Source organism: Streptomyces parvus, from assembly GCF_014648875.1.
Lineage (GTDB): Bacteria > Actinomycetota > Actinomycetes > Streptomycetales > Streptomycetaceae > Streptomyces > Streptomyces parvus.
Genome location: NZ_BMRY01000003.1, coordinates 514,639 through 569,600 on the forward strand (window position 1 = coordinate 514,639; position 54,962 = coordinate 569,600).

58 protein-coding genes and 1 pseudogene (2 of these 59 only partly in view) are annotated in these 54,962 nt (G+C 71.2%); 36 read left to right on the top strand and 23 right to left on the bottom strand.

Annotated features, from left to right (window positions below; translation table 11 throughout):
* Window positions 1–542: the 3' portion of a YbjN domain-containing protein gene (locus IE140_RS12640; RefSeq protein ID WP_032767063.1), read on the top strand. Its footprint begins 4 nt before the window's first position; 542 of the gene's 546 nt are visible here — the last part of the coding sequence; its start codon lies off the left edge, out of view; its stop codon occupies window positions 540–542.
* Window positions 543–659: 117 nt separating this feature from the next.
* On the opposite strand, the gene IE140_RS12645 is transcribed toward IE140_RS12640, so the two are convergent.
* The 5 genes and pseudogenes from IE140_RS12645 to IE140_RS36505 form a co-directional block, all read right to left on the bottom strand.
* The gene (locus IE140_RS12645; RefSeq protein ID WP_150197607.1) at window positions 660–1,823 is read right to left on the bottom strand and encodes a pyridoxal phosphate-dependent aminotransferase; all 1,164 of its coding nucleotides are present in this window, start codon (window positions 1,821–1,823) and stop codon (window positions 660–662) included.
* A 13-nt stretch (window positions 1,824–1,836) separates the two neighbouring features.
* Window positions 1,837–3,126 carry a restriction endonuclease subunit S domain-containing protein gene (locus tag IE140_RS12650; RefSeq protein WP_150197606.1) on the bottom strand — a complete coding sequence of 430 codons (1,290 nt, stop codon included), beginning with the start codon at window positions 3,124–3,126 and terminating at the stop codon, window positions 1,837–1,839.
* Complete coding sequence (locus IE140_RS12655; protein WP_229826762.1) at window positions 3,126–4,376, bottom strand: N-6 DNA methylase; 1,251 nt, start codon at window positions 4,374–4,376, stop codon at window positions 3,126–3,128. Before IE140_RS12655 ends, IE140_RS12650 begins: the two co-directional genes overlap by 1 nt.
* A gap of 248 nt (window positions 4,377–4,624) precedes the next feature.
* Window positions 4,625–4,816, bottom strand: coding sequence for a hypothetical protein (locus IE140_RS12660; protein WP_123188669.1), 192 nt, complete (start codon window positions 4,814–4,816; stop codon window positions 4,625–4,627).
* 338 nt (window positions 4,817–5,154) lie between these two features.
* Window positions 5,155–5,385: pseudogene (locus IE140_RS36505) on the bottom strand (aminotransferase); the annotation flags it as partial.
* A 139-nt stretch (window positions 5,386–5,524) separates the two neighbouring features.
* On the opposite strand from IE140_RS36505, the gene IE140_RS12665 reads away from it, so the two are divergent.
* From IE140_RS12665 to IE140_RS12745, 17 genes are all read left to right on the top strand, one after another.
* On the top strand, window positions 5,525–5,800 hold the full coding sequence (locus tag IE140_RS12665; RefSeq protein ID WP_189460397.1) for a hypothetical protein: 276 nt from the start codon (window positions 5,525–5,527) through the stop codon (window positions 5,798–5,800).
* A 321-nt stretch (window positions 5,801–6,121) separates the two neighbouring features.
* Window positions 6,122–6,643, top strand: a complete 522-nt coding sequence (locus IE140_RS12670; RefSeq protein ID WP_032767060.1) for a DUF2617 family protein — start codon at window positions 6,122–6,124, stop codon at window positions 6,641–6,643.
* 67 nt (window positions 6,644–6,710) lie between these two features.
* Window positions 6,711–8,309, top strand: a complete 1,599-nt coding sequence (locus tag IE140_RS12675) for a polyamine aminopropyltransferase (RefSeq protein ID WP_150194555.1) — start codon at window positions 6,711–6,713, stop codon at window positions 8,307–8,309.
* A gap of 112 nt (window positions 8,310–8,421) precedes the next feature.
* Complete coding sequence (locus IE140_RS12680) at window positions 8,422–9,354, top strand: SRPBCC domain-containing protein (RefSeq protein WP_150194557.1); 933 nt, start codon at window positions 8,422–8,424, stop codon at window positions 9,352–9,354.
* 20 nt (window positions 9,355–9,374) lie between these two features.
* Complete coding sequence (locus IE140_RS12685) at window positions 9,375–10,181, top strand: aldose epimerase family protein (protein WP_150194559.1); 807 nt, start codon at window positions 9,375–9,377, stop codon at window positions 10,179–10,181.
* 92 nt (window positions 10,182–10,273) lie between these two features.
* Window positions 10,274–10,813, top strand: a complete 540-nt coding sequence (gene pyrE, locus IE140_RS12690) for an orotate phosphoribosyltransferase (RefSeq protein WP_010063206.1) — start codon at window positions 10,274–10,276, stop codon at window positions 10,811–10,813.
* A gap of 145 nt (window positions 10,814–10,958) precedes the next feature.
* Entirely contained in the window at window positions 10,959–11,990 is a 1,032-nt protein-coding gene (gene fbaA, locus IE140_RS12695; RefSeq protein ID WP_093438664.1) for a class II fructose-bisphosphate aldolase, read from the top strand.
* Window positions 11,991–12,100: 110 nt separating this feature from the next.
* Window positions 12,101–13,282, top strand: a complete 1,182-nt coding sequence (locus tag IE140_RS12700; protein ID WP_150194562.1) for a MalY/PatB family protein — start codon at window positions 12,101–12,103, stop codon at window positions 13,280–13,282.
* Window positions 13,283–13,485: 203 nt separating this feature from the next.
* Window positions 13,486–14,994, top strand: a complete 1,509-nt coding sequence (locus IE140_RS12705) for a DHA2 family efflux MFS transporter permease subunit (RefSeq protein ID WP_109179443.1) — start codon at window positions 13,486–13,488, stop codon at window positions 14,992–14,994.
* A gap of 87 nt (window positions 14,995–15,081) precedes the next feature.
* Window positions 15,082–15,495: a DUF3151 domain-containing protein gene (locus IE140_RS12710; RefSeq protein ID WP_093435573.1), complete on the top strand. Its 414-nt coding sequence runs from the start codon at window positions 15,082–15,084 to the stop codon at window positions 15,493–15,495.
* Between the two features lie 129 nt (window positions 15,496–15,624).
* A complete protein-coding gene (locus IE140_RS12715) occupies window positions 15,625–16,473 on the top strand; it encodes a tryptophan 2,3-dioxygenase family protein (RefSeq protein WP_032776769.1) in 849 nt (282 codons plus the stop codon).
* Window positions 16,466–17,716, top strand: a complete 1,251-nt coding sequence (gene kynU, locus IE140_RS12720; RefSeq protein ID WP_150194564.1) for a kynureninase — start codon at window positions 16,466–16,468, stop codon at window positions 17,714–17,716. Before IE140_RS12715 ends, kynU begins: the two co-directional genes overlap by 8 nt.
* Before the next feature lie 219 nt (window positions 17,717–17,935).
* Window positions 17,936–18,859, top strand: coding sequence for an alpha/beta hydrolase family protein (locus tag IE140_RS12725; RefSeq protein ID WP_150194566.1), 924 nt, complete (start codon window positions 17,936–17,938; stop codon window positions 18,857–18,859).
* Window positions 18,860–19,003: 144 nt separating this feature from the next.
* Window positions 19,004–19,831: an NAD(P)H-binding protein gene (locus IE140_RS12730; RefSeq protein ID WP_150194568.1), complete on the top strand. Its 828-nt coding sequence runs from the start codon at window positions 19,004–19,006 to the stop codon at window positions 19,829–19,831.
* Between the two features lie 108 nt (window positions 19,832–19,939).
* Complete coding sequence (locus IE140_RS12735; protein WP_093435586.1) at window positions 19,940–21,280, top strand: sensor histidine kinase; 1,341 nt, start codon at window positions 19,940–19,942, stop codon at window positions 21,278–21,280.
* Window positions 21,277–21,945 carry a response regulator gene (locus IE140_RS12740; protein ID WP_006126329.1) on the top strand — a complete coding sequence of 223 codons (669 nt, stop codon included), beginning with the start codon at window positions 21,277–21,279 and terminating at the stop codon, window positions 21,943–21,945. The genes IE140_RS12735 and IE140_RS12740 overlap by 4 nt, the downstream gene beginning before the upstream one ends.
* Before the next feature lie 53 nt (window positions 21,946–21,998).
* Window positions 21,999–23,204: a cytochrome P450 gene (locus IE140_RS12745; protein WP_032776773.1), complete on the top strand. Its 1,206-nt coding sequence runs from the start codon at window positions 21,999–22,001 to the stop codon at window positions 23,202–23,204.
* 23 nt (window positions 23,205–23,227) lie between these two features.
* On the opposite strand, the gene IE140_RS12750 is transcribed toward IE140_RS12745, so the two are convergent.
* The 3 genes from IE140_RS12750 to IE140_RS12760 form a co-directional block, all read right to left on the bottom strand.
* Window positions 23,228–23,563, bottom strand: coding sequence for a hypothetical protein (locus IE140_RS12750; protein ID WP_150194591.1), 336 nt, complete (start codon window positions 23,561–23,563; stop codon window positions 23,228–23,230).
* A 104-nt stretch (window positions 23,564–23,667) separates the two neighbouring features.
* The gene (locus IE140_RS12755) at window positions 23,668–23,940 is read right to left on the bottom strand and encodes a DUF1876 domain-containing protein (protein WP_006126332.1); all 273 of its coding nucleotides are present in this window, start codon (window positions 23,938–23,940) and stop codon (window positions 23,668–23,670) included.
* A 49-nt stretch (window positions 23,941–23,989) separates the two neighbouring features.
* A complete protein-coding gene (locus IE140_RS12760; protein ID WP_128806238.1) occupies window positions 23,990–24,874 on the bottom strand; it encodes a diacylglycerol kinase family protein in 885 nt (294 codons plus the stop codon).
* Window positions 24,875–25,060: 186 nt separating this feature from the next.
* Here IE140_RS12760 and IE140_RS12765 point away from each other — a divergent pair, with 186 nt between their 5' ends.
* From IE140_RS12765 to IE140_RS12780, 4 genes are all read left to right on the top strand, one after another.
* On the top strand, window positions 25,061–26,344 hold the full coding sequence (locus IE140_RS12765; RefSeq protein ID WP_026237801.1) for an adenylosuccinate synthase: 1,284 nt from the start codon (window positions 25,061–25,063) through the stop codon (window positions 26,342–26,344).
* Window positions 26,345–26,620: 276 nt separating this feature from the next.
* Window positions 26,621–27,250, top strand: a complete 630-nt coding sequence (locus IE140_RS12770) for an RNA polymerase sigma factor (protein ID WP_229826763.1) — start codon at window positions 26,621–26,623, stop codon at window positions 27,248–27,250.
* Window positions 27,247–28,248 carry a CU044_5270 family protein gene (locus IE140_RS12775; RefSeq protein ID WP_167533480.1) on the top strand — a complete coding sequence of 334 codons (1,002 nt, stop codon included), beginning with the start codon at window positions 27,247–27,249 and terminating at the stop codon, window positions 28,246–28,248. The genes IE140_RS12770 and IE140_RS12775 overlap by 4 nt, the downstream gene beginning before the upstream one ends.
* Before the next feature lie 143 nt (window positions 28,249–28,391).
* On the top strand, window positions 28,392–29,003 hold the full coding sequence (locus IE140_RS12780; protein ID WP_150194572.1) for an SMI1/KNR4 family protein: 612 nt from the start codon (window positions 28,392–28,394) through the stop codon (window positions 29,001–29,003).
* 9 nt (window positions 29,004–29,012) lie between these two features.
* On the opposite strand, the gene IE140_RS12785 is transcribed toward IE140_RS12780, so the two are convergent.
* A complete protein-coding gene (locus IE140_RS12785) occupies window positions 29,013–30,125 on the bottom strand; it encodes a DUF6183 family protein (protein ID WP_150194574.1) in 1,113 nt (370 codons plus the stop codon).
* Window positions 30,126–30,419: 294 nt separating this feature from the next.
* Between IE140_RS12785 and IE140_RS12790 the strand changes: the two genes are divergently transcribed.
* A complete protein-coding gene (locus IE140_RS12790) occupies window positions 30,420–31,670 on the top strand; it encodes an RNA-guided endonuclease InsQ/TnpB family protein (protein ID WP_229826764.1) in 1,251 nt (416 codons plus the stop codon).
* A 388-nt stretch (window positions 31,671–32,058) separates the two neighbouring features.
* The gene (locus IE140_RS12795; RefSeq protein ID WP_032776778.1) at window positions 32,059–32,949 is read left to right on the top strand and encodes a glycoside hydrolase family 19 protein; all 891 of its coding nucleotides are present in this window, start codon (window positions 32,059–32,061) and stop codon (window positions 32,947–32,949) included.
* Between the two features lie 164 nt (window positions 32,950–33,113).
* Here IE140_RS12795 and dnaN read toward each other — a convergent pair whose 3' ends face one another.
* Window positions 33,114–34,280: a DNA polymerase III subunit beta gene (gene dnaN / locus IE140_RS12800; RefSeq protein WP_150194576.1), complete on the bottom strand. Its 1,167-nt coding sequence runs from the start codon at window positions 34,278–34,280 to the stop codon at window positions 33,114–33,116.
* A 450-nt stretch (window positions 34,281–34,730) separates the two neighbouring features.
* On the opposite strand from dnaN, the gene IE140_RS12805 reads away from it, so the two are divergent.
* Window positions 34,731–36,296 (top strand): helix-turn-helix domain-containing protein, encoded by a 1,566-nt coding sequence (locus IE140_RS12805; protein WP_150194595.1) that lies wholly within the window; start codon window positions 34,731–34,733, stop codon window positions 36,294–36,296.
* A 66-nt stretch (window positions 36,297–36,362) separates the two neighbouring features.
* On the opposite strand, the gene IE140_RS12810 is transcribed toward IE140_RS12805, so the two are convergent.
* Window positions 36,363–37,310 (bottom strand): LysR family transcriptional regulator, encoded by a 948-nt coding sequence (locus tag IE140_RS12810; protein WP_150194579.1) that lies wholly within the window; start codon window positions 37,308–37,310, stop codon window positions 36,363–36,365.
* A 99-nt stretch (window positions 37,311–37,409) separates the two neighbouring features.
* On the opposite strand from IE140_RS12810, the gene IE140_RS12815 reads away from it, so the two are divergent.
* Complete coding sequence (locus tag IE140_RS12815) at window positions 37,410–38,216, top strand: alpha/beta fold hydrolase (RefSeq protein ID WP_150194581.1); 807 nt, start codon at window positions 37,410–37,412, stop codon at window positions 38,214–38,216.
* A gap of 35 nt (window positions 38,217–38,251) precedes the next feature.
* On the opposite strand, the gene IE140_RS12820 is transcribed toward IE140_RS12815, so the two are convergent.
* Window positions 38,252–39,253 (bottom strand): ArsR/SmtB family transcription factor, encoded by a 1,002-nt coding sequence (locus tag IE140_RS12820; RefSeq protein WP_093435615.1) that lies wholly within the window; start codon window positions 39,251–39,253, stop codon window positions 38,252–38,254.
* A gap of 156 nt (window positions 39,254–39,409) precedes the next feature.
* Here IE140_RS12820 and IE140_RS12825 point away from each other — a divergent pair, with 156 nt between their 5' ends.
* Window positions 39,410–39,790 carry a hypothetical protein gene (locus IE140_RS12825; protein WP_032776785.1) on the top strand — a complete coding sequence of 127 codons (381 nt, stop codon included), beginning with the start codon at window positions 39,410–39,412 and terminating at the stop codon, window positions 39,788–39,790.
* A gap of 87 nt (window positions 39,791–39,877) precedes the next feature.
* Here the strand turns inward: IE140_RS12825 and IE140_RS12830 are convergent, their stop codons facing one another.
* Window positions 39,878–41,305, bottom strand: a complete 1,428-nt coding sequence (locus IE140_RS12830; RefSeq protein ID WP_150194583.1) for an FG-GAP repeat protein — start codon at window positions 41,303–41,305, stop codon at window positions 39,878–39,880.
* 156 nt (window positions 41,306–41,461) lie between these two features.
* On the opposite strand from IE140_RS12830, the gene IE140_RS12835 reads away from it, so the two are divergent.
* Window positions 41,462–42,145, top strand: coding sequence for a hypothetical protein (locus IE140_RS12835; protein WP_373296160.1), 684 nt, complete (start codon window positions 41,462–41,464; stop codon window positions 42,143–42,145).
* Window positions 42,146–42,198: 53 nt separating this feature from the next.
* Here the strand turns inward: IE140_RS12835 and IE140_RS12840 are convergent, their stop codons facing one another.
* Genes IE140_RS12840 through IE140_RS12850 form a run of 3 tightly spaced genes read right to left on the bottom strand, consistent with a single transcriptional unit; the run spans window position 42,199 to window position 43,987 of the window.
* Window positions 42,199–42,858, bottom strand: coding sequence for a TetR/AcrR family transcriptional regulator (locus IE140_RS12840; protein WP_150194585.1), 660 nt, complete (start codon window positions 42,856–42,858; stop codon window positions 42,199–42,201).
* A gap of 59 nt (window positions 42,859–42,917) precedes the next feature.
* Window positions 42,918–43,154: a DUF397 domain-containing protein gene (locus tag IE140_RS12845; protein ID WP_150194587.1), complete on the bottom strand. Its 237-nt coding sequence runs from the start codon at window positions 43,152–43,154 to the stop codon at window positions 42,918–42,920.
* Window positions 43,151–43,987 (bottom strand): helix-turn-helix domain-containing protein, encoded by an 837-nt coding sequence (locus IE140_RS12850; RefSeq protein ID WP_167533482.1) that lies wholly within the window; start codon window positions 43,985–43,987, stop codon window positions 43,151–43,153. Before IE140_RS12850 ends, IE140_RS12845 begins: the two co-directional genes overlap by 4 nt.
* A 156-nt stretch (window positions 43,988–44,143) precedes the next feature.
* On the opposite strand from IE140_RS12850, the gene IE140_RS12855 reads away from it, so the two are divergent.
* The 4 genes from IE140_RS12855 to IE140_RS12870 all read left to right on the top strand — a co-directional run bounded on the left by IE140_RS12855 (window position 44,144) and on the right by IE140_RS12870 (window position 47,562).
* Window positions 44,144–44,551 carry a calponin homology domain-containing protein gene (locus tag IE140_RS12855; RefSeq protein ID WP_189460375.1) on the top strand — a complete coding sequence of 136 codons (408 nt, stop codon included), beginning with the start codon at window positions 44,144–44,146 and terminating at the stop codon, window positions 44,549–44,551.
* 150 nt (window positions 44,552–44,701) lie between these two features.
* Entirely contained in the window at window positions 44,702–45,022 is a 321-nt protein-coding gene (locus IE140_RS12860) for a DMT family transporter (RefSeq protein ID WP_006126349.1), read from the top strand.
* A 68-nt stretch (window positions 45,023–45,090) separates the two neighbouring features.
* A complete protein-coding gene (locus IE140_RS12865) occupies window positions 45,091–45,549 on the top strand; it encodes a DMT family transporter (RefSeq protein ID WP_093435631.1) in 459 nt (152 codons plus the stop codon).
* A 102-nt stretch (window positions 45,550–45,651) separates the two neighbouring features.
* Entirely contained in the window at window positions 45,652–47,562 is a 1,911-nt protein-coding gene (locus tag IE140_RS12870; protein ID WP_373296161.1) for an alkyl/aryl-sulfatase, read from the top strand.
* 31 nt (window positions 47,563–47,593) lie between these two features.
* Here the strand turns inward: IE140_RS12870 and IE140_RS12875 are convergent, their stop codons facing one another.
* The 6 genes from IE140_RS12875 to IE140_RS12900 form a co-directional block, all read right to left on the bottom strand.
* A complete protein-coding gene (locus IE140_RS12875; protein WP_189460377.1) occupies window positions 47,594–48,634 on the bottom strand; it encodes a MarR family transcriptional regulator in 1,041 nt (346 codons plus the stop codon).
* A gap of 390 nt (window positions 48,635–49,024) precedes the next feature.
* A complete protein-coding gene (locus tag IE140_RS12880; RefSeq protein ID WP_150193582.1) occupies window positions 49,025–49,468 on the bottom strand; it encodes a MarR family winged helix-turn-helix transcriptional regulator in 444 nt (147 codons plus the stop codon).
* An 83-nt stretch (window positions 49,469–49,551) separates the two neighbouring features.
* Window positions 49,552–50,115 (bottom strand): hypothetical protein, encoded by a 564-nt coding sequence (locus IE140_RS12885; protein WP_150193581.1) that lies wholly within the window; start codon window positions 50,113–50,115, stop codon window positions 49,552–49,554.
* A 23-nt stretch (window positions 50,116–50,138) separates the two neighbouring features.
* Window positions 50,139–51,092 carry a DUF6286 domain-containing Asp23/Gls24 family envelope stress response protein gene (locus tag IE140_RS12890; RefSeq protein ID WP_150193580.1) on the bottom strand — a complete coding sequence of 318 codons (954 nt, stop codon included), beginning with the start codon at window positions 51,090–51,092 and terminating at the stop codon, window positions 50,139–50,141.
* Window positions 51,089–51,256, bottom strand: coding sequence for a hypothetical protein (locus IE140_RS12895; protein WP_217691687.1), 168 nt, complete (start codon window positions 51,254–51,256; stop codon window positions 51,089–51,091). The genes IE140_RS12890 and IE140_RS12895 overlap by 4 nt, the downstream gene beginning before the upstream one ends.
* 88 nt (window positions 51,257–51,344) lie before the next feature.
* Window positions 51,345–51,887 (bottom strand): Asp23/Gls24 family envelope stress response protein, encoded by a 543-nt coding sequence (locus IE140_RS12900; RefSeq protein ID WP_032776804.1) that lies wholly within the window; start codon window positions 51,885–51,887, stop codon window positions 51,345–51,347.
* A gap of 304 nt (window positions 51,888–52,191) precedes the next feature.
* On the opposite strand from IE140_RS12900, the gene IE140_RS12905 reads away from it, so the two are divergent.
* From IE140_RS12905 to IE140_RS12915, 3 genes are read left to right on the top strand one after another with little or no spacing between them, the layout of a single operon-like run.
* Window positions 52,192–52,779, top strand: a complete 588-nt coding sequence (locus tag IE140_RS12905; protein WP_150193579.1) for an RNA polymerase sigma factor — start codon at window positions 52,192–52,194, stop codon at window positions 52,777–52,779.
* Window positions 52,776–53,417, top strand: a complete 642-nt coding sequence (locus IE140_RS12910) for an Asp23/Gls24 family envelope stress response protein (protein ID WP_189460379.1) — start codon at window positions 52,776–52,778, stop codon at window positions 53,415–53,417. Before IE140_RS12905 ends, IE140_RS12910 begins: the two co-directional genes overlap by 4 nt.
* Entirely contained in the window at window positions 53,417–53,752 is a 336-nt protein-coding gene (locus IE140_RS12915; protein WP_050486952.1) for an Asp23/Gls24 family envelope stress response protein, read from the top strand. The genes IE140_RS12910 and IE140_RS12915 overlap by 1 nt, the downstream gene beginning before the upstream one ends.
* Before the next feature lie 84 nt (window positions 53,753–53,836).
* Here the strand turns inward: IE140_RS12915 and IE140_RS12920 are convergent, their stop codons facing one another.
* The gene (locus IE140_RS12920; protein WP_032767009.1) at window positions 53,837–54,385 is read right to left on the bottom strand and encodes a TetR/AcrR family transcriptional regulator; all 549 of its coding nucleotides are present in this window, start codon (window positions 54,383–54,385) and stop codon (window positions 53,837–53,839) included.
* A gap of 95 nt (window positions 54,386–54,480) precedes the next feature.
* On the opposite strand from IE140_RS12920, the gene IE140_RS12925 reads away from it, so the two are divergent.
* A protein-coding gene (locus IE140_RS12925; protein WP_189460381.1) for an MFS transporter crosses the window boundary here: on the top strand, window positions 54,481–54,962 show its start. Its footprint extends 793 nt past the window's final position; 482 of the gene's 1,275 nt are visible here — the first part of the coding sequence; the start codon lies at window positions 54,481–54,483; its stop codon lies off the right edge, out of view.

Genomic DNA, 54,962 nt, shown 5'->3' on the forward strand with positions numbered 1-54,962 from the left:
GCATCGATCCGTCCTCGATTCCTAATTTCGGGGGCCAGCCCGAACCGCAGGCGGCAGGACCGGAGGGCCCCGTCGTCCCTGACCAGGACCTCGTGAAGCAGCTCCTCGACCAGATGGAGCTGAAGTACGTCGTCGACGACGAGGGCGACCTCGCGGCGCCGTGGGAAGAGTTCCGGACGTACTTCATGTTCCGCGGCGAGGCGGAGCAGCAGGTCTTCTCGGTCCGTACGTTCTACGACCGCCCGCACGACCTCGACCAGCGTCCCGTCCTGCTGGACGCCATCGACGACTGGAACCGCCGCACCCTGTGGCCCAAGGTCTACACCCACGCCCACGAGGGCGAGGAGGGTGAGACGGGTTCCGTCCGGCTGATCGGTGAGGCGCAGATGCTCATCGGCACCGGCGTCAGCCTGGAGCACTTCGTCTCCTCGACGGTGAGCTGGGTGCGCGCCTCGATCGAGTTCGACAAGTGGCTCACCGAGCGCCTCGGCATCCAGCCCGCCGAGGGCAAGGCGGACGGCGAGGAGCCCGCAGGCGCCTAGTTCCCGAAGTATCGGGCCACGGCCCGGGCGGCGGTCATCGCGACCGTCGCCCGGGCCGTTCCCGTATCCCGGCGCCTGCGTTCCGGCGCCTGCGTCCCGGGACTTGTGTCCCGGGGCTCACCCCAGCCGGGCCAGCCGCTCCACCGCGTCCCGGAGCACGTCGTCCCGCTTGCAGAACGTGAACCGGACCTGGCTGCGGCCCGCCTCCGGGTCGTCGTAGAAGACCGAGTTCGGGACGGCCGCCACCCCGCAGCGTTCCGGCAGTGCGCGGCAGAAGGTGTAGGCGTCCTCGTCGCCGAACGGGGAGATGTCGGTGGTGATGAAGTACGTCCCCTCCGGCTCGTACACCCGGAAGCCCGCGGTCCGCAGGCCCTCCGCCAGCAGGTCCCGCTTGCGGCGCATGTCCTCGCGGAAGCCGGTGAAGAAGGCGTCGGGCAGGGCGAGCGCCTCGGCGATCGCGTACTGGAACGGGCCCCCGCTGACGAAGGTCAGATACTGCTTCGCCGCGCGCACCGCCGCCACCAGGGGGGCGTCGCCGGTGACCCAGCCGATCTTCCAGCCGGTGTACGAGAACGTCTTCCCCGACGACGAGATGGACACCGTGCGTTCGCGCATCCCGGGGAGCGCGGCGATCGGATGGTGCGCCCCGGTGAAGACCAGGTGCTCGTACACCTCGTCCGTCACCACCAGAAGATCGTGCTCCACCGCGAGGGCCGCGATCCCGGACAGTTCGTCGGGGGCGAGCACCGTGCCGGTCGGGTTGTGCGGGGTGTTCAGCAGCAGGAGCCGGGTGCGCGGGGTGATCAGCGCGCGCAGTTCGTCGAGGTCGGGGCGGAAGTCCGGGGCGCGCAGGGTGAGCGGTACGCGCTGGGCGCCCGCCATGGCGATGCAGGCCGCGTAGGAGTCGTAGAAGGGCTCGAAGGCGATCACCTCGTCGCCGGGCTCCAGCAGCGCAAGCATGGTCGCCGCGATCGCCTCCGTCGCGCCCGTGGTGACGAGGACTTCCGTGTCGGGGTCGAGGCTCAGGCCGTAGAAGCGGTGCTGGTGGTCGGCGATCGCCTGGCGGAGCTCCGGGACGCCCGGGCCTGGCGGGTACTGGTTGCCACGGCCGTCGCGCAGGGCCCGGACAGCGGCCTCACGTACGGACTCCGGGCCGTCCGTGTCCGGGAAGCCCTGCCCCAGGTTGATCGCGCCCGTCGCTGTCGCCAGGGCCGACATTTCCGCGAAGATCGTCGTCCCGAGCCCGTCCAGCCTGCGGTTCAGCAGTGGCCTGGTCTTCATCGCTCCACCGTTCTCACTCGGGTGCCCGTTGAGTTTGCAGACCCCATCCTGACTCATCGAGGCTCTCCGTCCCGCGTGGTGCCGGCAGGCTGAGGCCCTCTTCCTCCGGCTCTCGGAGCACACCGGCCTTCGCCGTGATGTCGCGCAGGAGAGCGTCTCGGAGTGCGTGCAACGTCGCGATCTTGGATACGAGGAGTTGCGCCGTGGCATGCAGAGGCTCGGCGACCCGGCGGAAGTCGGCGCGCGTGAAGTGATCCGGCCAGGTGACGGGCAGGGACTTCAGCCGGAGGGCGGAGATCTCGCGGCGGTTCTGGCCCTGGGCGAGTTCTGCGATCGCCTTGCTCCGGCTTCTGAGCTCGTGGAGGAGCCACCATGTGTCCTCGTCGTCCGAGGGCCGCACGGCGACGACGCTTCTGAGGGGGGTCGCCGCCCGGCTGGACACGGCGATGTGCGCGCCGTCGGAGCGGGTGCTGAGCATGAGCGTGCCCGGAGGGTGGACCGCGCCATCACGCGCCGGCCCGGTCAGGCGGAACCGGTGGGCGTGGGGCACGGGAAGGTTGTAGAGGTCTCTGGGTGCGATCACGTCGACGGTCGGATCCGCAGGTGCCGGTGGGAGTGAGCTTTCGGAACCGGTACCTGACTTCAAACGGGCAACCTTGACCAGTGGTCGTGAGCCCCAGAGATGGCCTGAATTCGCCACCACGTTGTGGAGTGCGTCGGCCAGTTCCAATGCCTTGCGCGCGGTCAGCTGGTAGACGGCGGCCGTCTCCTCGATGAGGGTGAAGGCCCGATGGTAGTGAGTGATGGCGTCGGGCGGCGGCAGTGGGAACAGCATGCGCCGGAGGGTGTCGAGGCTGACGGTCGGTTCGACGTGGGCCGTCACATCCTCGTCGATCCGGGCCTTCGCCGTGGGCGTCTGCAACCAGATGTGCAGCCACTGCACAAGGCACGGCTCCGCGCGGATGATGCCGACCGACCGGGCTGCGGGCCACCCCGCGTGTTCGGAGGTGACCAGCGCGGAATCCCCCGCGCGTCTGACGAGTACGACCGCCAGGTCACCCTCCTTGAGGCTGACACGGGTACGTGGAGGTGCACCCGGAACCCACTCGTTGGTCCGGGGGGAGAGGATCTTGCCGTCCCGGACGAAGGTCGAGCTGACCACCCCTGGGGTGCTCTCCGCGGTCTTGTCGTCGAGGAAGCCACAGGCTGTGTGGATGTTGTGGCCCAGTCGTTCGAGCCCGCGGAGAGAAACCGTCGGCCATGCCGACGCACCCGTGTCGGCCTGAGACGTACCGGCTCCCATCAGATCTCCTCCAAGGCGTCCAGCAGTCGCAGTTCCAGGTCGTGCATATGGGCCAGGTGATCGGTCAGCTCTACCTTGAGTCGCTCGACGTGGCTCCGCGTGTCCCGCTCCGGGCTCGGCGGTTCCACGGCGTACGAAGTCGGCATGAGGCTGTACTCGTGGCTCGTGATCTCCTTGGTGGAGCAGCTTTGGGACCAGCCGGGGACGTCGCTGTACGGCAATGCTGCGGCACCGCTCTCGGAGAGGCCCCGCCAGGCTGCGAGAGTGGTCACGATTCGGGCTGTGTTCTCCTCGCCCAGCCGCCGTGCCCTTGAGTCCGGGACCCGCTCGTAGGCGCGCCGCGCGTTGATGAACAGCGCCTGGCCGCGACGGTCCGAGGAACCCCAGCCGGGTCGTGCACGCTTGTCCTTGTTGAGCACCCACAGACAGGCTGTGGCCTTGGAGGGGCCGAACACGCGAGGCGGTAGCGCGATCACGCACTCGACAAAGTCGCTGCGCAGCAGACGTTCGCGGAGTCTTCGGGGCGCTGACTGTCGGCTGGTGGCCATGGTGTCGGCCATCAGGAAGACGGCTCGTCCCGCCGGCGCCAGTGCATGCGCGATGTGCTGGATCCAGGCGGCGTTGGCGGAGCCCCGGGGCGGGGGGTCCTCCGGCCACCGCGGATCACCGGCGGTGACGGAGCGCAGTGGCCGGCCGTCGCCCGGTTCGGCGTCGCCCTCGGGCGCCCAGGCGGATTGGTTGAAGGGGAGGTTGGCCAGAACGATGTCGTGGCGCTCGGGTTCGGGCTGCGCGAGGCTGTTCCCGGGCGGGAAGATGCGACCCCTGATGCCCCGGACCGCGAGGTTCATGTGGGCCACCTGAGAAGAAGGGGCGTGCTGTTCCTTACCTTGCAGGAACATGGTCGGGTTGAGTCCGACACGCTCGTGGACGTAGCGATGGCTCTCGACCAGCAGACCCCCTGAGCCGCAGACCGGGTCCAGCACCCTGTTCCCGTCCTGCGGGACCACCGCACCGACCATGAGGCGCGCCAGGTCGCCAGGTGTGAAGTAGTTGCTGCCGTCGGCCTGGGCCGCTGAGAGTTCTCGCAGACACTTGTCAAGCAGCGGGGAAACCTGCCGGGTGGAGCCGATGGCATGGATGAGAGCAGGCAGATGCCTGGTGGAGCCGGCTGGGAGTTCGGGCACGAGACGCATCGCTCCCGCGTCCGGGTCCTCGATGGAGGGGAGCCAGTGGGCCAGGCATTCGATCACGGCCCTGCGGACTTCCGAAGGATTTTCCGTAGCGCGATTCACCAACCACGCCCATGTCGGAACCCCGGGCCTGGCGGCGTCCCGCGGAATCCGGCTCAGGTACAGCAGGCCGAGGACGAGCCGAGCCGCCTCGGCCGAGTGCATGAACCGGGAGAGCTGCGTGAGCTGTTGGGACATCTGCTCAAGCGTCTGATCGGAGGGGGAGGGGCGCCCGGTCCGCGCTGCGCGCCCTCGGGCCGTCGTGTCGCTCATGCGCCCACCACACCCAGGGCGGTCAGGAGGACAATGAGGAGCGGCAGAGCGACGGCGAAAGTTTGGGCGCCCGACTTGACGGCCACGGTTCCGCGTCCTCCCTCCATGACGGATACGAGGCTGCCGACAAGGGCGGCTACGAGGGCGCCGAGGAGCGCGATCATCACGTACATCAATTTCAGCTGCACGTTCGGTTCCTTCCCGAGGTCGAGGGATCTGCCAGCCGCGTGATCCCCGGCTGCAGGAAGGACAGTAGGAGAGGCTGGCCGCACGCCGCAGTGAGCACGGCGTTTGGGATTTCCTTAGGCGCGCGCCCGGACTTCAAGCCCTCATATAGGAGCGCACGCCCTTTGGGTTTCTTGGTGGCGTGGTAGCTGGGGCTTGAATGTGCGACGCCACTCGCATCCGGAATAGGTAGGTCAGCAAGCCTTGACCCAGCCGATCTTCCAGCCGGTGTACGAGAACGTCTTCCCCGACGACGAGATGGACACCGTGCGTTCGCGCATCCCGGGGAGCGCCGCGATCGGATGGTGGCGCGGAGTTCCGGGACGCCGGGGCCGGGCGGGTACTGGTTGCCGTGGCCGGCCCGCAGCGCCCGGACCGCCGCCTCCCGGATCTCTTCGGGGCCGTCGGTGTCGGGAAAGCCCTGGCCGAGGTTGATGGAGCCGGTCCGCCCGGCCAGCGCGGACATCTCGGCGAAGATCGTCGTGCCGAACGTGGCGAGGCGGCGGTTGAGCAGCGGTCGTCCCTGAGTCATGCGCGCCATCCTGAGCCGAAGCTCTGGAGTTGCTCAAGTCCGCTTTGGTGCGCGCGAGCCCTGGGAATCCCCCTGTCACACAACAACGGGGAAGCGACGGGGGACCTCGCTTCGGGGGAAGGAAAGGCGGGTGGGGGCCATGGGCGTCTTCATCGCGATAGTGATCGCCGCGGTCGTCGTCGGCGGGCTGCTGGTCGTTCTGCGAGCCACCGGCGGCAGCAAGTCGGCGCACTCGCGTACGAAGGGGCGGCGTTCCTCGGCGGCGTCCGCGGGCGGCGAGAGCCTCACCGGTGGCGACTCCGGCGGTGGCTGGTGGTCGTCGTGGGGCGACTCCGGTTCCGGCGGGCACTCCTGCGGCGGCGGCTCGTCGTGCGGGGGCGGGGGCGGGGGCGGCTGCGGCGGGGGCAGCAGCTGACGGGGCTTCCCCGCACGGTCACCCACAGTGACCCGACACCGGGTGTCCGGAGGGTGAACTCCCTCCGGACGCCTTTTTGTTGAGCGACGCGGTCGTTTTCGGTTGAACAGGTGAACCGTGGGGCCCCCGAGGGGATGGAAACCACGGCAAGTTGGGCGAAAACGCTGTGAGTGCGGCGTACTTCGTGATTCCCTCGTCGAAGAGAACATTCAGCCCTCGGACCCCAGTTGGACCAGATCGGGCGCCCCTCACCTCCCACATGCAGTCATACAGGGGGCGTTCTGCTGTCCCGGTGTCCATGTGTGTTTGCGGAGCCCACCCATGCTCACCACCCTCCAGACGGCCTATTCCGATACCCGCGCCGCCGACCTGGCCTGGAGCCTGGGGCGGGAGCCGCTGCCCGCCCTGGCGGTCCTCGACCTCCGGTTCGACGGCGCCGAACTCCAGTTGAGGCTGCTCGGGGCCTCCCACCAGGTGCTCCTCCAGGAGGAGCACGGGGCCTGCTCCGAGACCGTGGCCTGTATGCCCGGCAGCAGCACCCCCCTGCCCCTCGGCGTCTCGAAGCGTCTCGGGGACCGGGAGTACGAATTCGCGGCGCGGGTGGAGAGCCTGACCCAGGGCCAGTTCGCCGGGCGCGCGCAGGAACTGCTCGCCCTGGTGAGCGACCACCCGCACGGTCTCGTCGGCACCTTCCCCGGCAGCCCGTACGCCTTCACCGCGATGCTCGCCCAGCGCACCGAGGGGCAGGTGCGGTGGCGCACCTGGCACGCGTACCCGCAGGAGGGGCAGTTGGTGGTGACCCGGACCCGGGTGGGTGCGCGGATTCCCGCCGCCGCGGCCTGAGCGGCAGGGGCACTTACACCCGTGTGGGTGACAAGGTGCGACGGTGTCGTGACGTAGCGTTCGCGACATGATCGACCAGCAGATGTCGCTGCGAGGGGGCGCGGCGCGGCTTCCCGTACGGCCGAGGACCGGCCGGCTCCTGGTGCTGGGCGCGGTCTTCGTCTGCGCCGCCTGCGGTCTCGTCTACGAGCTCGAACTGGTCGCGCTCGCCTCGTATCTCATCGGCGATTCGGTCACCCAGGCGTCCGTCGTGCTCTCCGTGATGGTGTTCGCGATGGGCATCGGTTCCCTTCTCGCGAAACGTTTGCGCTGCCGTGCCGCCGTCGGTTTCGGGATGATCGAGGCGGCCCTCGCCCTGATCGGCGGCTCCTCGGCGCTGGTCCTGTACGCCTCGTTCGCCTGGCTCGGCGATTCCCAGTACGCCCTGGTCGGGTTCTCGCTGGCGATCGGGGTGCTGATCGGTGCGGAGATCCCGTTGCTGATGACGCTGATCCAGCGCGTCGACCGGCAGGACGCGGGCGGGGCCGTCGCCGATCTCTTCGCCGCCGACTACGTGGGAGCGCTGGTCGGCGGGCTCGCGTTCCCCTTTCTTCTGCTGCCGATGCTGGGGCAGTTGACCGGCGCGCTGTTCACCGGTGCGGTCAACGCGGCGGCGGGCGGGGCGCTCGTCCTGTGGGTGTTCCGGCGCGACCTGAGCCCCCGCTCCCGCCGGCTCCTCGTCCTGGTCAACGTCTCGGTGATCGTGGTGCTGGCCACCGCCACGGCGCTGGTCGACGACTTCGAGCGGGCGGCGCGGCGGGCGGTGTACGGGGACCAGGTGCGGGTCGCCGTGCAGACCGAGGTGCAGGAGGTGGTGGTGACCGGCGCCGACCGGGACTCCCTCGGCCTCTATCTGGACGGCCGGCTGCGGGTCAGCGCCCGCGACGAGTACCGCTACCACGAGGCGCTGGTGCACCCCGCGATGAACGGGCCCCGCGCCCGCGTGCTCATCCTGGGCGGCGGCGACGGGCTCGCCGCCCGTGAGGTGCTGCGCTACGACGACGTCCGCGCGGTCACCGTCGTCGAGCTGGACCCCGCCGTCACCCGACTGGCCCGTACCGACCCCGCCCTCTCCGAGCTGAACGACCACGCCTTCCGCGACCCCCGCCTCACCGCCGTCGGGGCCGACGCGTTCCCCTGGCTCCGGGCCGACCACGGCCGGTACGACGTGGTGATCTCCGACCTCCCGGACCCGGGCATCACCGCCAGTACGAAGCTGTATTCGGCCGAGTTCTACGGGCTGATCGCCGAGGCCCTGGCCCCGGACGGGCGGCTCGTGGTGCACGCCGGACCGCTGGGAACCCGGCCGCGCACCTTCTGGACGGTGGAGGCCTCGGTGCGCGCGGGCGGCCTCGCGACCCGCCCGTACCGCGTCACCGGCCGGTACGCGGGCCTCGCCGCGAGCCCGGACCGGGGCGGCGGGGAGGACGGGGACCGGGAGGACTGGGGCTTCCTCCTCGCCGCACCGGGCCGGGCCCCGCAGGCCGCGCTGGCCCTGGGAGGGCCCGAACCGCGCTCGCTGCGGGGCCGGGAGCTGCGCGAGGGGGCGCGGGCCGCCGCCGGGGCCCGGCTGCCGGGGCTGCTCCCGTCCACGCTGATCCACCCGCGGTACTGGGAGGACGCGTGAGCGCGTGGTGCGCCGGCCTCGGCTTCCGGCAGCTCTTCGGCGGTCCGCCAGTGCTCCTTCGGCGGGTCGAAGCGCTGACGTCCGGGGCCGGGGCGGATTAGGCTCGGTTCCCATGGAGCATGAGGTGTTCGTTCCGGTTCCCGTCCCGACGCTGCTGCGCACCCTGGGTGATCCCGCCCGGGTCGCCCGCTGCATCCCCGGCCTCCAGCAGGACGCCGACGCGTCGGCGTCGCCCCTGGCCGGCCGGCTGAAGCTGCGGGCCGGCGGCCACACCATCACCTACCGGGGCGAGCTGCTGCTCACCGGCCCGGACGGAGACCGCTTCTCGGTCTCCGGGAAGGGCGTGGAGGCCCGGGGCGCCGGCGCGGTCGAGCTGGCCCTGACCATCGGCCTCACGGCGACGGACGGCGGGACGACGATCGCCTACAGCGGTACGGCCGACGGGGACGGGCGGCTGGTCGAGCTGGAGGAGGGCGCGGCGCTCGCGGCCGCCCACCGGCTCCTGGACCGCTTCACCCAGCAGCTGGTGACGGAGTCACTGGCGGTGCGGGACGGCGGGGACGGCGACGGCGGGGACGGGGGCGCCGACGCGGACGCCGGCACGGACGCGGACACGGCCGCGGACACGGCCGCCGGCTCGGCCGCCGATGCGGACGACGCCGTGGCCGCGGAGGGGCTTGAGGGCGACGAGGACGACGCCGACGCCGTGGGCGAGGACGACGCGGACTCCGGCGCGGGCGGTGACGGCGACCCCGGGTCCGTCTTCGACTCGCCCGTTCCGCCGCCCTCGCTCGACCCCGTCGCCGGGGTGGAGTTCACCGTTCCGGACGAACCGCCCGCCGAGGCCGCGCACGCCCGCCGCACCATGATCGGGCGCAGCGCCGAGGAGGTCGACCACGCGCCCCCGCGCGGCCGGTACGCCCCGGTGCCCTCCCCGGAGGCGGGCGGTGCGAGTACCGCCCTGCGCTGGGTCGCCCCCGCCGCCGCCCTCGCGCTCGCCTCCGCCGTGGTGCTGGGCCGGGCGTTGCGGCGCCGCAGGCCCTGAGCCGCCAGTAGGGTCGTCGGGTGAGCAGGAGCGAAGAGAACGTCAGGCTGACCGTCGGCGCTGCCGAGTTGACCGTCGACCCCGTGCGCGGCTGCCGGATCAGCAGCCTGCGGATCGGGTCCACCGAACTGCTCCGCCAGGGCGATCGGTACGGCTGTTTCCCGATGGTCCCCTGGTGCGGGCGTACGGGGTACGGGCAGTTCCGCAACGGCGACGAGCTCCACGAGCTGCCGCTGAACTCCCCGCCGCACGCCATCCACGGCACCGGCCGGGACACCACCTGGCACCCCGCGTACACGGCCGCCGACCTGGCCGAGGGCCGGGCGGCCTTCTACTACGACCTCGCGAAGCCCTGGCCGTACGAGGGCCGGGTGACGCAGACCTTCGAGCTGACCGAGGACACGCTGACGCTGGGCCTCGCCGTCGAGACGTACGGCGACTCCTTCCCGGCGCAGGCGGGCTGGCACCCCTGGTTCCTCCGCACCCTCGACGGGCGGGACGCCGAGCTCTCCTTCGATGCCGCGTGGCAGGAGGAGCGGGGCGGGGACCATCTGCCGACCGGGCGGCGTATCGACCCGCGGCCCGGCCCGTGGGACGACTGCTTCGGTATGCCGGACGGCGTGGACGTGAAGCTCACCTGGCCGGAGCGGCTGGAGCTGACGGTGAAGAGCCGCAGCGAATGGGTCGTGATCTACGACGAGCAGGACGAGGCCGTCTGCGTGGAACCGCAGTCCGGTCCGCCGAACGGGCTGAACACCGCGCCCCGCCTGGTCACCCCGATCGACCCGCTGGAGATGACCACGACCTGGAGCTGGACGCGGCTCTGAGCCGGGCGCAGCTCCAGGTCGGCCCGGCTCTGAGCCGGTGTCCGGCGGTGGCCCGGGCATGGGCCCGGTCGGCACCGCTTACCCTCGTGGACATGACTGACGTACGCGCTGACCTGCTCCAGCAGATCAAGGACAAGGCCGTGGTGCACGGCAAGGTGACCCTCTCCTCGGGTCTGGAAGCCGACTGGTACATCGACCTGCGCCGGATCACGCTGGACGGCAAGGCCGCGCCGCTGGTCGGACAGGTCATGCTCGACGCCACCGCCGAGCTGGACTACGACTGCGTCGGCGGGCTGACGCTCGGCGCCGACCCGGTCGCCACCTCGATGCTGCACGCCTCCGCCGCCCGCGGTAAGAGCCTGGACGCGTTCGTCGTCCGCAAGGCGCAGAAGGCGCACGGGATGCAGCGCCGCATCGAGGGCACGGACGTCAAGGGCCGCCGCTGCCTGGTCGTCGAGGACACCTCGACCACCGGCGGCTCGCCGCTCACCGCCGTCGAGGCGGTCCGTGAGGCCGGTGGCGAGGTCGTCGCCGTCGCGGTGATCGTCGAGCGCGGGGCCGCCCCGGCCATCGCCGAGGCCGGTCTGCCGTACGTCCACGTCTACTCGGTGGCCGACCTCGACCTGGGCTGAACCCTCCCCGGACCCGGTTTCACGTGAAACCGGGTCCGCCGGGTGGAGCCGGAGGGCAAGTCTGGGAAGATGGGGGCGACGATGACGTCGCCCCCAGGTCAGGGACTCACAGCCTGCACACCCGCACATCCCAAGGAGCGGTCAGATGCCCATCGCAACCCCCGAGGCTTACGCCGAGATGCTCGACCGGGCAAAGGCGGGCAAGTTCGCCTACCCGGCCATCAACGTGACCTCGTCCCAGACCCTGCACGCCGCCCTGCGCGGCTTCGCGGAGGCCGAGAGCGACGGCATCGTCCAGATCTCCACCGGTGGTGCGGAGTTCCTGGGCGGCCAGCACAACAAGGACATGGTCACGGGCGCGGTCGCCCTGGCCGAGTTCGCCCACATCGTCGCCGCGAAGTACGACGTCACCATCGCGCTGCACACCGACCACTGCCCCAAGGACAAGCTGGACGGGTACGTACGTCCGCTGCTCGACGTCTCCGCCGAGCGCGTCGCCAAGGGTCTGAACCCGCTGTTCCAGTCCCACATGTGGGACGGTTCGGCCGAGACCCTCGCCGACAACCTGGCCATCGGCCAGGAGCTGCTGGCCAAGGCCGCCGCCGCCAAGATCATCCTTGAGGTCGAGATCACCCCGACCGGTGGCGAGGAGGACGGCGTCACGCACGAGATCAACGACGAGCTGTACACGACCGTCGACGACGCGCTGCGTACCGCCGAGGCGCTCGGCCTGGGCGAGAAGGGCCGCTACCTGCTGGCCGCCTCCTTCGGCAACGTCCACGGCGTCTACAAGCCGGGCAACGTCGTGCTCCGCCCGGAGCTGCTGAAGGACCTCCAGGCGGGCGTCTCCGAGAAGTACGGCAAGCCGGCCGGCAGCCAGCCGTTCGACTTCGTCTTCCACGGCGGCTCGGGCTCCACCGCCGAGGAGATCGCCACCGCGCTGGAGAACGGCGTCGTGAAGATGAACCTCGACACCGACACCCAGTACGCCTTCACCCGCCCGGTCGCGGACCACATGTTCCGCAACTACGACGGTGTCCTGAAGGTCGACGGCGAGGTCGGCAACAAGAAGACCTACGACCCCCGCACCTGGGGCAAGCTCGCCGAGGCCGGTATGGCCGCGCGCGTCACCGAGGCCTGCGCGAACCTGCGCTCCACGGGCACGAAGCTGAAGTAGTCACCCGTCCGCACGGACGGTACGGACATACGGTGCCGGGCCCGGTCCTCCTCGGAGGGCCGGGCCCGTTGCCGTGCCGGAGCTCGGAGTAGAGAGAGAAGGACCTGTTCATGGGCGCGCCCTACGATTTCGATACCGCCGTCGACCGCCGGGGCACCTGGTGCGTCCAGTGGGACGGGGTCGCCGACAGGTTCGGCGTCGACGGCCTGCTGCCGTTCACCATCTCCGACATGGACTTCGCCACCGCCCCCGAGGTCCTGGCCGCGCTCCGGGCCCGCCTGGACCACGGGGTGTTCGGCTACACCACCTGGTGGCAGGACGACTTCCGCTCGGCGATAGCCCACTGGTACGCCACCCGGTACGGCACCGAGGTCGACACCGGGCAGCTCGTCTACGGGCCGTCCGTGCTCAGCCAGCTCTCCCAGCTGCTCCAGATGTGGACGGGCGAGGGGGACGGTGTCGTCGTCCACACCCCGGTGTACGACGGGTTCCGCAAGGCGATCACCGGGCTCGGGCGGGAGTTGCGCGGGGTGCCGGTGGGGGACGAGGAGGCGCTGGAGCGGGAGCTGGCCCGTCCGGACGCGAAGGTGCTGGTGCTGTGCTCGCCCCACAACCCGACCGGCCGGGTGTGGACGGCCGACGAGCTGACCCGGACGGCGGCGCTCGCCGAGCGGTACGGGGTCGCGGTGATCAGCGACGAGATCCACGCGGACTTCGTGCACGACGACGGTGCGGGGCGCGTCCATGTGCCGTGGACACGGGTGGCGGGCGAGGGCCGGTGGGCGCTGATCACCTCCGGGTCGAAGGCGTTCAACTTTCCGGCGCTGACCGGGTCGTACGGGTTCATCGGGGACCCGGCCGACCGGACGGAGTTCCTGCGCCGGATGGAGACGGCGGAGGGGCTGGCGTCACCGGCGGTCCTGTCGCTGACCGCGCACATCGCTGCGTACCGGGAGGGGGCGGCGTGGCTGGACGCGGTGCGGGGGTATGTGGCGGGGAACCTGGGTCACGTGGCCGAGCGGCTGGGGGCCGCCTTCCCCGAGCTGGGGTGGGTGCCGCCGCAGGCCGGATACCTGGCGTGGATCGACCTGCGGCCGCTGGGGGTGGAGGAGTCCGCGTTGCAGCGGGTGCTGGTGGAGCGGGAGCGGGTGGCGATCATGGGGGGTTCTGTCTACGGCGCGCCGGGGTTCGTGCGGCTGAATGTGGGGTGTCCCCGGGAGAAGGTGGAGTTGGGGGTGGAGGCGCTGGTGCGGGCTGTGGAGAGCCTGAGAACAAGCCCCTCCGGCGATTGAGGAGCGGGGGTGCGGGGGCAGCGCCCCCGTGACGGCGCGGTGTGCGGGCTCTTGGCTCGTGGGCGGGCCTTCCGGGGGCTTGAAGTGCGGGCTCTTGGCTCGTGCGGGCATTCGGGGGCTTGAAGTGCGGGCTCCTGCCTCGTGGGCGGGCACTCGGGGGCTCCTCAATCGCCGGAGAGGCTTGAATGGGGCACGCTGGCCCCATGGCTGCTGCTGGCTCCGCCCCCGGCGAGATCCGGGTCGCCTCGCCCGCCGGGCGCTGGGTCGTGCTGACCACCGTGCTCGGGTCCGGCATGGCGATGCTCGACTCGACCGTCATCAACGTCGCCCTGCCCCGCATCGGCGAGGATCTCGGCACCGACATGGCCGCCCTCCAGTGGACCACCAACGCCTACATGCTCACGCTCGCCGGGCTGATCCTCCTCGGCGGGGCGCTCGGGGACCGGTACGGGCGGCGGCGGGTGTTCCTGGTGGGGGTGGTGTGGTTCGCCGCCGCCTCGCTGCTCTGCGGCATCGCGCCGAACGCGGGCGTCCTCATCGCCGCCCGGGCGCTCCAGGGCGTCGGCGGGGCGCTCCTCACGCCGGGGTCCCTCGCGCTCATCCAGGCCGGTTTCCATCCGGACGACCGGGCGCGGGCCGTGGGGCTCTGGTCCGGGTTCGGCGGGGTCGGGGCGGCCGTCGGACCGTTCGTGGGCGGGTGGCTCGTCGACGGGCCCGGATGGCGCTGGGTGTTCCTGCTGAATCTGCCGCTCGCCGCGATCTGCGTGCCCGTCGCGCTCCGCCACGTACCGGAGTCGCGGGATCCGGCGGCGCACGGCCGCTTCGACGTGCTGGGGGCCGCCCTCGGGGCCCTGGCGCTGGCCGGGGTGACGTACGCGCTGATCGAGGCCCCGGAGCAGGGCGCATCGCCGCTCGTGATCGGGGCGGCGCTCGGCGGGCTGGTCCTCGGAGCGGCGTTCGTCCTCGTCGAGCGGCGGCGGGCGGACCCCATGCTGCCGCCGTCGATCTTCCGCTCCCGGCTCTTCACCTCGGTCAATCTGGTGACCTTCTGCGTCTACGCGGCCCTCGGCGGCTTCTTCTTCCTCTCCGCGATCCAGCTCCAGGTCGTCGCCGGGTACTCCGCGCTGGGGGCCGGTACCGCGCTGCTGCCCACCACCGTGCTGATGCTGCTCTTCTCCGCCCAGGCCGGTGAGCTGGGGCGGCGCATCGGGCCCCGCATCCCGCTCACCGTGGGGCCGCTGCTGGCCGCCGCCGGGATGCTCCTGATGCTGCGGGTCGGGCCGGACAGCGCCTCCTTCGGCGGGTACGTCACCGAGGTGCTGCCCGCCGTCCTGGTGCTCGGCGCCGGGCTCGTCGTGGTCGTCGCGCCGCTCACCGCGACCGTCCTGGCCGCCGTGGACACCGGGCGGGCCGGTCTGGCCAGCGGCATCAACAACGCCGCCGCCCGGGCCGCCGGGCTCATCGCGGTGGCCGCCCTGCCGCTGCTCGCCGGGATGGGGCCCGAGGCGTACCGGGACGCGGGCGAGTTCGCCACGACCTTCCGGCGGGCGATGCCGATGTGCGCGGGGCTGCTGGTGGCGGGCGCGCTCCTCGCCTGGTGGACGGTGCGTACCCCGGCCGCGACCACCGCCGTCCGGAGTGAGCGGCCCGAGTGCGCGGTGCACTGCGGGGTCGTCGCCCCGCCGCTGGAGCCGGAGCGGCGGGAGGGGTGAGACCCCGCCCGGGGCTCGCGAGCCCGACATGATCCGGACGAAAGGCCCGTGGTCCCGCCGGGACGTGACGGCAGGCACACTTGAACCATGTCCATCCACGAGAACCTGCTCGGGGGCCCCGCCCCGACCCACCTCCCCGACGACCCCGAGCCGCGTGAGCTGCTCGCCGCCGGCACCCCGCCCGCCGAGGTCGCCGCGAAGTACCCCACCTCCTCGCTCGCCTGGGCGCAGCTCGCCGACGAGGCGTACGAGGGCGGCCGGGTCGTCGAGTCGTACGCGTACGCCCGTACCGGCTACCACCGCGGCCTCGACTCCCTGCGCCGGGCCGGCTGGAAGGGCCACGGGCCCGTCCCGTTCGAGCACGAGCCGAACCGCGGCTTCCTGCGCGCCCTGCACGCCCTGGCCCGGGCCGCCGGGTCGATCGGGGAGACCGAGGAGCACGAGCGCTGCACCACGTTCCTGCGCGACTCCTCGCCGACCGCCGCCGACATCCTGAGCTGACCTTCTCGGCCCTCCCCGCCCCAGCACGACGGGCGGGGAGCGGCTTAGTATGCGAGCAGGGGACCGGAGCTCCACCACCTCACGGAAGGGGCGGACCGCTACCCGGAAGCTCGTGTCGAGGAGACAGAAATGTCGACCAACCACCCCGACCCCGAAGCCACCGGTGCGGACACCCCGTACCTGGACTTCGCGGGAACGACTCCGTACGAGGACTACGTCCAGGCGGATGTCCTGACCCACCTCCAGCACCTGCGCTCGGACGATCCCGGCGAGATGGTCTTCCTGGTCACCACCCAGGTCATGGAGCTGTGGTTCACCGTCATCGTCCATGAGTGGGAGACGGCCACCCGCGCCCTGCGCGAGGACCGCATACCCGTCGCGCGCGATGCCCTGAAGCGTTCGCTCCGCGAGCTGGAGGCGCTCAACGAGTCCTGGCGGCCGCTGGCCGGACTCACCCCCGCCCAGTTCAACTCCTACCGGAGCTCCCTCGGCGAGGGGTCCGGGTTCCAGTCCGCGATGTACCGGCGGATGGAGTTCCTGCTCGGCGACAAGTCCGCCTCCATGCTGGTGCCGCACCGGGGCGCGCCCCGCGTGTACGCGGAGCTGGAGAAGGCGCTCGGGGAGCCCAGCCTGTACGACGAGACCCTCGCCCTGCTGGCCCGGCGCGGGTACGCCATTCCCGAGGCCGTCACCACCCGGGACCTCACCAAGCGGTACGAGCCGTCGCCCGAGGTCGAGGCCGTGTGGGCGGAGATCTACGCCTCCGACGACCAGAACGACGAGCTGGTCCGCCTCGGTGAGCTGCTCACCGACGTCGGCGAGCTGGTGTGGCGCTGGCGCAACGACCACCTGGTCGCCACCCGTCGCGCGATGGGCTCCAAGACCGGCACCGGCGGTTCCGCCGGGGTCGCCTGGCTGGAGAAGCGCGCCACGAAGAACGTGTTCCCCGAGCTGTGGACGGCGCGCAGCCATGTCTGAGACCACGAACACGAACACGAACACGACCGCGTCCGCGACCACGACGGAAGCCCTCCGCGAGCGGGCGCTGAAGCTCGACGCCGCCGATCAGCTGGCCGACCGCCGCGAACTCTTCGCGCTCGACGACGGCGTCTACCTCGACGGCAACTCGCTCGGCGCGCTGCCCGCCCACGTCCCCGCCCGTGTGCAGGACGTCCTCACCCGCCAGTGGGGCGAGCTGCGCATCCGGTCCTGGGAGGAGAGCGGCTGGTGGACCGCGCCCGAGCGGGTCGGCGACCGGATCGCCCCGCTCGTCGGGGCCGCCGCCGGGCAGATCGTCGTCGGTGACTCGACCAGCGTGAACGTCTTCAAGGCCGTCGTCGCCGCGGCCCGCATCGCGGGCGAGGGACGCGACGAGATCCTGGTTGACGCGACGACCTTTCCCACGGACGGGTACATCGCGGCGTCCGCCGCCCGGCTCACCGGCCACCGGATCGTGCCCGTCGCCCCCGCCGACGTACCGGCCGCGCTCGGTCCCCGTACCGCCGTGGTCCTGCTCAACCAGGTCGACTACCGCTCCGGCCGGCTGCACGATCTGCCGGGGCTGACCGCCGCCGTCCACGCGGCGGGCGCGGTCGCGGTGTGGGACCTCTGCCACAGCGCCGGCGCGCTGCCCGTCGGGCTCGACGAGCACGGGGTGGACCTGGCCGTCGGCTGTACGTACAAGTACCTCAACGGCGGCCCCGGTTCGCCCGCGTACCTGTACGTCGCCGAGCGCCACCAGGCCGCCTTCGACTCGCCGCTGCCGGGCTGGAACTCGCACGCCGACCCGTTCGGCATGACCCCCGACTACGCCCCGGCGGACGGTTCCGCACGGGGCCGGGTCGGCACCCCCGACATCGTGTCCATGCTGACGCTGGAAGCGGCGCTCGACGCGTGGGACGGGGTGGAGGTGGACGCCGTACGGGCGAAGTCCCTCGCGCTGACGGACTTCTTCCTGGAGTGCGTGGAGGCGTACGTCCCGGCGGGCCGGGTCACCTCCGTCACCCCGGCCGCGCACGCCGAACGCGGCAGCCAGGTCGCCCTGCGCTGCGACGACGCCGAGTCCGTGATGCGCCGCCTCATCGAGCGGGGCGTCGTCGGCGATCTGCGGCGGCCGGACGTGCTGCGGTTCGGTTTCACCCCGCTGTACGTCGGATTCGCCGACGCGGAACGGGCGGCGCGGGTTCTGGCCGAGGTGCTGGCGGAGACCGCGGGCGCCTGACAGCGCGTCAACAGGGGTTCGGGCGGGCGGGGACGGTGCCGAGTGCTGGTACCGTCCCCGCAGGTCAACCCAGTTGGGCACCTGACGCAGGCACAGAACACAGGCACAGGACACAGGCACAGAGCACTGGCGCGGAGCACAGGCACTGGCACAGAGCACTGGCGCGGAGCACAGGCACTGGCACTGGCACAGGCCACGGGCAGAGGACGGTTGAGCGGCATGTCGGATTCCCCGGGTTCCCCGGACGCTGCGGCGCGAGCCCGGGACGAGGCGGAGAGCGCGTCGGCGTTCGCCCACCCTCCCGTCGCCCCCGACGCCACCGCCGCCTACGGGGACCACCCCGACCAGGTCGTCGACTTCTACGCCCCGCGCGACGGCCGCACCGCCGCCCCGCTCGTCGTCCTCCTGCACGGCGGCGCCTGGCGGGCCCCGTACGACCGGGCCCATGTCTCCCCGCTCGCGGACTTCCTGGCCCGCCGGGGCTTCGCCGTGGCCAACGTGGAGTACCGGCGCGGCGGCGACGACATCCCGCAGCAGCGCGGCGGTGAGGAGAGCGCCGGGGCCGCCGGTGCGGGCCCGGTCGCGGGGCGCTGGCCGGAGACCTTCGACGACGTGGCCGCGGCCTTGGACGCGATGCCCGTGCTGGCCGACCGCGCGCTGCCGGACGCCGATGTGCGGCGGATCGTGGTCACCGGGCACTCCGCGGGCGGGCATCTCGCGCTCTGGGCAGCGGCGCGGCACGTCCTGCCCGAGGGCTCGCCGTGGCGGCTGCCCGCCCCGCCGCCGCTGCGCGGGGTCGTCGCCCTGGCCCCGATCGCGGACTTCGCGGCGGCGGTGGGCCTCGGGGTGTGCGGCGGTGCGGTCACGCAGCTCCTGGGCGGGGAGGCCTCATTCGCGGACCGGGCGGCGCACGCCGACCCCGGGGTGCTGCTGCCGACCGGGATCGCCACCGCGATCGTGCAGGGCGTCGAGGACATCGTCGTACCCAAGGCCGTCTCCGAGGCGTACGTCGACGCGGCGGGCAAGGCCGGCGAGACGGTCGGGCTGACGCTGCTCGGCGGCGTCGGGCACTTCCCGCTGATCGATCCGGCCGCCGACGCCTGCGCCGTCGTCGCCGAGGAGATCACCCAGCTCGCCTGGTGAATTCTCCGCCTGAATGGTCCGCCCGAATTCCCTGCCCGAGTTCCCTGTCGGACGGGGCTGATTGAGGACCGGAGCTGTCCGCAAGGGTTCCTACCTTGGTCGTGTTGCCGCTCAGACGGAGTGGAACCGACGAAGGAGATCCTCATGACGATCCTGGTGACCGGAGCCACGGGAACGGTCGGCCGCCGTGTGGTCGAGCAGCTGCTGGAGCGTGGCGAGCAGGTCCGGGCGCTGACCCGCGACCCGGAGCGGGCGGAGTTCCCGGCGGGGGTCGAGGTCGTCGGCGGCGATCTCACGGACCCGGCGTCGCTGGCTCCCGCGCTGCACGGGGTGACCGGGCTGCACCTCATCACCTTCGGCGGAGAGTACTTCGCCCCGCTGGAGACCGCTGACGAGATCCTCGCCCTGGCCGAGGAGGCGGGTGTGCGGCGGGTGACCGTGCTGCACGGCGGCGGGGAGACCCCGGTGGAGACGGCGGTGCGCGCGAGCGATTTCGCGTGGACGGTCGTGATGCCGGTGGAGTTCATGGCGAACGCTCTGGAGTGGGCGCCCGGCATCCGGAGCGAGGGCGCGGTGCGCGAACCGTTCGTGGACCGGCTGAGCGCGATGGTCCACGAGTCGGACATCGGCGCGGTGGCGGCCGTCGCCCTCACCGAGGACGGGCACGGCGGCCAGGAGTACCTGGTCACCGGCCCGCAGGTGCTGACCGTCCGGGACAAGACGGCGGCCATCGGCGTGGCGCGCGGCGCGGACGTGGAGCTGGTCGAGCTCACCGAGGAGCAGGCGCTGGAGAACTGGCGGGGCCAGGGCATGGGGGAGGACGTGATCGCGTTCCTGATCGATGTCTACCGGGACACCCCGCTGGAGGGCCGGACCGTCTCCGGCACGGTGGAGAAGGTCACCGGGCGGCCTGCGCGGACGTTCGCGCAGTGGGCCGAGGAGCACGCGGAGCACTTCCGTACGGAGGCCTGACCGGGCCCCCGGGGCGGTGCGGGGGAGGCGGGTAGTCCTTGAGGGGGACGCCCGGGGATCCGTAGCGATGGTGACGACCCGCCGTCCGCCGCCGCCTACCGTGGAAGCGTGACCGAGACCCAGACGAAGACCAGTAGCCCGGAGTTCCGGGCGGCCGCCGGTGCCTTGGACGGCCTGCGGGAAGACCTCTTCCGCCATGTGTTCGCCTACCGCCCGCTGCCGCCCCTCTCGCCGGAGGGGCGGTTCATACGCCGGTTGCCCGACGGGCTGAAGCGGGCCGTCGTCTGGGCCCCGCACGCGCTGGTGCTGTTCGCCGCCTTCCTCGTGATGATGGCCGGGTTCTCCGAGTGGGAGTACCGCTTCCTGATGGGCGTCGTGCCCGCGATCCCGGTGGCGATGACCCTCATCAGGCCGGTCGCCGCGTTCTGGGCGTCGATGGTGGCCACCGTCTTCTGCGGGGTCCTCGGCAGCGACGGGCTGTGGGGGCCGAGCGCCTTCATGGCCCAGGTGGTGGTCCTGGTGGTCGTGGCCGCGCGGACCCGCCCCCGTACCGCGGCCTGGATGTGGCTGCTGACCCTGTTCTTCGGGATGCTGCTGGAAGGCGGCGACCCGTCGATCACCGCGCCCGTGGTCACCCTCTCCGCCTTCGCGCTGCTCGTCGTCGCCGTGGTCCAGATCCGGCGCGACGCCGAGCGCGAGGTCACCGTGCAGCGCACGGTCACCGCCGTCGAGCGCGACCGGCGCACGCTGCTGGAGGAGCGCACCACCATCGCCAGGGAGCTGCACGACGTGGTCGCCCACCACATGTCGGTCGTCGCGATCCAGGCCGAGGCCGCCCCCTACCGGGTCGAGAACCCGCCGCCCGAGCTGGAGCAGGCCTTCGTCACCATCCGGGAGAACGCCGTGGCCGCCCTCACCGAACTGCGCCGCGTCCTCGGCGTCGTACGGGCGGAGGACTACGAGGCCCCGGACGCCCCGCAGCCCACCCTGGCGGCGCTCGACGGGCTCCTGGACAACGTCCGCGAGACGGGCCTGGAGACGGAGAAGGTGATCACCGGGGCCGTCCGCGAGCTGCCTCAGGGCGTCGAGCTGTCGGCGTACCGGATCGTGCAGGAGGCCCTGAGCAACAGCCTGCGGCACGCACCCGGCGCCTCCGCGAGGGTCGAGCTGGGCTACGTCCTCGGCGGGCTCGGGCTGCGCGTGGTCAACGGACCCCCGCGGGGCCTGGTCAAGCCCTCGCCCGGGGCCGGGCACGGGATCACCGGGATGCGGGAGCGGGTCGCGATGCTGAACGGCGAGATGACGGCCGGGACCACGGACGACGGCGGGTACGAGGTCGCCGTGTTCCTCCCCGTACCGCTGTCCGAGCAGCCGGAGCGCCCCGAGTCAGGGGGCGCGGCCGAGGGCAACGCCGACACCGTCGTCATCGACCGGGACGGCCGGGCATGAGCGACACCGACATCCGGGTCCTGATCGTCGACGACCAGATGATGGTCCGCGAGGGCTTCTCGGTCCTGCTCAACGCGATGCCCGGGATCACCGTCGTGGGCGAGGCGCTGGACGGCCGGCAGGCGCTCGACCAGGTCGCCGCCCTGCGCCCGGACGTCGTCCTGATGGACATCCGCATGCCCGAGATGAACGGCATCGAGGCGACCCGCGAGATCGTCGCCCGGGACGCCGACGCGAAGGTCCTGGTGCTGACGACCTTCGACCTCGACGAGTACGTCTACCAGGCACTGCGGGCCGGGGCCTCGGGCTTCCTCCTCAAGGACGCCTCGGCCCGGCAGCTCGCCGACGGCGTGCGGGTGGTGGCCTCGGGCGAGGCGCTGCTCGCCCCGACGGTCACCCGGCGCCTGATCACCGAGTTCTCCAAACTCGCCGAGACGCCGCGCCCGCCCGCCCTGGCCCGGATCGGGGATCTCACCGAGCGCGAGACGGAGGTGCTCGTCCTCATCGCGCAGGGGCTCTCCAACGCGGAGATCGCCTCGCATCTGATCGTCGCCGAGTCCACGATCAAGACGCATGTGAGCCGCATCCTGGTGAAGCTGGGGCTGCGCGACCGGACGCAGGCGGCGGTGTTCGCGTACGAGGCGCGGCTGGTCACTCCGGGGTAGCCGGACCGTGCCGGACCCCTTGCGGCGGGCGCGGGCGCGGGTAGCGTCGGGCCATGCACGTGTCCTTCGACCCATGGTCGCCCGCGTTCGTCGCCGATCCCTACCCCGCCTACACCGCGCTGCGCGCCGCCGGCCGCGCGCACTGGTTCGAGCCGACGGGGCAGTGGCTGATCCCGCACCACTCCGACGTATCGGCCCTGCTGCGCGACCGGCGGCTCGGGCGTACGTATCTGCACCGCTTCAGCCACGAGGAGTTCGGCCGGACCCCGCCGCCGCCCGAGCACGAGCCGTTCACCACGCTCAACGGGCAGGGCATCCTCGATCTGGAGGCCCCCGACCATCCCCGGATCCGGCGGCTGATCTCCAAGGCGTTCACCCCGCGTACGGTCGAGAACCTCGCCCCGACCGTGCGGCGGCTGGCGGCCGAGCTGGTCGACGCGTTCGTGGCGAAGGGCGGCGGTGACCTGCTGGCGGAGGTCGCGGAGCCGCTGCCGGTCGCCGTCATCGCGGAGATGCTGGGTGTCCCGGAGGCGGACCGGGGGCTGCTGCGGCCCTGGTCGGCGGCGATCTGCGGGATGTTCGAGCTGAACCCGTCGGAGGAGACGGCGGCCGCCGCCGTCCGCGCCTCCGTGGACTTCTCCACGTATCTGCGCGGCCTCATCACCGAGCGGCGGGCGAACCCCGGCGACGACCTGATCTCGGCGCTCATCGCCGCCCACGACGAGGGCGAGCGGCTGACCGAGCAGGAGATGATCTCCACCTGTGTGCTGCTGCTGAACGCGGGCCACGAGGCGACGGTGAACACCACCGTCAACGGCTGGCGGACCCTCTTCCACCACCCGGAGCAGCTGGCCGCCCTGCGCGCCGACCCCGCGCTGCTGCCCACCGCGATCGAGGAGCTGCTGCGCTACGACACCCCGTTGCAGATGTTCGAGCGCTGGGTGCTGGACGACATCGAGATCGACGGCCAGGTGATCGGGCGGGGCGCGGAGGTGGCGCTGCTGTTCGGCTCGGCCAACCGGGACCCGGAGCGGTTCGCGCGCCCGGACGTCCTGGATCTGTCGCGTACGGACAACCCGCACATCACCTTCGGCGCGGGCATCCACTTCTGCCTGGGTGCCCCGCTGGCCCGGCTGGAGCTCGCCGCGTCCTTCGGGGAGCTGCTGCGGAAGGCGCCGGCACTGCGGATGACGGCGGAGCCGGAGTGGCAGCCGGGGTATGTGATCCGGGGGCTGAAGGAGCTGCGGGCGGAGGTGTAGATCTGTCGGCCGGGGGCGCGGGCTCAGCAGGGCGGCCCGCAGTCCTCCAGGGCCTGGGGGGCGCCCAGCACGTCGAAGCCGTATCCGAAGGCGGTGAGGGCGGAGAGGGCGGCGAGCAGTCCCAGCGCGGGGCGCCACCGGCCCCGTACGAGGGAGAAGAGGACCAGGGCCGCGGTCGCCCCGCCGAGAAGCATGACGGGGACGCCCAGCAGGAGGACCCTCGCGGCGGTCTCGCCCTCGAAGGCGCCGGAGAGGCCCCGCCTGCCGTACGGGAACCAGACCGCGATTCCCACGAGGGCGCCGAGCACGGCGGTGGCGAAGCCTGCGGTGCCGGTGACGGCTTCTCTTCGGGTCTCCATGAGCGGGGAGACGCGGGTGGGCGCGGGCGCGGTTCCATTCAAGCCCCTCCGGCGATCGAGGAGCGGGGGCACGGGGGCAGCGCCCCCGAAACAGCGCCCCGAAATCACGTCAGCGGGTACGACTTCCGCCCCGACGCCTCGTCGATCTCGTCGTGCGCCTTGGTCAGCAGTTTCATCGCCAGTTCGTTCAGCGCCCTGGCCCCCGCGATCTCCTCGCCCACCCGCTGCTGGTCGGCGTCCGAGGGATGGCGGCTGGCGTAGCCGTGGGCGCGTACCTCTGTTCCGTCGGAGAGGCGGACGAGCGCCGCCGCGCGCGTGCGGTGGGTGTCCTCCTCGAATTCGAGGTCGATGTGCCATCCGACAGCGATCCTGGTCATGACGGTCACCTCCGGGACCTGGCGGTGGGGGACGGCTCCGGGCCGTCTCCTACCAGCGTGCGCCCGCCGCCGCGTCCGCGCTCGCCGGGCCCGGCAGCATCAGCCCCCAGGCGCCCGCCCGGACCGTCCAGGTCCGGGTCCGCACCGGCCCCCCGGTCTGTATGTCCGCCCGGTAGCGGAAGTCCGCGCCGGAGACCGTGACGGCCTTGGCCTCCACGGTCACGTCCTCGCCGGAACCGGTGCGGACGACGACGTCGGCGAGGCCCCCGCCGCCCTGGGAGGTCACCGAGAGGTCCCGGACCGGCGTGTCCAGATCGCTCAGCAGCACCCCGTCCGCCTCGATGCGCAGGCGGTGCGTGCCCGGGTTCGTCGAGGCGGCGACCGGGGCCGGGCGGACCAGGGAGGTGACCAGCGACCGGCAGGTGTCCCAGACGGCCGTGACGCCCGCGTGCGGGGTGCCGGAGCCGGGCGGCGGGGGAGGCGGGGCCGGGATGCGCAGGCGGCCCAGGACCACGCCGTCGCTGTCGTCGACCAGCAGGTCCAGGCGGCGCACCGCACCGTCCAGCGCGGTCCGGGCGGCCGCCACAGCCCCCCGGGGGACACCGAGGGCGTGGGCCACCTCCAGCGCGTGGGCCGCGCCGACGGGGATCAGGGAGAGGACGCCGGCGGCCAGCTCCCGTTCGCGGTGCAGCTGGGCGACGGCGCGCAGCAGCGCGTGGTCGTCACCGACGACGACGGGCCGGCGCGCACCCCGCCGGGACAGGGCCCGGGCGAACTCCTCGGGGGTGTCCGGAAGGCAGATCTTGGCGTGCGCACCGGCGCTCAGCACGTCCTTGGCGATACGGACGGACTCGCCGTCACTCCGGCGGGCGACCGGGTCGATGACCACCAGGAGCTGGTCGTCACCGTCGCCGGGGGGCTCTGCAGCCGACACCTCGGTCCTTCCTCGGGTAGCATCTTGGTGCAAGAGCCCCTTGCGCTATTGCGCCAGGGGCTTCGTCTATTCCGGGGCACCCGGTTCGACGGCTCAGGCTTTGCCGTACATCGTCGTACGGCAGGTACGACCTTGACGTACGCCCCCTGACCTTGGACATGCCCCGCCCGGAAGGGGTGTACGCCTGTGCCCGCACTTGTGCTGCTCGGTGCTCAGTGGGGTGACGAGGGCAAGGGGAAGGCCACCGATCTCCTCGGTGGATCCGTGGACTATGTCGTGCGATACCAGGGCGGTAACAACGCCGGTCACACGGTCGTCGTAGGCGACCAGAAGTACGCACTTCATCTCCTCCCCTCCGGAATCCTGTCGCCGGGTTGTACCCCGGTCATCGGGAACGGTGTCGTGGTCGACCCGGCGGTCCTGCTCTCCGAGCTGAGCGGTCTGAACGAGCGAGGCGTCGACACGTCCAAGCTTCTGATCAGCGGCAACGCTCATTTGATCACTCCGTACAACGTCACGCTCGACAAGGTGACCGAGCGCTTCCTCGGGAAGCGCAAGATCGGCACGACGGGCCGGGGTATCGGTCCGACGTACGCCGACAAGATCAACCGGGTGGGGATCCGCGTCCAGGACCTCTACGACGAGTCGATCCTGGAGCAGAAGGTGGAGGCGGCCCTGGAGCAGAAGAACCAGCTCCTGGCCAAGGTCTTCAACCGCCGGGCCATCGAGGCCGGCAAGGTCGTCGAGGACATGCTCCAGTACGCGGAGCAGATCAAGCCGTTCGTCGCCGACACGACCCTGATCCTGAACGAAGCCATCGACGACGGCAAGGTCGTGCTCTTCGAGGGCGGCCAGGGCACCCTGCTCGACGTCGACCACGGCACGTACCCCTTCGTCACCTCGTCGAACCCGACGGCGGGCGGTGCCTGCACCGGCGCCGGTGTCGGCCCGACGAAGATCAGCCGCGTCATCGGCATCCTCAAGGCCTATACGACGCGGGTGGGCGCCGGTCCGTTCCCGACCGAGCTGTTCGACGAGGACGGCGAGGCGCTGCGGCGTATCGGCGGCGAGCGCGGTGTCACCACCGGCCGTGACCGCCGCTGCGGCTGGTTCGACGCCCCGATCGCGCGGTACGCGACCCGGGTGAACGGCCTGACCGACTTCTTCCTCACCAAGCTGGACGTCCTCACCGGCTGGGAGCGGATCCCGGTCTGCGTGGCGTACGAGATCGACGGCAAGCGCGTCGAGGAGCTCCCGTACAACCAGACCGACTTCCACCACGCGAAGCCGATCTACGAGACCCTGCCGGGCTGGTCCGAGGACATCACCAAGGCCAAGACCTTCTCCGACCTGCCGAAGAACGCGCAGGGCTACGTGAAGGCGCTGGAGGAGATGTCGGGCGCCCCGATCTCCGCGATCGGCGTCGGCCCCGGCCGGACCGAGACGATCGAGATCAACTCGTTCCTGTAGGCGGTGCCGTGTCCGTGGGGCCCGGGACCGGATCGCGATGATCCGGTCCCGGGCCCCACGGCTTTTCCGCAGGCCGTCGCGTGCCCGCCTCAGCCGGGGTCCGTGCAACCGCCGGCCGGCCCCCTCTCCCCCGCACCGAACTGCTCCGGCTCAAGCCAGGAGCAACGAGTAGCCGTGCAGCGACACTTCGCTCGTCGTGCGGGGCCGACGAGGATTTCATCGCGATGACGTGGAACCGATGCGTCTGTGCGGACACCTGTTGTTGTGGACCTTCCCTTGCATGAACGAGTCAGGTCCGGTGATCGGGCTGCGTTCGCCGAGATCTTCGACGAGCACGCACGCGTCGTCTATGCCCATGCGGTCCGGACGACAGGCGACCGGGCTCTGTCCGAGGACATCATGTCGCTCACCTTTCTGGAGGCTTGGCGGCTTCGGGACAAGCTGCGTGGGGAGGTCAGAAGCGTGCGGGCATGGTTACTCGGCATCGCGACGAATGTGATGCGCAACACTGCCCGGGCGGCGCGTCGGCACCGGGAGGCGATGTCCCGTCTGCCACTGCCGGAAGCGACGCCTGACTTCTCGGAGCAGGTGGTCGGGCAGATGGCCGACGTCCAGCGGCTGGCCGCTGCGACGAAAGCCCTCCAAGGCTTGAGGAGGAGCGAGCGCGAGGTGTTCTTGCTGGTCGTCTGGTCCGATCTGGGGTACGCGGCGGCCGCTGAGGCACTGGGACTTCCTGTGGGCACCGTGCGCTCACGGCTCTCACGGGCGAGGCAGAAGCTGCGCAAGCTGGTCGAGGAGGAACTTGGAGCAGATCCCTCTCCTGCGGAACTGCGGCCGGGCAGTGGACACATATCGCAGAGCGGGGCAGGCGGGGCCCGCACAGTCCACAGAGGGAGCACACGATGAATCCGGATCAGCGGGAGCACGCCGAACGTGAGCAGGCGAGCCGGATCCTGCCCTCCCCTCCCTGGGAGGAACCGGCACCCGGGCGAGTGGAAGCCCGCCGCGCGCATTTCCTCGGTGAGATCAACCGTCAGACGCGGTCCCGCCCCTTCCGGACGCCGCTGCGGGTGAGGAGGAGTTGGGGCCTGGCGCTGGGCACGGCAGTGGCCGCTGGAGCGTCGATCGTGGTTCTCGGCCTCGGCTCCGGTTCGCCCGCTGCTCCCGGCCCCGTGAGGCCGGCGTCTGCGGCGTCGGTGCAACTGTTGGAGAGAGCGGCTCTGGCTGCGGCCGAGACGCCACATGCGAAGATCCGCGGCGGGCAGTACACCTATGCCAAGACGGTCGGCCACACGTCGGTGCTGTCGGAGACCAAGGCCGGCGACATGGAACTCCTGCGCGAGGACGAGGGTATGGAGGAATGGACGTCGGTCGATGGCAGTGAACAGACGCTGCAACGCAAGAACGGCAACGATGTCCTGCTGCCGGGTACTCCGGGGCGAGGCAGCCTGAACTCTCCGACCTACACATTCCTGGACGCCTTGCCGACAGATCCCGAGGCCCTGCTGAAGCTGATCCGCGATGACGCGGAGAAGAATCACGGTGACGGCTCCGACTCCACGACGGGACCGGATCAGGAAGCCTTCGTCACGATCGGAGATCTCCTGCGCACCGGCGGGGCTCCCCCCGACACCACTGCTGCTCTCTACCGTGCCGCTGCTCTCATTCCTGGTGTCGACGTCGTCCCCGAAGCAGTCGACGCGGCAGGCCGACGCGGTATCGCTGTCGCTCGGACGCACGACGGCGAACGCATCGAGTGGATCTTCGACAGGAACACGGCCCGCTTTCTGGGCGAGCGCACGGTCCTTGTGGAGGACAGCGCCTGGGGCAATTCTGGTGCCGTTGTCACCTCGGTGGCCCTCATCGGCACCGGCATCGTCGACGAGGCCGGACTGAGCACCTGAGGGGCGAGGGCCCTTCGCGGGACGGGTGTTCGCCCTGCTCGCCGAAGATCACGCGGTGAAGCTTCGCCCACCCGGCTGACCGGAATGGACTGAGTGTGGTCGATGCTGCACGAGACATTGCCCGACAGCATCCCCGAGGAATCATGACCGACTACCTGCAGGCCGTCTTCGGCATGCTCGGACCGGCGCATCACCGATATGCGGACCCTGCGGCATGGCTTCGCCTTGAGCAGGAACTCGGCCGACGGCTGCCCACGGACTACAAGGCAATCGTCGACGCCTACGCGCCCGTTCAACTCAACGGCCACCTTTACCTTTCGTCTCATCCGGGTTGCGCGGGAAGAGAGCTGGGCGAGGAGATCCGGTCGACGTCGAGGGTCTGGACGGAGAGCCTGTGGGAGTCCTACGACCTGGCGCCCGCAGAGGATCCCCGTGTGATCTGCAATCGCCCGGAGATCACCTTCGGCACCCCCGACGGCCTCATCCCGCTCGCCGGCACGGACCAGGGAGCCGCCATCTTCCTCGCCCCGGAAGTCCACGGATTTCCCGACGGTGTGGTGGTGCAAGGGGCGGAGGGGGAATGGGCCGGCCACGCGATGACCTTCGCCGAGTGGCTGTACCGCTACCTGAACGGCGAGGAGATGGCGGGCTGGGACAGCGCGGCCTTCTGCCCCGGCCCTGTCTGGCTGGAGTACCTGCCGACAGGACCGGGAGAACGCACCCGCGAGGCGTACGGCCCAGAGCGCGGCATGTGAGAACTCGCCTCAGTCGGTGTCCGTCGCCGCGAGTACGGCGATCCGGCGGCGGTCGGGGGAGAGGGCGGCGATGCCGTAGTCGGCCAGGATCTCGTTGCAGAACCACTCCGCGTCGGACTCGAAGTGGAACCACGTCGTCTGCCGGACGTGGTGCTCCACCTCCTCGGCGCTCGCGTCCGCCGGGGCGTCGCTGAGGGCCGCCATGGATTTCCAGGCCCACAGCCGCCCGAACGCGCCGTGCGCCCCGTGGTGGCCCATGCCGCCCATCGAGGCGGTGGCGAAGAGAATGCCCCAGATCGCGTCGGCGGGGCGGCGGGCGATCTCGAAGCGGCCCGTGGTGCCGAGCCCCTCGACGCATGCCATGGGCAGGGTGGGCAGCAGCGCGGGGACCCGGTCCGGTTCCACTTCCTCGTCCGTCCGGAAGACCCAGGCCTCGGAGTTCCCCCAGCCGCCCGCCTCCGGCGCGGCGATGATCATCTGGTGCAGGTCGAGGGTCGCGGAGTCCACCAACCCCGACTGCTCCGCCGTACGAGGAGTGGGCGGATCGACCCGGCCCTCGGCGGGCAGGGGGGAACCGCCGGAGCGTGCGCCGCCGTTGATCGAACGGCTGGGAAAGGTGAGCCGGGTCTCCAGTGCGCTGCGGCGAGGCGGCAGCCAGACCAGCGGATGGCCGCCGTACATCACCCGCGTCCAGTCGCTCGTCTTCGGGAACGCGTCCATGTCCATGCCCCGCAGGACCAGTTCGTGGAAGAGGCAGATGCGCAGCTCGTCCAGCCGGCCCTCCGGGTCGCGCTCGGAGAGCGGGCCCACCAGGTCGGCCGCCTCCCGGTGCTCCGCCAGGAGCGAGGCCACGAACCGGGGCGAGAGGTCGACCCCGTGGCCCTGCTGACGAACGAACAGCCGGAGCAGCTGGGTCAGGCTGTCGTGGCCCGGGGTGATGGCCAGCACCCTGACGAGCATGGCCAGTTGGTGCTGATGATCGCGCGTCCTCCTGGTGGCGGCGTCGATCCGGTCCGTCAGCTCCACCGCCAGGTCCGCCACCTGGCGGGAGTCGCCCTGGGCGGCGCGCTGTTGGGCCGTCTGCCAGGAGAAGCGCCGGGAGTCGTCATCGGTGTTGTCCACGGGCCAACACCCTAAGGGCCGTACCGTTGACGGTATCGAGGAGATCCTCCCGGGATTCTGGGTCACTCGCGCCGCTGAACTCGGTCAGAGCTGTCCCGAAGTCCGCGCACCCATTCCGCATGACCTCCTCGCATCGGGTGAGGAGGAGGCCGTTGGTGAACGATCCAATCCGACACTTCGGCATGAAGACCAAGTGGCCTGGACAGCGTGGACAACTGTTCTATGCCTCCTCGGATCGGGTCTGGTTCCCAGAGTTGTGACGTAGACCCGATGCTGGAGTCCTACGTTGGCCGGGTGAAGCTGGTCGTGCGGGTGAAGCTGCTGCCGACGCCCGTGCAGGCGGCGGCGCTTGAGGCGACTCTGTATGCCTGCAACGAGGCGGCGAACTGGGCCTCCGGGGTCGCGTTCGAGAAGGATGCGCGTCGCCCGCTGAGTCTGCGCAAGCACGCTTACCTCCCGGTCCGGGAGCGCTGGGGGCTCGGCGCACAGGCTGCCCAGCACGTGATCAAGAAGGCCTGTGACGCCTACGCCACGTTGAGGGCCGGCCTGCGGGGCGGCCGCTATGGGAAGCCCGGCACGAAACGTCACACCAAGGTTTCGGGCAAGCCTGTGGCGTTCCGGGCTGAGGCGGCCCAGCCGTACGACGACCGGATGCTGTCCTGGCAGCACGAGCAGCGCACCGTGTCGATCTGGACCACCGCGGGACGGTTGAAGAACGTGGTGTTCACCGGCAAGACCGAGCAGTTGGCCGTCCTGGCCGACTGCCGTAAAGGCGAGTCCGACCTGGTCCTCCAGGGCGGTCGGTGGTACCTGATGGCCACCTGCGAGATCTCCGAAACAGCTCAGAACACCCAGCCGGTTGCCTTCATCGGCGTCGATCTGGGCATCGTGAATATCGCCGCGACTTCCGGCGGCTCCCGGCACTCCGGGCGGAACATCAACCGGAAGCGGGAGCGGGACCGGAAGCTGCGCTCGAAGCTGCAGAAGAAGGGCACGAAGTCCGCGAAGCGGCGGGCGAAGAGGTACGCGGGCCGCGAGGCTCGCCGGAACAAGGACATCAACCACAAAATCAGCAAGCTGATCGTGGCGGAGGCTGAACGCACCGGTCGTGGGATTGCCCTGGAAGAACTCATGGGCATCCGCGACCGGGCACGGCTGAGAAAGCCCCAACGCGTCATGATCCACTCCTGGCCCTTCGCGCAGCTCGGCTCCTTCATCGCCTACAAGGCGAAGCGGGCCGGAGTGCCGGTCATCCACGTCGACCCGGCCCACACCAGCCAGGAATGCTCCCAGTGCCACCACATCGAACGCGGAAACCGGCCCTCCCAGGCCCGCTTCGCATGCAGGTCCTGCGGCTTCGTTGAGCACGCGGACCACAACTCGTCCCACAACATCGCCCACAGAGGGTGGTACGCGTGGGTCTGCGGGGCCCAGTCAACGGCCCCTGAACTCGCGCTCACCGCGAGAGTTCAGGACGCAGCCGAACCCGTCACAGCCAGTGATGGGTCGAGCGGCAAACTTGGTCGGCATCGACCGGGTAGTTGACCTGGAACTTCAACTAAATAGCGGTTGGAGACCCATTCGGGGCGAACCTGTCGAACGAGCTCGGCCTTGCCAGGGTCTTGAGTGCAGATCCTGGCTGCCAGTCCGGCGAGTGGCTGAATCGTCCGCATGCTGGGCGGGCCGGAAGATTTTACCTTCGCCGCCGTCGGCGTTCGCGGGCGATCCGGATGGACTCCCTCCGGAATAGCGGCTGTTGAGAGCGCTCTGAGTGGGGTGGCCGCAGGGCGTCGCGGCCGGGACCGGTAAAACCTTCACCCATTTCGAGGGTGGTCTAGACCTTGACAGGTCCAGACCATCCTCGCTTGAGTGTCGGGCACCCCCACAGCGGCGCACGGCCGGACGTCGCGCCGCGTCCAAGGAGTGTGATCACGTGATCCGACGTGTCATGAGCCTGCTGGTCGCGCTCGGCGCGGTCGTCGCGGCGCTCGTCGTCCTTCCCGCCGCCACCGCGCAGGCCGCCACCTGCGCCACCGCCTGGAGCTCCTCCGCGGTCTACACCGGAGGCGGCACCGTCTCCCACAACGGCCGCAACTACACGGCCAAGTGGTGGACCCAGAACGAGACGCCGGGCAGCTCCGACGTCTGGGCCGACAACGGCGCCTGCGGCACCGGCGGGGGCGGTGAGGACCCGGGGCAGAGCAACGGATTCGTCGTCAGCGAGGCCCAGTTCAACCAGATGTTCCCGAACCGGAACCCCTTCTACACCTACCAGGGTCTGACCGACGCCCTGTCCGCCTACCCGGCCTTCGCCAACACCGGCAGCGACGAGATCAAGAAGCGCGAGGCGGCCGCCTTCCTCGCCAACGTCAGCCACGAGACCGGCGGGCTGGTGTACATCAAGGAAGTCAACGAGGCGAACTACCCGCACTACTGCGACGCGAGCCAGCCCTACGGCTGCCCGGCCGGCCAGTCCGCGTACTACGGCAAGGGCCCGATCCAGCTGAGCTGGAACTTCAACTACAAGGCCGCCGGTGACGCGCTCGGCATCGACCTGCTGAACAACCCTTACCTGGTCGAGCAGAACGCGGCCATCGCCTGGAAGACCGGCCTCTGGTACTGGAACACCCAGTCCGGCCCCGGCACCATGACCGGCCACAACGCCATCGTCAACGGCGCCGGCTTCGGTGAGACCATCCGCTCCATCAACGGCGCGATCGAGTGCAACGGCGGCAACCCGGCCCAGGTCCAGAGCCGGATCAACAAGTTCACGCAGTTCACCCAGCTCCTCGGCACCACCACCGGCTCGAACCTGAGCTGCTGACCCGAGGACCCGAGGACCCGAGGACCCGAGGCCTTGAGGTCTTGTGAGGGCTGAGAACCCCACCCGAGCGGGGGGTGCGTCCGGCGAAAGCCGGAACGCACCCCCCGTTTCGGCGTCCGGGGGCGGTCGGTGGAGCGAGATCCGGTCCCGGGCCCGGTCGCCCCTCACACCAACTGCGGCCGCACCGACATCAGCAGATGCCGGTGCGTGCCCGAGCCCGCCCCGTCCGCCGGTGTCCCGTCCGCCGGCGTCCCGTCCGGGCCCGCCCCGTCCGTGATCAGCGCGCGCTGGCCCGCCCCCAGGAGCCGGAGCCGGAGGGACGGCCCCGTGAAGGCGGCCAGGGCGTCCGCCAGATACCCGGGGTTGAAGGCCACCGTCAGCTCCTCGGCCCCCTCCAGGGCGGCCGGCAGCCGCTGGGACGCCACATCGTCCTCGTAGCCTGCCCGGAGCGTCACGGCGGCGTCGGAGCGGGAGAACGTCATCTGCACCGGGCTGTCCCCGTCGGCGACGACGGAGACCCGCTTGACCGCCTCCGTCAGCCGGCCCCGGTCCACCACCGCCACGGCCGGGTCCTCCATCGCGAACAGCTTCTCGTGGCGCGGGAGTCGGCCCTCCAGGAGCCGTACGGTGGTCCGCATGCCCGCGTGCTCGAAGCCCGCCGAACCGGCGTCCAGGGCGACGCTCACCAGCCCGGAACGGCCCAGCGAGCGGGCGATCTCGGTGAGCCGGCGGGCGGAGACGAGGACGTCGGCGCTCTCGCCGGGAGCGGTCGCCTTCCACGGGACGGTCCGCACGGCGAAGCGGTAGCGGTCGGTCGCGGCGAGCGTCATCGTGTCGCCGTCGAGCCCCAGCCGGATCCCGGTGAGCGCGGGCAGCGTGTCGTCGCGCCCCGCCGCCACCGCGACATCGGCCACCGCCGCGGCGAACAGCTCCGCGTCCACCGCGCCCCGCACCTGGGGGAGCGGGGGCAGCGCCGGGTAGTCGTCGAGCGGCAGCACGGAGAGGCCGAACCGGGCCCCGTCGCCCGACACCGTGAACCGTGACCCCTCCACCGCGCACTCCACGGGTCCGTCGGGCAGCACCTTGCAGATGTCCAGCAGCCGCCGCCCCATGACGAGCACCTTCCCGGGCCGCGGGACCTCGGCCTCCACGTCGATGCGCGCGGACGCCTCGTAGTCCAGCCCGGAGATCCGCAGCCGCCCGTCCCCGCCTCCGGCCCCCGTGTCCAGCAGCAGCCCGCCCAGGACGGGGACGGGCGAGCGCACGGGCAGGACGCGGGCGGCCCAGGACACGGCCTCGGTCAGGGCGCTGCGCTGGATGCGGAACTCCATGGGGGTGCCTCTCCTCGGTCGTCGAAGCCGGAAGCCGACTCCTGCGTACGACGCTACGAGGCACCACTGACATTGATGCTGACACTCAGGTCCCGGTGGTCGTGGCTCGACCACTGACTGACGCCCTGCTGGGCTGTCTTCGGGTTGTTCTGTCCAATCACGTGTGCGGGAGCGCGGCAACCGGCGACAGCGACCACCCCCGTGAGCCCCTGCCGCCGCGTTCCCGCGTTCCCGTGTTCCGGCCTCCCCGTCTCCCCCGACGTGCCGGAACACGTTCGGACGATAGAACGGAGGGTAGGGAGATCGGGAGATTCAATACGCCCAATGGGACGGCTGCCGGGGTATCGGTCCGCACAGTCACCATGACCGGGTCACCGGCGACACGGGCTGTGTCCAGGGCGGAACGGGGGCTTGATGCGATCAGGGGAGCGTGCGGACGATCTTCTGCGGATGCACCGGCTGGCGCGCACCGGCGGAACGGCCGAGCTGCTGCGCTGGCTGGCCTGGCGGGCCGAGGGGTGGGCCGGGATCGTCGGGCCGGACGGGACGGTTCTGCACGCCGCGGCCCGTACGGCGGGGGCGATGGTCCCCGATGTCGCGGGGCTCGTGGCCGAGAGCGCGAGCGCCCTCGCCGAGCGCGGGGTCCAGGCGTATTCCGTGGACACCGGTGAGCACACCGCCCTGCTCTTCCCCCTGAGCGGCTTCCCGCAGGGCGGCTTCCCTCAGAGTGGCCTCCCTCAGGGCGGCCTCTCCCCGCATGGCGGCTTCCCGCAGGGCGTCGGCGACCCCGCCGCTCCCGTGCTGGCCGTCGTCACGCCCCGGCCCGTGGCCGCCGGGCTCGCCACGCTGCTGGCCGATGTCGTCCTGCCGCTCTCCCTGTGCCTCCAGGCCGAGACGCTGGAGCGCAAGCGCCGCCGGGTGGACCTCGCCGAGTCCCGGAGCCGCGAGGCGGTGCTGCACCTGCTGATGACGGGGCAGCTCTCCATCGCCCAGCAGGTCGCCGGTGCGCTGCGCCCCCGGCTCCCCGATCCGGTGCGGGTGTGCGTCGTGGAGTGCTCCGGCGACGACCGCGACGAGGTGGCCCGGGTCTGCGTGGACGCGGACGGCGGGCGTTCCTGGATCGTGCGGTGCCCCGTGTACGCCCGCCACCTCATCCTCGTCATGCCCGCGGAGGACGCGGGGGAGAAGGCTCCGGAGCCGGGGGCGGCTCCCACGGACGAGACCGTCGCCGCGCGGGTGGGCGACTGCGTGGTGGGCGTCAGCGAGCCCGTGCCGCTGGCCGACACCGCGACCGGCTACCGCCAGGCCTTCCACGCCCTGGCCGTCGCCCGCGAACTGCCCACCCGGTACGCCCGGTTCGGGGTCTCGCCGGATCCCGCGCTCGTCGTCGGACCAGCCGGCCGCCGGTGGGCGGACGAGCTGCTGAACCCGCTCCTGACCCACGTTCCGCGCCGCGCGCAGGACCCCGGCAGCCAGGAGCTGCTGGCCACGGCCACCTCCTGGCTGGCGTTCTCGTCGCACGCGACCGACCACCTCAAGGTCCACCGCAACACCCTCGCCGCCCGGCTGCGGCTCATCGGCGAGCTGCTCGGCCTCGATCTGCACCGACTGGCCGACCAGTCGGCCCTCGACCTGGCGCTGCGCGTCCGCGCGACCCCCGCCCCGGCGTGCACCCCCGAGGTCCCGTCGTCGGCCCCGCCGTTCCCGTACGCCTCCGGTACGTCACAGGCGGCGGGCGGCCTCGACGCGATCCTGTGCCGCCCCGCCGTCCGCGACTGGGCCGACCAGCAACTGGCCCCCGTCCTGGGCGCCGAGGAGACCCTGCGGACCTGGTTGCGGTGCGAGGGCCGGCTCGGCCCGACCGCCGCCGGGCTCGGCATCTCCGCCCCCGGGGCCCGCAAGCGCCTCACCCGCCTCGAAACGGTGCTCCAGCGCTCCCTGCTGCGCCCGCCGAGCGCCCGCTACGACCTGTGGCTGGCCTTGAGGTCCAGGGACCTGGCGGCACCGCGCCACTAGTGCTCGTCCGCTCAGGACCCGTTGTTCCTTCGGTTCATGGCGAGCGTCGGCCGGGCTCCGGCACCGTCACCCGTCGCGTTCCGGTGCCTTCTTCGCTCCGGGTACGCGGCCCAGCGCCGGCTTCAGGACCGCTGCATGGCGGGCCAGGAAGTCCCACAGCTGGTCGGCGACCGGCCCGTGCGGACGGTCGCGCCGTCGTGCCGCCGAGAGTTCCTCGACCACACCGGGAAAGTGCTGCCCGGCGATGGAAAGCAGGCTTCCGTTGCGCAGCTCGGTCTCGATCATGAACCGCGGCACGTGCCCCCACGCCATGCCGTGCAGGATCAGCTCCTTCTTCATGAGATGGTCCGGAACAGAGGTCCGGGGCGCGCCCTCGATCACGAAATGGCCTTGTTCGGACGGATGCCGCGACGAGTCCCGGACCACGCACTGGGTGAGGGCCTGCATCCGCTGCGGTGTGATGTCGGTGTCCGGAGGGAAGGGCAGGAAGCCGGGCGCCACGACGGGCACCAGGGCGACGCGGCCGAGGTCGATCCACTCCATCCGTACGTCGCTCTTGGGTACGCGGTGCACGATGAGGTCGGCTTCGTCCTCCAGCAGCCGCTCCCAGGGGCCGGTGACGGTCTCGAACAGCAGGTGCAGTCGTGTCTGCGGGCGCTGGGCGAAGAAGTTGCTGAGTATCTCCAGCACCGGGGGAAGCGGACACAGGTCCCCGAGTACCACGCGCAGCTCGGACTCCTCGCCCATCGCCAACTGCGCGGCGTAGGAGCCCAGTTCCTCGGCCTCGTGCAGCAGTACGCGCACCTTGCGGTGGAAGGCGCGCCCGGCCTCGGTCAGCTGAACCCGATAGCCCGAGCGGTCCAGCAGGTCCAGTCCCAGCTGGCGCTCCAGCTTGGCGACGGATGCGAACACGGAAGGGTGGGAGCGGTGCAGCAGATCGGCGGCGGCCTGGAAGCCGCCGCCGCGCACAACGGCGTTGAAGCACTGCAGTTCATGGAGCGTGAAGTTCGACATTGTCCAGGGAACCTACAGTCTGTGTCCGACCTTTGTCATAGATGTCTGCAGACAGTGTTCCTAGGCTGAGCGCATCGCCGCTGAATCACTGGAGCTGACATGACTTCTCGAACCCGTACCGCCATCACCACCGGAGACGGTGTCCGCATCGCTTACCGCTTCGACGGTGATGAGAACAAGCCCGTGCTGCTGCTTTCGAACTCCATCGGCACCGACCTCCACATGTGGGACGGCCAGGTGCCGGCTCTGACCGAGCACTTCCGGCTGCTGCGCTACGACGCACGCGGCCACGGCGCTTCCGGTGTCCCGAGCGGCCCGTACTCCATGGACCGGCTGGGGCGTGACGCGGTGGAACTGCTGGATGCCCTGGGCCTGCAGCGGGTTCACGTGTTGGGCCTGTCGCTGGGGGGAGTGGTCGCGCAGTGGCTGGGGATCCATGTTCCGGAGCGTGTCGACCGCCTGGTGCTCTCCAACACCGCCGCGTACCTCGGCCCGGCGAATCAGTGGGACCGGCCGATCCTCGAACTGCTGGAAGCCCCCGACATGCAGGGCACCGCGGAGACATTCCTGAACAACTGGTTCCCGGCCCACATGCTGCGGGGCGACAACGAGGTCGTCGAGGGTTTCCGCCGTACTCTGCTCGCCACGCGGCGCGAGGGCGTGGCCGGCAGCTGGGCCGCGGTGCGTGACGTCGACCAGCGCCGCACGGCCGCCCTCATCCAGAACCCGACCTTGGTCATCGCGGGTGAGCACGACACCGTCACGTCGGCCGACCACGGCAAGGAGCTCGCCGCGACCGTGCCCGGGGCGCGGCTCACTGTCCTGCCCACGGTGCACATGGCGAACGTCGAAGGGCAGACGGAGTTCCTGGCGGCTGTGGTGGCGTTCCTTGCCGAAGGGGCGTGACCTGTGGCGGAACACGACTGCCCGGTGGGAGCGGCTTACGCGGGGTCCGGGCCACAGCACCACCAGCCGCCCCTCCGCCCCTGAGCCAGTTCGCGCCCGAGGGGGGTGAGGGCGTGCACCACCTCGCCGCCCCTGCGCGTACTCGTGATGAGCTTCGTGGTGCGCAGCACCGACGCGTGTTTGCTCGCCGTCCCGATCGACACACCGATCCGGCGCGCCAGTTCGCCCGTCGAGCAGGGCGAGGACAGCGCGCACAGAGCCAAGGCCCGGGTCCGCCCCAGCAGTTCGGGCAGGCCGTCGAGAGGGTCCGCGGACGCGGGGCGGCGGCTCACGGGGTAGACGAGTACGGGCGGGAGTTCGGGGTCGATGAGGGTGACGGGACGCTCCGTGCAGAAGAAGGACGGGACCAGCGAGATGCCCCGCCCACCCAGGTGGAGGTCCCCGTCCCGCGGATAGTCGGCGATCAGCGTGGGCGGCTCCCAGCGGATCGACGGGGAGAGGGCGTTCAGCAACCGCTCGGCTCCGCCCGCCAGCACGTCCCGGCTGTGGTGGGCGCGGTCGGCGTGCACCACGTCGTCGATCAGGTGGAGCTGCGGGGCGAGGAGTTCGCGGAAGTACGTGAGGAAGGCCCCGTCCAGCTCCTGCCGGGCCCCGCGCTCGCCCTCCGCGAGCCGCCGGAGCCACGTGGACGGCCTGCGCTGCCCGTAGCATCCGGACAGTTCGGTGCGGAGGCGGGCCGCCGGTGTGGCGAGCACGAGGTCACGGGCGGCCTCCAAGCCGCCCTTGTGGGGCGGGGTGAGGAAGTCCGGGAAGTCCCCCCGGGGCGGGACCAGTGTCGTGAGCAGCCGGATCGGGCTCCTGAGGTCGCTGCTCGCCAGCCGCTGCCGTACGTGCCGCAGCCATGGCGCGTACGCGGAGACGGTCGGCCGCCTCTGGAGGATGTGCAGGCTGTTGACCAGCTCCCACATGGGATCAGGGCGGGGAGCCACCGTGATGCGTGTCAGGTCGTCTGCCGTGAAATGGATACGGAGTGCCATGATTCCCCCGAAATGGACGCATCCGTTTTCTGTGTGACGAAAACCTTTAGACCCGTTTGCGCGGGCCTCCCCATCATCGAAGCAGCTCGTAAACGAGCGATGAACGAACGTCAGGGTGAACGAACGTCAGAACGACCTGAAGGGGGATGAAGGCACATGCGTCTGATTCGGGGGACCATCACCAGGACCGCGATGGCGGCCACCGCGCTCGCCACCGGTGCTGTGCTCACGATGGGCGGAACGGCCCAGGCGGCACAGGCCGCCGGCACGATCCACGGCTGCCCGTCCGGGGCCGTCTGCCTGTACCCGGGCGCGGGCTGGAACGGTGACAAGCCGAGTCACCGGTTCTACGCGTACGGGGTGCACAAGATCTACGACCAGTACGGCACGAAGCGCTGGTTCAACAACCAGACCGGCGGCGCCAAGGCGTACCGGTGCAAGGGGTCCAACGGCACCGACTGCGGGGGAAACCAGCGGGCCGGCACGTACTACGACTACAACTTCACGCCGATCAACTCCGTGAAGCTGGCCCCGTGACTCGGGGCAGGTGACACCGGCCGGGTGGCAAGGCGGCGCGGGATCTCCACGAGACCCCGCGCCGCCTTTCCCGTACGACAGGGCCGACTAATGCCGGTGGTCGCCACCCAGGTACATCCAGTCACCACCGGACAGCCCGAGGGACCCCGGCCCGTAGGACGCCGACGACGTGTAGAGAGGCAGCCCGGACTTGCCTCCGGGCAGGACCCACACCGCGCCCTGGCCGTTCTCCCGCGCCGCGCCCGCCACGAGGTCGGGCCGCCCGTCCTTGTTCAGGTCCCCGGCGCTCACCGTCGCGCCGAACCGGTCCCCGGCCTCCACCGCGCCCGGCACCCCGGCGGTGTCCTGCGTGAACACGTAGGAGCCCGCGCCGAGTTGGCCCGTACGGCGGCCGGGGATGACCACGACGCCCCCGGCGTCCGCCTTCTTGCCGATCGCCTCGCCGGGCGTCCCGACGATGATCTCGGCGGCCCCGTCCTTGTTCAGGTCGGCCACCGCGACGGACGCCCCGAACGCGTCGCCGCGCTCGCCGCCGCCGGGCACGCCCGCCGTGTCCTGGTGGATGGTCATCGGCGCCTTGTCGTACGCCACACCCGTCTTCGACCCGAACCACACGTGCACCGCCCCGCCGAGGTGGCCGAGGGGCGCGTCGGGGCGCGGGTCGTCGGGGTCGCCGAGCACGACGTCTCCGTAACCGTCCCCGTTGACGTCCCCGACCGCCGCGAAGAGACCGTCGCCGCCGTGCAGCCGGTTGATCTCCTCCTCGACGGAGTTGACGAAGACGGAGCCGCCGCTCTTGTCGTCGGAGCGGCCGCCGACGAGAACGCGGTCGGCCGCCTTGTCGCCGTTCAGGTCCCCGTAGGCGGCGGCGTTCATGAAGCCGGTCTCGTTGTGGTGGTAGGACGAGGCCACGATCTTGCCGGACCGCTTGAACGGACCGATCAGGCGCGTGGAGTCGTTGCGGTTCACGATGATGACCTGCGCCCCGTCGGGCCCGGACCAGGCCGCGACGTCCTGCCCCGCGAGCCCCAGGCTCTCCACCCGTGTCGGCAGCGCGACGCCGGACACCGGGCCCTTCTTGCCGCCCCACAGGACGGTGACCGCGCCGGCCGACTGCTTGGAGCCGATCTTCTCCTGCGGCGATCCGACGACGATGTCGGCGAACCCGTCCTTGTCGAGGTCCGCGAGGGCGATCGACGCCCCGAAGGAGTCGCCCTCCTCGGACGCTCCCGGAACGCCGGGCGAGCTCTGCGTGATCACGGCCCGCTTGGCGGCGGAGACGCCCTTGGCCGACCCGTAGAGGACGACGATCGCCCCGGCGTACATCTTTCCGGCGACGGTGGCGCCGGGCGCCGGGAGGACGATGTCCCCGTACCCGTCCCCGTTGATGTCGTGCGGGACCGGCAGTGCCGTGGCCCCCGCCGTCCCCCCGGTCAGCGTGGTCGCGGCGACGGTCATCGCGGCGGTCGCGGCCAGGACGGCGAAACGTCTGGTCCGAGCGGTGTGTCCTGCCATGTGCGTGGTGCCCCCCACCTGTGAGTTGCGTATGTACGGGGGATATTCAGCCATGCGCCCCCGTACCGCCGTCATGCGGGGCACCCTGGTCACCGTGCGTCACTAGTACAGTGTGTTAGTTTGGGTCGGGAGGTTGAGTAGCACACCGTATTGGTCGTGATCAGGGAGGGCGTCACCATGGGGCTGAGCTGGAACGACCGACGACTGGAGCGCCGGGTGAAGCCGGGCGACGGGAAGCCGCTGAAGCCCTTCCGCTGGTGGCAGATGACCCGGCGCTCGCTCCTCTCCATCGCGCTGCCGGTGGGCGGCGGAGGCGGCCTCTCCGCGACGTACACGGTGGAGGTCAAGCACGGCGGCGACCCCGAGTCGGGCGTGGTCCGGGCCCGGCTGTACCGGGACGGGGCCTGCGAGGCCGAGTCGAAGCTCCCGGCCCGCTTCCCGGTCCCCGGCGGGACGATCGAGGTCCGCCGCAGCGAAGTGGGCATGCGCCGCTGCCACTTCGTCGCGGACGACGGGAGCGAGACCCGCCTCGCCCCCGACCCCCGCTCGGCGGAGGGGCGGCGCATGAACTTCGCCCGCGAGCATCCGGGAGCCAGCGCTCTCATCGGGGCCGTGTCCGTGGTGCTCCTGCTCATCGGGGTCGGCCTCAACCTGCTCCAGGCCGCACAGCCGATCTCCGAAATCCCGGCCATCGCGGAATCGTTGGGTACCTTCGAGTCGCCGCTACGACTACCGATCTGGCTGAATGTCACGCTCGGCTTCGGCGCGGCGCTGGGCGCGACCGAACGGGCCATGCGGATGCGCTACCACTGGCTCCTGGACGGCGGAGCCGGTACCTGACGCAGGCTGAGGGCCGCCTCGGACCCGGTACCTGGCGTACGCAGGGGGTCGCCTCAGACCCGGTTGTGGAGGACGAGGTCGACGCCGGTGCGGAGGACGTCCAGCTCGGTGGCGATGCGCGCGTCCTCGCCCGGCAGCACCTGCTCGATCGCCACGCCGTTGGCCAGCGTCAGCAGGAACCGCGCCCGCCGCGCGGTGTCCCCGGCGGCCAGCGCCCCCTCCTCGACCAGCACGTTCAGGCACTCCTCGACCCGGCGGGTCACCTCGCGCTGCATCGCCCGGTACTCCGCCCGCATCGCCTGGGTGGGCTCCTGGGCGATGTACCGCTCGTGCACCGTCAGCCACGCCTCGCGCGCACCCCGCGTGCTGTCCGGCGGTACGAGGAGACCCTGTACGCAGCCGAGCAGGCGGTCACGCGGAGAGATGGACGTATCGCGGAAGCCGGCCTCCGGCAGGACCAAGTCGAAGACGACCTTCAACATGGCGTCCATGAGCGCGCGTTGCGTGGGGAAGTGGTGCCGCAGGGACCCCGTGCTCACCCCCGCCCGCTCGGCCACGGCACGCACGCTCAGCGCCGCCCCCGCGCCCTCGCCGAGCATCGTCGAGGCGGCCCACAGGATCCGGTCCCGACTCTTGAGCCCCTCGGGTGGCGTCGGGTGCGCCGATTCGGGTTCGGGTTCCGGTTCCGCGTCACCAGCACGCTGTACTGCCATGAAGCCGACGCTAACACGCCCGCCACCAGCGGATACGTCAGGCCGGAGCCGCGCTCGGCTCACTCCGCCCAGGTGACGAACGCCGACCAGGCGTCGGGCGCGACGGCGAAGACGGGCCCGTCGGTGACCTTGGAGTCACGGACGTGGACGGAGTGGGGGCAGGTGGCTACCTCGATGCAGTTGCCGCCGCTGTCACTGCTGTAGGAGGACGTACGCCAGTCGAAGGCGACCTCGATGCAGTCGCCGCCGCTGGAGCTGCTGTAGCTCGACTTGAACCATCGGAGGGTGCTGCTCATTCCGTCACTCCTGCCAACCGCATGATGAGGTCCAGCGATTCACGAGGACCCAGGGCCTGTGACCGGATCTTCGCATAGCGCTGAGCGTAGACGCTCACCTTTGCCGGGTCGCTGATCAGCAGGCTCTCGTCCTGCGGCTCCATATAGACGAGGCGTTCGTGCTCCGGGGTCTCCAGCAGGTTCATCGAGCCGCGATCCCCGGCATACTCCCCGTATTTGCCCGCGTCCAGGGGCAGCACCAGCAACGTGACATTACGCCGCCGGGCGCACTCCACGAGATGGAGCAATTGCTCCCGCATGATCTCCTGGTTCCCGATGACGCGCCGCAGAACGGACTCGTCGATGACGATCTCGATCATCGGGAGCGGGTCGCGGTCGAAGAGGGCCGTGCGGGCCATGCGGAGCTGGACCAGCTCTTCCGCGCGCGCCTCGGAGAGCGGCGGGCTACCGCCACCGATCAGCGCCCGCGCGTACGCCTCCGTCTGGAACAGCCCATGGACGACGTTCGTGGCGAACAACTGGAGGCTGAGCGCGGCCTCCTCCAACAGCGCGTAATCCTTGAACTGCTCGGGCAGCCGCTCCATCCGCATGTACTGCCGTGCCGTCTCGAAGATGCGCGTGCCGTTGCCGTGCACCCGTTGCAGCTCGACCAACATCGCGTCACTGGCGGGCTGCGCGCACGTCTCCATCGCGCTGATCGCCGCCGCCGAGTAGCCGATCTCCTTACCTTCCTGCTCCTGGGTCCACCCGCGCTGGACACGTAGCGTCCGGGCCATCTCGGCCACCATCCGGGCCATCGGGCTCGCCGTTTCCTTGTTCTCAGCACTCGCCATTACGCGATCTCTTTTCGACTCAACCGAACTCAACCGGTCATTACTCGATGCCGTCGAACTCAACGTGGCTCCAGTGAAGTTCGTGCAGGTCAACGGCTTTGCGACGCACCTCGGCAGACGTGGATAACGCTAGGTGATCAGGGTCACAATCGTCCCGTGAACGCAACTAATGGCGGTGTGACGGCGGACTGGATTCCGGAGTGCGGATTCCATCTCCGCAAGGCGGGCGTGCAATTCGACGCGATCCGCGTGGACGGGGACGCGGGGCGGCGACTGGCCGATCTGATGGAGGAGCTGGTCGGCGGCGAACCGGGGCCCGTCGTCAGCGAGTCGAACGGCCGGCGAGGGGTGTACTTCCTCGTACCGCCCGGGTCGACGGCGGGGCGGCCGTGGCCGCGTGAGGTGACGACGTTCAACTCGGCGACCGGCCGGATCAGTTACGTACCCGTACCGGCGCTCGGGGGCGACACCTGGCCGCTGATGTGGCGGTACCCGCCGACCCGTGCGGGGCGGTTCGTGCACACGCTGATCCTGTTCAACGCGGCGTACGCGTTACTGAGTTGAACCTCGGCCGGCGCGGGAGGCGTTGACAGTCCTTACTTGCACATGCAAGAGTCTGCGACGTGAGGGCGGCGCACCGGCGCGGATCGGTGGCGGCACTCAATTGCATGTACGAGCAAGCACTGTCCCGCGCACTCCATGGAAGGACCTCCCATGCACTGGCTCTACCTCGCCGTCGCCGTCGCCTTCGAAATCCTGGTCGCCATCGCCGCCGGAAAGGCCGAGGGCTTCAAGAACCGCAAGTGGACGTCGATCACCCTGGCCAGCGGCGCCGCCGCGACCTTCTTCCTCAGCAAGGCGCTGCTGACCTTCGACGTCGGCGTGGGCTACGCCCTGTGGACGTCGGTCGCGGGCGTCGGCATCACCGTGCTCGGTGCGCTGTTCTTCGGCCAGCGGCTGAACCTGCACAAGGCGATCGGCATCGTCCTCGTCATCGGGGGTGTCGTCGGCCTCCAGCTGAGCGGTTCCGCCTGATCCGCACACGTACCCCACGCACAGCACCTGACGACTCCGACGACTTCCCCGAGAGAGGCTCACCTCCCATGTCCAACGCTGCCCAGAACACCGCCACCGCCACCGCCGCCACCACCAAGAACTCCTCCACCAACGCCTGGCTCTCGCTCCTCCTCGCCGGAGTCTTCGAGATCGGGTACGCCCTCGCCGTCGGCGGCAGCGAAGGTTTCACCGTCCTGACCTGGTCCTTGGTCGCCGTGGTCTTCTTCCTGCTGACGCTCTACGCGCTGAGCCTCGCCCTCCGCACGATCGACGTGAGCATCGGCTACGCGGTCTGGGCCGGTATCGGCGCGGTCGGTGCCGCCGTCCTCGGCCCGCTCTTCTTCGACGAGACCCTCACCGTGGCCAAGGGCGTCTGGCTGGCGGTCATCATCGTCGGTGTCATCTGGCTGAAGCTCGCCGACCGTACGAAGCCGGCCGCCGAGGCGGTGGCTCCGGCGCCGTCGGCCGGGCGTCTCGCGGACCGGGCGGACGCGGTCCGGGCCTGACGCGCCACGACCGCTCCTCGCTCTCCCTCCGTACGGCCGCCCCCGGGGCGCTCACCTGATCGGCTCACACCCGACAGGCGAGCGCCCCGGGGGCGGCCGACCATGGCGTTACCGGTCACGCAACCGCCCGTCGGCGTGCCCGCGTCCCGACCAGGAGGCCCCGCCGTGACGACTGCCGCAACCAGCCCCGGCAGCACCCGCGACAGCAGCACCCCCGACTTCGCCGACCGGACCGACTTCGAGGACGCGGACCGGGGCCTGGTGGCCGGCCCCGCGAACGCGAGGATCACGGCGGCGGACGGGCGGGTCGTCTGGGACTTCGACGCCACGGCGTTCCTGCGGGAGGACTGCCCCGACACCGCCGATCCGAGCCTGTGGCGGCAGTCGCAGCTCTGCGCCCGGGCCGGTCTGTACGAGGTCACCGAGGGCATTCACCAGATCCGGGGTTTTGATCTCTCGAACATGACCCTGATCGAGGGCGAGCGCGGTGTCGTGGTCGTCGACCCGCTCGTCTCCCAGGAGTGTGCGGCCGAAGGACTCGCCCTCTACCGGGCCCACCGGGGCGACCGGCCGGTCACCGCTGTCGTGTTCACCCACTCCCACATCGACCACTTCGGCGGGGCGCTCGGCGTGATCGGCCCCGACGACGACGTACCGATCGTCGCCCCCGCAGGGTTCATGGAGAACTCCGTCGCCGAGAACGTCTACGCCGGAACCGCGATGCTCCGCCGTGGGGCGTACCACACCGGCTGGGAGCTGGACCCGGACCCGCGCGGCCTGATCGGCGTCGGCCTCGGCTTCGCCGCCTCGCAAGGGCTGCCGAGCCTGCTGCCGCCGACCCTGGAGGTCACGCGCACGGGACAGGAGGAACGGCTCGACGGCGTCCTGTTCCGCTTCCAGCTCACGCCGGGCACCGAAGCCCCCTCCGAGCTCAACTTCCATCTGCCCGAACGCCGCGCCCTGTGCATGGCGGAGAACGCCTCCCACAACCTGCACAACATCCAGACCCTGCGCGGCGCCCTGGTCCGCGACGCCCGGATCTGGTCGCGCTACCTCACGGAGTCCATCACCCTGTACGCCGCCGACTCCGACGTCCTCTTCGCCTCCCACCACTGGCCGACCTGGGGCACCGAGCGCCTCACCGCCTTCCTGTCCGAGCAGCGCGACCTCTACGGGTATCTGCACGACCAGACGCTGCGGCTGCTCAACCAGGGGTACACCGGCATCGAGATCGCGGAGATGATCGAACTCCCGCCGCGCCTCGCCCGAGCCTGGCACGCCCGTGGCTACTACGGCTCGGTCAGCCACAACGTCAAGGCGATCTACCACCGTTACATGGGTTGGTACGACGGCCACCCGGCCTCCCTCTGGGAGCACCCGCCCACCGAATCCGCCCACCGCTACGTCGACTGCATGGGCGGCCTCGGCGCCGTCCTGACCAAGGCGCGTTCCTACTTGGACGCCGGTGACCTGCGGTTCGCCGCGCAGCTCCTCAAGCACGCCACGTTCGCGGCGCCCGGCGACTCCCGGGCCAAGGACCTGCTGGCCGAGACCTTCGAACGCCTCGGTCACGGGGCCGAATGCGGCACCTGGCGGAACAACTACCTCATGGGTGCCTTCGAGTTGCGCAACGGCGTGCAGCCCGTGCCGATCGCCGCCGACAGCATGTCCGCCGCGCTCTCCGTGGAGCAGGTCTTCGACTCACTCGCCATCCGCGTCAACGGGCCCCGGGCCTGGGACCACTCCCTCGCGGTGGTGTGGCGGTTCACCGACCTGGACACGACGTATCGGACGAGCCTGCGCAACGGGGTCCTGGTGCACCACCCGGTGACCGAGGGCTCTGCCGCCGACAGTGCAGATCTCACGCTCACCCTCACCAAGCCCCAACTCATGGGCCTGCTGGGTGGACTGGGGCTCGATGGCATCGAGCACACCGGCGACCCTGGCGTCCTGACCACCCTCATGTCCGTCCTCGACGACCCGGACCCCGACTTCGCCATCGTTACGCCCTGAGGGTGTCCTGCCTGCCGACTGCCTTGCCGCCTCAGGGCGTTTTGAGAAGGTCGCGGAGGTTGGCCATGCGTGCCTTGACGGCGGCGACTTCGGTGGGGTCGGCCGAGGGTTGGCCGCCTGATGAGTGGGCGGCGCGGCAGGGGCGGCAGAGGCCGTCGGGGAGGGCTTCGGGCCGGCCGGGTCGCCCGCAGTCGGTGCACTCCATCAGGAGGCGCGGGGCTGGCGTGCCGGTGCTGGGGGAGGGGCTCGGGGCGGTGGTGGGGAGTTGCGGCGGGATCTTGTCGGCGAGGCGGCGGCGGACGAAGCGGGGCGGGCAGTCGACCTGGGCGGGGAGTCCTGCGGTGAGGGCGCTGGTCAGGTAGTCGATGCTGACGCCCCGGTCGAGCCACTCCGTTGCCAGCGCTTCGAGGGCGGCGCAGTCGTCGGCGGACAGCGCCAGCCGGATGTCCTTGCGGCCGAGTTCGGCGAGGGCGAGGTAGGCGGGGGAGGGGGCCGCGGGCGGGGCTGTGGGGGCCGCAGGAGCGGCCGGAGCCGCTGGAGCTGTCGCGGGTGCGGGGGCCGGGGCGGCCTCGGGCGCGGTGCGCTGCTGCGGTACGGCGACGGGGGCCGGGGCGGGGGCGGGGCGTACCGAGGCGGCCGGGGGCTCCGCGGGGGCTGCGGTTCGGGCGGCGGTTTCGGTGGCGAGGTAGGTGTTCCACCACTCGTTGTCGCGGGCGGTCCGGGACCAGAACGTGCGGAACGCCCAGCGTGTCTCGTCGCCTGCGCCGACAGCGCACCGTACGCGCCGGAGGTGCCCGGCGACGGAGAGGGCGTTCAGGGCGGTGGAGATGGCCTGTTGCCCGTACAGCGGGAGCTGCTTGGCCAGTTGCTTGATGCTCATCGCAGCGCCGTCGGGGAGGTGGTCGACGAATCCGGCGACGTACCGCTCGCGGGTCGGCAGCAAGGCGAAGTCATCTCGGCTGCGGGGTTGTTGGCCGGGCGTGGAGCGTTTGCCGTACCCGGGCTTGGCCATCGGGTAGGCGGCGGGGACTGCGGGGACGGACAGGGCGGAGCTAAGGTGCGGGGTAGCCATGGGATCGTCTTTCTAGAGGGTGCGATCTTGTGGTGAGACCCCGGCCTGGTGCTGTAACACCGCGTCGGGGTCGATTAGTTCTCGTAGTTCTCGCACCGTAAGCGGCCGTTACGCTGCGCCGCAAGCTGTCACGATTAGTCATACCGGCTGGCCGTGACGGGGCGGGGAGGGAGGGGAGGTTTTCCCAACCTCCCTCTTCTACCGCCCGGTTAAAGAAGGAGCTCGGATCCCGGGTCCCGCGTCCCGAGGCCCGGATCCCGGCACCCGAGCTTCGGGCCCGGAGCCTGCGAACGTACCCCCGCAAGAGTGAACGCGGCGTTCCGGCACTCGTGCCCTGAGTGCCGAGCTTCGGGCTTCGGGCGTCGGGCGTCGGGCGTCGAGGCGATCGCGTCAGGCGGCGCCGCGCAGCGCCTGGACCGCCCGGGACAGCTGGTCGTCGTCGCTCGCGGCGTCGAGGGCCGAGCCGAGGACGTCGGCGTAGGTGGACCGGGCGTCCTGGTAGTGCTTGCGGCCCGCGTCGGTGATGACGGCGTAGACGCCGCGCTTGTCGTCGTCGCAGGTGTCCTTGTACGCGTACCCGGCGCTCTCGAGCCGCCCCACCAGCCGGGTCACCGAGCTCTGCCCCAGGCCGATGCGGTCCGCGAGCTCCTGCATCCGGTGCTCGCCCTTCTCGGCGTGGGTGAGGACCTCCAGGGCCCGGTACTCGGACAGGCCGACGCCGAAGCGGCGTTGCAGGGCGTGCGCGAGCTGCCGCTCCACGAAGGTGTGCAGACCGAGGACGGAGTCCCACATGGCCTGATCGGAGGCGGTGCGGGGCTGCTGCTTGGTCGTCATGGAGTGGCTCCCCTTCTCGACAGCACTGGGACAACAATATACATGTCCATGCAACCATCTGGGGAGTCTCGCCTCTCGCCTCCTCAGCGGACGTGCGGGGCCGCGTGGCGCTGCGCACTGACGCGGGTGCGGGTGTTCAACTCCCGGGGGCTCAGGGCGTGCTCGACGGTCGTCGACACGGTGCCGAGGCCGTCCAGGACGTCCTTCGCGGCGTATCCGGGCAGGGTCCAGACCCGCAGGGCCAGGTGGGCGGACGAACGGCGCAGAGCGATGCGGCAACGGGCCCGTGCGACGCCCTCGATGCGGCGCGCGTCCTCGCACACCGCGTCCTCCAGGGCGGTGAGCCCGAGTTCGGCACGGGCGGTGGACAGCGGACCGGTCGGGCGGGGGCCGCGCACGGGTGTCCGGGACACGGCCCAGGCCAGGCAGAGAAGGGTGATGACCGTCCCGGCGGCCATTACGGCAGGAGCCCACCAGCCCGTCTCGCGCAGCGAGGCCAGCCCATCCCGGTCGAGGAGGACGGCGTCGACCGGGGGAGCGGGCCACCAGGTGGGCAGGCGGTCCGCGACCGCACGGGTCGCGCCGAGCAGCCAGAGCCCCGCGCCCAGGAGCGCGATTCCGGCCAGGGCGATGAGTGTTCTGTTCACTCCACTTGCTCCGCTCCGGGACGTCACGGGCTCTCCTCCGGTTCGGCTCCTCCGGCGGGCACGGGCACAGGCCCGGGTGCAGGGGGTGTGGGGTCCCAGGTGCTCGTCGTACGCAGGCGGAGCGCCACCCGCAGCGGCCGGTTCAGCCGGCAGTCGGCGAGGGCGTCCCGCGCGGCGGCACCCGCCTGCTCGCGGGCGGCGGCCCGGTCGCCGAAAGCGAGGTCGGCCCGGACGCGGACCCGGCGTCGGCCGACCCTGACACGTACGGAGTCGACGCCGTCCGTGTCGAGGACGCGATCGCGGACCACGGAGGCGACGGCCGCCCGGTCGAGCGCGATGGACCGCCCGGCACCGAAGCCCGCGACGACATGGTGCTTCCGCAGCCCGGGCGTGCAGGCCAGCAGGAGCAGCCAGAGGCCGGCCACGGTCATGGCTGCCGCCGCGACCGTCACCGAACCGTCGGCGGGGGTCGTGGCGGCGAGCCGGTCGACGAGACCGGTGCGCCACGCCGCCGGAGCGTTGCCGAAGAGGTGGACCGAGGCCATGTCGGCGGTCAGGAGCCCCGCGGCCGAGGCCCCCAGAAGGGCCGTCACCACGACGGGGGTGGGGCGCGCGGACCACCAGCGCCGGGGAACACGACGCCCTCGGGCGGCCGGAGCGGTGGTCTCGAACGCGACCGTGCCCCCTGCGGGGCGTTGCAGCCGGGCGACCCGGAGCCGCGCCACCCGCACGGACAGCCCGGTCAGCTCGCCGGTGCGGGCAGCCACGTGCCGCTGCACTTCTTCGGCCCGGCGGCCGAGGTCGGCCGGCCAGGGCAGGCCGAGCCGTACGGAGACCTCGGCACGCTGCCCCCGTACGGTCGCCGTGCCGCGTACCGTGCCGACCGCGTTCGGCGTCTCGGTGGCGGCCTGCTGGGCGATCCTGGCGACGGCCCGCGCGGAAACGGTGGTGGTGCCCCGCGCGGCGGCGGGGATCACCGCCGTTCCCGGTCGAACAGGTCACGCAGGTGCGCGTCCCCTCCCCGGTCCAGCCAGGCCCCCACTCCCCAGCCCACCGCCCCGAGAGAGCCGACGAGCAGGAACGCGGCGAACCCGCCGAAGTAGGCGGCGAAGCCGAGCGCGACTCCTACCAACAGACCCATGGACCGGCCGTTCACAGGCCCTCTCCTCCTCGTCTCGGGGCGTACGGGTGCCCGCCCGCTCTTTCCGGCTTCCGCTGGTGGTCAGGGGTTACGCGACCCGGCTCTGGTCACCGCCGGACGCGGAGGAGTCCTCGTCGTCGGGGAGGCGGACGTCGTCGATGGCGATGTTGACCTCGACGACCTCCAGGCCGGTGATCCGTTCCACGGCCAGGATCACGTTCTCCCGGACCTCGGAGGCCAGTTCCTTGATGGACACCCCGTACTCCACGACGAGCTCCAGGTCGATCGCGGTCTGCCGCTCACCGACCTCGACCTTCACTCCCCGGCCCACGTTGGGACGGCCGCCGGGCACCCGGTCGCGGACGGCGCCGATGGTGCGCGAGAGGCCGCCGCCCATGTCGTGGACGCCGGGGATCTCACGCGCCGCCATGCCGGCGATCTTGACCACCACCACGTCCGCGATGGAGGTGCGGCCGCGGTCGCCGGCCGGAGCCTCCGCACCGGTCGCCCCGGCGGACAGGCTCGTCCCGGCCGGCCGGCCCGTTCCGGTCGGCTGCTCGAAGCGGGCCGCCTTGCCGCCGTTCGTCACGCTGTCGGTGGAGGGGGTCGTCTTTGTGTCGGTAGCCACCATGTGCTCCTTCGATGTCGTCAGCGTTGGGCGTGCGTCGCTGTGTGCTGTGTTGCTGTGTTGCTGCGTTGCTGTGTTGTGCGTTCCGCGTTCTGTGTTCTGCGTGGTTCTTCATCACGTTCGACTCCGCTCCCGGGATTCTGTGACGCACGAAGACGCACGAATTTTTTTGTGATCCCGTTTTTCCGGATCTCCCGGTTGATCTCGCGGGTACGCGTCACAGCGCACCGGATCCCGTGTCAGAACGGGCGAGACCACCATGACCGGACGACCGGCGGGCGCGTACCGCATGAGGAGGAGCGAGACTGTGACGGGGAATCCCCCGTCGGGCGAGCCGCCCGACGTCGAGGGCGGGCGGTCCGACGACACCCTGATGACGGAGCGAGCGGCCGAAGGCGACGAGGACGCCTTCGCCGTACTGGTGCGCGGGCACGCCCCCTCCCTCCTGCGCCTGGCCACCCGGCTGCTCGGCGACCGGGCCGAGGCCGAGGACGCCGTCCAGGAGGCCTTCGTCGGCGCCTGGCGCAGCCTGCCGGAGTTCCAGGGCAGATCCTCCTTCGGTACCTGGATGTACCGCATCGTCACCAACCGGTGCCTCAACATCCTGCGCGCCCGCCGCCCACAGGCACCGCTCAACGAACTTCCCGACCTGCCGGCCCCGGCGCACGCCACCGCGCCTGACCGGATCACCGAAGGGCGCGCGGCGCTCCACGACGTGCAGGAGGCGCTGTCCACGCTCTCACCCGAACAACGCATCTGCTGGACGCTGCGCACGCTCGACGGCAGGTCGTACGCCTTCATCGCGAAGACCGTCGGCATCAGTGAACAAGCCGTACGCGCCCGTGTTTTCAGAGCTCGCCGCCAACTGACTCACTCCCTGGGGGCCTGGCAATGAACAACCTGCCACCTGAGACCCGCACCGACCCCGACGACGAGACGCTTCCCTGCGGCCGCCTCCTCTCCCAGGTCTGGGCCGACTGGGAGGAGGGCGTTCACGACGACCACACCGCGCAGTGCGCCCACTGCCGGCTCGCGGTCGCCGACCTGGAACGCCTGGAGTCCCAGGTGCGCTCCCTGGACTCCGACCCCGCACAGCAGCCCGTCGACGCGACGTACTTCATCGACCGGGTGATGGATGTGGTCCGCCTCGAACTGCGCCCCGGACAGCCTCTGCCGCTGGGTGAGGCGGACGAGGACCTGCGGATCATGGAGAACGTGGCCGCCCGCGCCCTGCGCCGGGCCGCCGAGGAGGTGCCCGGGGTCAGGGCGGGGTCGTGCCGCCTCGGTGGCACGCCCGTGAACGTCGACCTGTCCGTGCACGTCCCGCTCACGACACCCGACGTACAGGCTCTGGCCCAGGAGATCCGCGAGCGGGTCGACGTAACCGCCTGTGAGCGCCTGGGACTTCACCTCGGCGAGATCAACGTCCGCATCACCGACCTGGTCGACGACGACGCCGCCTCACCGTGGTCAACGCGGTCACCGCAGTCACCGCGGTCACCGCGATCAGCGCAGGAAGGGAGCGCCCCCTGATGAGTGCCTCCGCCGACTCCATGCACAGCGAACTGGCCCACGTGGTCCAGGAAGTCCCCGGAGTGGCCTTCCTCGCGCCCGGCCTCCGCAGCCGTCTGCGCGCCCTGCGGGCCACCTCACCTCTGGCCCGCCCGGGCGACGACACCTCCGGCATCACCGTCTCCACCGCCCGCGGGGACACCCGTACCACCGTGGAGATCCGCCTGATCTGCCGCTCCGGCAGACGGGCCCTGGACACCACCCGTGCCGTCCGCGAGGCGGTGAGCAGGCACCTGGCCACCGGATACCCGGGCAGGGAGTTCCGGATCATCGTCACCGTGACGGGCGTGACGTGACGGGCGTGACATGGCGGGAGGGCGGGTGGCCGGAGTGCGGTGAAGCCGGAGTGCGGTGAAGCCGGACGGCGGGAGAACAGCCTTCTACGGGCGCGGCGCGGTGATGCGGGCGATCGCCTCGACGGTGAGGGCGCGCTCGTGGGGCTCGGTCTCCAGGGCGCGGTGGATGGACAGCCCCTCGATGAGCGCGTCGAGCTGGCGGGCGGTGGCCGGGTCGAAGTGCCATTCCAGGGCCCGGCGGCTGCGCCCCATCCAGGTGCGGGTGAGCTCGCGGTAGGCGGGGCGGCGGGCGGCGAGGGTGTAGAGCTCGTGGGTGAGGATCAGCTCGCGCTGGTTGCCGCCGGAGAGGTGGTGCACGAGATCGGCGACGGCCTCGCGGGCCTCGTCGGGGGTGGTCGCCGCGCCGAGGCGCTCCTCGAAGACGGCGACGATCGTCCCGGAGAACCGGGTGAACGCCTCGTGCAGCAGCTCGTCCATGCCGGAGAAGTGGTACGTCATCGAGCCCAGCGGCACGCCCGCGCGGGCGGCGACCTTGCGGTGCGAGACGCCCGCGACGCCCTCGTCGACGATGAGGTCGAGCACCGCGTCGATGATGCGGTCCCGCCGCTCGGGGTCGGTGTGCCCGGTCGCCACGCGGTGCCTCCTCGTTCGGCCTGGTCGCTCCGCGCAGCATAGAACGCGGGAGCGGAGTGTACGGACGTACGCTTCGGGGCGTACGCTCGTCGCCCATGAACAACCCGCCACCGGTCATGGACTCCGCCACCCGCCGCCGGCGTGCGGCGCTCTTCCTCTTCATGCTCGCGACGGGGGTGAGCATGGCGTCCTGGGTGGCCAGGACCCCGGCCGTCCGGGACGCGCTGGAGGTGTCCACGGGCGCGATGGGCCTGGTGCTGTTCGGGCTCTCGATCGGCTCGATGGCGGGGGTGCTGGCCTCCGGCGGGCTGGTGCGCAGGCACGGCGGGCGGCTGGTGATCACCGTCGGGGCGGGGCTGCTGGTGGCCGGGCTGCTGGTGATCGCCGGCGGAGCGGCCCTGGAGGTGTCCGGCGGGGTGTTCGGCGGACTCGCGCTGTTCGGGGCCGGGATGGGCCTGGCGGAGGTGGCGTTCAACATCGAGGGCGCCGCCGTGGAACGGGCCGTGGGCCGCCCGGTCCTGCCGGTGCTGCACGGCTGCTTCAGCCTGGGGACCGTGGTCGGCGCGCTGCTCGGGAT

What these genes read in the sequence shown, in the direction of transcription:
- IE140_RS12850 (WP_167533482.1), bottom strand. Translation starts at nt 43,987, where the DNA reads ATGGCGAGTGCTGAGAACAAGGAAACGGCGAGCCCGATGGCCCGGATG.
- IE140_RS12650 (WP_150197606.1), bottom strand. Translation starts at nt 3,126, where the DNA reads ATGGGAGCCGGTACGTCTCAGGCCGACACGGGTGCGTCGGCATGGCCG.
- IE140_RS12815 (WP_150194581.1), top strand. Translation starts at nt 37,410, where the DNA reads ATGACTTCTCGAACCCGTACCGCCATCACCACCGGAGACGGTGTCCGC.
- IE140_RS12665 (WP_189460397.1), top strand. Translation starts at nt 5,525, where the DNA reads ATGGGCGTCTTCATCGCGATAGTGATCGCCGCGGTCGTCGTCGGCGGG.
- IE140_RS12830 (WP_150194583.1), bottom strand. Translation starts at nt 41,305, where the DNA reads ATGGCAGGACACACCGCTCGGACCAGACGTTTCGCCGTCCTGGCCGCG.
- IE140_RS12670 (WP_032767060.1), top strand. Translation starts at nt 6,122, where the DNA reads ATGCTCACCACCCTCCAGACGGCCTATTCCGATACCCGCGCCGCCGAC.
- IE140_RS12740 (WP_006126329.1), top strand. Translation starts at nt 21,277, where the DNA reads ATGAGCGACACCGACATCCGGGTCCTGATCGTCGACGACCAGATGATG.
- IE140_RS12875 (WP_189460377.1), bottom strand. Translation starts at nt 48,634, where the DNA reads ATGGCTACCCCGCACCTTAGCTCCGCCCTGTCCGTCCCCGCAGTCCCC.
- IE140_RS12745 (WP_032776773.1), top strand. Translation starts at nt 21,999, where the DNA reads ATGCACGTGTCCTTCGACCCATGGTCGCCCGCGTTCGTCGCCGATCCC.
- dnaN (WP_150194576.1), bottom strand. Translation starts at nt 34,280, where the DNA reads ATGGAGTTCCGCATCCAGCGCAGCGCCCTGACCGAGGCCGTGTCCTGG.
- IE140_RS12750 (WP_150194591.1), bottom strand. Translation starts at nt 23,563, where the DNA reads ATGGAGACCCGAAGAGAAGCCGTCACCGGCACCGCAGGCTTCGCCACC.
- IE140_RS12910 (WP_189460379.1), top strand. Translation starts at nt 52,776, where the DNA reads ATGAACAACCTGCCACCTGAGACCCGCACCGACCCCGACGACGAGACG.
- IE140_RS12870 (WP_373296161.1), top strand. Translation starts at nt 45,652, where the DNA reads ATGGCGTTACCGGTCACGCAACCGCCCGTCGGCGTGCCCGCGTCCCGA.
- IE140_RS12895 (WP_217691687.1), bottom strand. Translation starts at nt 51,256, where the DNA reads ATGGGTCTGTTGGTAGGAGTCGCGCTCGGCTTCGCCGCCTACTTCGGC.
- IE140_RS12775 (WP_167533480.1), top strand. Translation starts at nt 27,247, where the DNA reads ATGAATCCGGATCAGCGGGAGCACGCCGAACGTGAGCAGGCGAGCCGG.
- IE140_RS12725 (WP_150194566.1), top strand. Translation starts at nt 17,936, where the DNA reads ATGTCGGATTCCCCGGGTTCCCCGGACGCTGCGGCGCGAGCCCGGGAC.
- IE140_RS12840 (WP_150194585.1), bottom strand. Translation starts at nt 42,858, where the DNA reads ATGGCAGTACAGCGTGCTGGTGACGCGGAACCGGAACCCGAACCCGAA.
- IE140_RS12675 (WP_150194555.1), top strand. Translation starts at nt 6,711, where the DNA reads ATGATCGACCAGCAGATGTCGCTGCGAGGGGGCGCGGCGCGGCTTCCC.
- IE140_RS12845 (WP_150194587.1), bottom strand. Translation starts at nt 43,154, where the DNA reads ATGAGCAGCACCCTCCGATGGTTCAAGTCGAGCTACAGCAGCTCCAGC.
- IE140_RS12810 (WP_150194579.1), bottom strand. Translation starts at nt 37,310, where the DNA reads ATGTCGAACTTCACGCTCCATGAACTGCAGTGCTTCAACGCCGTTGTG.
- IE140_RS12710 (WP_093435573.1), top strand. Translation starts at nt 15,082, where the DNA reads ATGTCCATCCACGAGAACCTGCTCGGGGGCCCCGCCCCGACCCACCTC.
- IE140_RS12645 (WP_150197607.1), bottom strand. Translation starts at nt 1,823, where the DNA reads ATGAAGACCAGGCCACTGCTGAACCGCAGGCTGGACGGGCTCGGGACG.
- IE140_RS12700 (WP_150194562.1), top strand. Translation starts at nt 12,101, where the DNA reads ATGGGCGCGCCCTACGATTTCGATACCGCCGTCGACCGCCGGGGCACC.
- IE140_RS12880 (WP_150193582.1), bottom strand. Translation starts at nt 49,468, where the DNA reads ATGACGACCAAGCAGCAGCCCCGCACCGCCTCCGATCAGGCCATGTGG.
- pyrE (WP_010063206.1), top strand. Translation starts at nt 10,274, where the DNA reads ATGACTGACGTACGCGCTGACCTGCTCCAGCAGATCAAGGACAAGGCC.
- fbaA (WP_093438664.1), top strand. Translation starts at nt 10,959, where the DNA reads ATGCCCATCGCAACCCCCGAGGCTTACGCCGAGATGCTCGACCGGGCA.
- IE140_RS12805 (WP_150194595.1), top strand. Translation starts at nt 34,731, where the DNA reads ATGCACCGGCTGGCGCGCACCGGCGGAACGGCCGAGCTGCTGCGCTGG.
- IE140_RS12820 (WP_093435615.1), bottom strand. Translation starts at nt 39,253, where the DNA reads ATGGCACTCCGTATCCATTTCACGGCAGACGACCTGACACGCATCACG.
- IE140_RS12780 (WP_150194572.1), top strand. Translation starts at nt 28,392, where the DNA reads ATGACCGACTACCTGCAGGCCGTCTTCGGCATGCTCGGACCGGCGCAT.
- IE140_RS12915 (WP_050486952.1), top strand. Translation starts at nt 53,417, where the DNA reads ATGAGTGCCTCCGCCGACTCCATGCACAGCGAACTGGCCCACGTGGTC.
- IE140_RS12680 (WP_150194557.1), top strand. Translation starts at nt 8,422, where the DNA reads ATGGAGCATGAGGTGTTCGTTCCGGTTCCCGTCCCGACGCTGCTGCGC.
- IE140_RS12860 (WP_006126349.1), top strand. Translation starts at nt 44,702, where the DNA reads ATGCACTGGCTCTACCTCGCCGTCGCCGTCGCCTTCGAAATCCTGGTC.
- IE140_RS12825 (WP_032776785.1), top strand. Translation starts at nt 39,410, where the DNA reads ATGCGTCTGATTCGGGGGACCATCACCAGGACCGCGATGGCGGCCACC.
- IE140_RS12730 (WP_150194568.1), top strand. Translation starts at nt 19,004, where the DNA reads ATGACGATCCTGGTGACCGGAGCCACGGGAACGGTCGGCCGCCGTGTG.
- IE140_RS12900 (WP_032776804.1), bottom strand. Translation starts at nt 51,887, where the DNA reads ATGGTGGCTACCGACACAAAGACGACCCCCTCCACCGACAGCGTGACG.
- IE140_RS12705 (WP_109179443.1), top strand. Translation starts at nt 13,486, where the DNA reads ATGGCTGCTGCTGGCTCCGCCCCCGGCGAGATCCGGGTCGCCTCGCCC.
- IE140_RS12715 (WP_032776769.1), top strand. Translation starts at nt 15,625, where the DNA reads ATGTCGACCAACCACCCCGACCCCGAAGCCACCGGTGCGGACACCCCG.
- IE140_RS12755 (WP_006126332.1), bottom strand. Translation starts at nt 23,940, where the DNA reads ATGACCAGGATCGCTGTCGGATGGCACATCGACCTCGAATTCGAGGAG.
- IE140_RS12865 (WP_093435631.1), top strand. Translation starts at nt 45,091, where the DNA reads ATGTCCAACGCTGCCCAGAACACCGCCACCGCCACCGCCGCCACCACC.
- kynU (WP_150194564.1), top strand. Translation starts at nt 16,466, where the DNA reads ATGTCTGAGACCACGAACACGAACACGAACACGACCGCGTCCGCGACC.